The organism is Streptomyces sp. 7R007 (assembly GCF_054850255.1).
In genome coordinates, this window is sequence record NZ_JBTWMV010000041.1 from 1 (window position 1) to 55,235 (window position 55,235).

54 protein-coding genes (1 of these 54 running past the window's edge) are annotated in these 55,235 nt (G+C 71.4%); 32 read left to right on the forward strand and 22 right to left on the reverse strand.

The features are described from left to right. From ACYF6T_RS34635 to ACYF6T_RS34655, 5 genes are all read right to left on the reverse strand, one after another. Positions 1 to 393, reverse strand: a 393-nt coding sequence (locus tag ACYF6T_RS34635) for an ATP-binding cassette domain-containing protein (protein WP_461701506.1), incomplete at its 3' end; no start/stop codon positions are given. A gap of 26 nt (positions 394 to 419) precedes the next feature. Beyond that, complete coding sequence (locus ACYF6T_RS34640; protein ID WP_461701507.1) at positions 420 to 1,445, reverse strand: ABC transporter ATP-binding protein; 1,026 nt, start codon at positions 1,443 to 1,445, stop codon at positions 420 to 422. Positions 1,446 to 1,457: 12 nt separating this feature from the next. After that, positions 1,458 to 2,438 (reverse strand): ABC transporter permease, encoded by a 981-nt coding sequence (locus ACYF6T_RS34645; protein ID WP_461701509.1) that lies wholly within the window; start codon positions 2,436 to 2,438, stop codon positions 1,458 to 1,460. Positions 2,439 to 2,517: 79 nt separating this feature from the next. Next, positions 2,518 to 4,305: an ABC transporter substrate-binding protein gene (locus tag ACYF6T_RS34650; RefSeq protein WP_461701510.1), complete on the reverse strand. Its 1,788-nt coding sequence runs from the start codon at positions 4,303 to 4,305 to the stop codon at positions 2,518 to 2,520. A 73-nt stretch (positions 4,306 to 4,378) separates the two neighbouring features. Beyond that, the gene (locus tag ACYF6T_RS34655) at positions 4,379 to 5,407 is read right to left on the reverse strand and encodes an ABC transporter permease (RefSeq protein WP_461701511.1); all 1,029 of its coding nucleotides are present in this window, start codon (positions 5,405 to 5,407) and stop codon (positions 4,379 to 4,381) included. Between the two features lie 445 nt (positions 5,408 to 5,852). Here ACYF6T_RS34655 and ACYF6T_RS34660 point away from each other — a divergent pair, with 445 nt between their 5' ends. From ACYF6T_RS34660 to ACYF6T_RS34680, 5 genes are read left to right on the forward strand one after another with little or no spacing between them, the layout of a single operon-like run. Beyond that, on the forward strand, positions 5,853 to 7,487 hold the full coding sequence (locus ACYF6T_RS34660; RefSeq protein ID WP_461701512.1) for a peptide ABC transporter substrate-binding protein: 1,635 nt from the start codon (positions 5,853 to 5,855) through the stop codon (positions 7,485 to 7,487). Positions 7,488 to 7,493: 6 nt separating this feature from the next. Then, positions 7,494 to 8,417, forward strand: a complete 924-nt coding sequence (locus tag ACYF6T_RS34665; RefSeq protein WP_461701514.1) for an ABC transporter permease — start codon at positions 7,494 to 7,496, stop codon at positions 8,415 to 8,417. Beyond that, on the forward strand, positions 8,410 to 9,390 hold the full coding sequence (locus ACYF6T_RS34670; protein ID WP_461701516.1) for an ABC transporter permease: 981 nt from the start codon (positions 8,410 to 8,412) through the stop codon (positions 9,388 to 9,390). Before ACYF6T_RS34665 ends, ACYF6T_RS34670 begins: the two co-directional genes overlap by 8 nt. Before the next feature lie 9 nt (positions 9,391 to 9,399). After that, a complete protein-coding gene (locus tag ACYF6T_RS34675; RefSeq protein WP_461701518.1) occupies positions 9,400 to 10,374 on the forward strand; it encodes an ABC transporter ATP-binding protein in 975 nt (324 codons plus the stop codon). Further along, a complete protein-coding gene (locus ACYF6T_RS34680) occupies positions 10,367 to 11,428 on the forward strand; it encodes an ABC transporter ATP-binding protein (protein WP_461701519.1) in 1,062 nt (353 codons plus the stop codon). The genes ACYF6T_RS34675 and ACYF6T_RS34680 overlap by 8 nt, the downstream gene beginning before the upstream one ends. A gap of 122 nt (positions 11,429 to 11,550) precedes the next feature. Here the strand turns inward: ACYF6T_RS34680 and ACYF6T_RS34685 are convergent, their stop codons facing one another. Next, positions 11,551 to 13,671, reverse strand: coding sequence for a S9 family peptidase (locus tag ACYF6T_RS34685; RefSeq protein WP_461701520.1), 2,121 nt, complete (start codon positions 13,669 to 13,671; stop codon positions 11,551 to 11,553). Positions 13,672 to 13,846: 175 nt separating this feature from the next. On the opposite strand from ACYF6T_RS34685, the gene ACYF6T_RS34690 reads away from it, so the two are divergent. The 8 genes from ACYF6T_RS34690 (at position 13,847) to ACYF6T_RS34725 (ending at position 21,655) form a co-directional block, all read left to right on the forward strand. After that, positions 13,847 to 14,041: a hypothetical protein gene (locus ACYF6T_RS34690; RefSeq protein WP_058923418.1), complete on the forward strand. Its 195-nt coding sequence runs from the start codon at positions 13,847 to 13,849 to the stop codon at positions 14,039 to 14,041. A 24-nt stretch (positions 14,042 to 14,065) separates the two neighbouring features. After that, positions 14,066 to 14,923, forward strand: a complete 858-nt coding sequence (mshB, locus tag ACYF6T_RS34695) for an N-acetyl-1-D-myo-inositol-2-amino-2-deoxy-alpha-D-glucopyranoside deacetylase (RefSeq protein ID WP_461701521.1) — start codon at positions 14,066 to 14,068, stop codon at positions 14,921 to 14,923. Continuing rightward, on the forward strand, positions 14,920 to 15,330 hold the full coding sequence (locus tag ACYF6T_RS34700; RefSeq protein ID WP_461701522.1) for a DUF6113 family protein: 411 nt from the start codon (positions 14,920 to 14,922) through the stop codon (positions 15,328 to 15,330). The genes mshB and ACYF6T_RS34700 overlap by 4 nt, the downstream gene beginning before the upstream one ends. Before the next feature lie 156 nt (positions 15,331 to 15,486). Continuing rightward, positions 15,487 to 18,078 (forward strand): hypothetical protein, encoded by a 2,592-nt coding sequence (locus ACYF6T_RS34705; RefSeq protein WP_461701523.1) that lies wholly within the window; start codon positions 15,487 to 15,489, stop codon positions 18,076 to 18,078. Positions 18,079 to 18,193: 115 nt separating this feature from the next. Next, the gene (locus ACYF6T_RS34710) at positions 18,194 to 19,120 is read left to right on the forward strand and encodes an ABC transporter ATP-binding protein (protein ID WP_461701524.1); all 927 of its coding nucleotides are present in this window, start codon (positions 18,194 to 18,196) and stop codon (positions 19,118 to 19,120) included. Further along, the gene (locus ACYF6T_RS34715) at positions 19,117 to 19,857 is read left to right on the forward strand and encodes an ABC transporter permease (RefSeq protein WP_461701526.1); all 741 of its coding nucleotides are present in this window, start codon (positions 19,117 to 19,119) and stop codon (positions 19,855 to 19,857) included. The genes ACYF6T_RS34710 and ACYF6T_RS34715 overlap by 4 nt, the downstream gene beginning before the upstream one ends. 5 nt (positions 19,858 to 19,862) lie before the next feature. Beyond that, entirely contained in the window at positions 19,863 to 21,044 is a 1,182-nt protein-coding gene (locus tag ACYF6T_RS34720) for a sensor histidine kinase (protein ID WP_461701527.1), read from the forward strand. Next, positions 21,041 to 21,655, forward strand: coding sequence for a response regulator (locus tag ACYF6T_RS34725; protein WP_461701529.1), 615 nt, complete (start codon positions 21,041 to 21,043; stop codon positions 21,653 to 21,655). Before ACYF6T_RS34720 ends, ACYF6T_RS34725 begins: the two co-directional genes overlap by 4 nt. 1 nt (position 21,656) lies before the next feature. On the opposite strand, the gene ACYF6T_RS34730 is transcribed toward ACYF6T_RS34725, so the two are convergent. After that, on the reverse strand, positions 21,657 to 22,508 hold the full coding sequence (locus ACYF6T_RS34730; protein WP_461701531.1) for a transglutaminase family protein: 852 nt from the start codon (positions 22,506 to 22,508) through the stop codon (positions 21,657 to 21,659). Positions 22,509 to 23,097: 589 nt separating this feature from the next. After that, positions 23,098 to 24,162 (reverse strand): GNAT family N-acetyltransferase, encoded by a 1,065-nt coding sequence (locus ACYF6T_RS34735; RefSeq protein WP_461701585.1) that lies wholly within the window; start codon positions 24,160 to 24,162, stop codon positions 23,098 to 23,100. 140 nt (positions 24,163 to 24,302) lie between these two features. Between ACYF6T_RS34735 and fdxA the strand changes: the two genes are divergently transcribed. Then, positions 24,303 to 24,620, forward strand: a complete 318-nt coding sequence (gene fdxA / locus ACYF6T_RS34740; protein WP_004926152.1) for a ferredoxin — start codon at positions 24,303 to 24,305, stop codon at positions 24,618 to 24,620. A gap of 113 nt (positions 24,621 to 24,733) precedes the next feature. Further along, positions 24,734 to 25,828 carry a bifunctional succinyldiaminopimelate transaminase/glutamate-prephenate aminotransferase gene (locus tag ACYF6T_RS34745; RefSeq protein ID WP_461701535.1) on the forward strand — a complete coding sequence of 365 codons (1,095 nt, stop codon included), beginning with the start codon at positions 24,734 to 24,736 and terminating at the stop codon, positions 25,826 to 25,828. Between the two features lie 81 nt (positions 25,829 to 25,909). Here the strand turns inward: ACYF6T_RS34745 and ACYF6T_RS34750 are convergent, their stop codons facing one another. Both ACYF6T_RS34750 and ACYF6T_RS34755 read right to left on the reverse strand, forming a co-directional pair. After that, positions 25,910 to 26,362: an ATP-binding protein gene (locus ACYF6T_RS34750; RefSeq protein WP_461701536.1), complete on the reverse strand. Its 453-nt coding sequence runs from the start codon at positions 26,360 to 26,362 to the stop codon at positions 25,910 to 25,912. A gap of 275 nt (positions 26,363 to 26,637) precedes the next feature. Beyond that, a complete protein-coding gene (locus tag ACYF6T_RS34755; RefSeq protein WP_461701538.1) occupies positions 26,638 to 27,603 on the reverse strand; it encodes a heavy metal transporter in 966 nt (321 codons plus the stop codon). 84 nt (positions 27,604 to 27,687) lie between these two features. On the opposite strand from ACYF6T_RS34755, the gene dapE reads away from it, so the two are divergent. After that, complete coding sequence (gene dapE, locus ACYF6T_RS34760) at positions 27,688 to 28,767, forward strand: succinyl-diaminopimelate desuccinylase (RefSeq protein WP_461701539.1); 1,080 nt, start codon at positions 27,688 to 27,690, stop codon at positions 28,765 to 28,767. A gap of 92 nt (positions 28,768 to 28,859) precedes the next feature. After that, the gene (locus tag ACYF6T_RS34765) at positions 28,860 to 29,618 is read left to right on the forward strand and encodes an LOG family protein (RefSeq protein ID WP_461701541.1); all 759 of its coding nucleotides are present in this window, start codon (positions 28,860 to 28,862) and stop codon (positions 29,616 to 29,618) included. Between the two features lie 9 nt (positions 29,619 to 29,627). On the opposite strand, the gene folP is transcribed toward ACYF6T_RS34765, so the two are convergent. Further along, positions 29,628 to 30,488: a dihydropteroate synthase gene (gene folP / locus ACYF6T_RS34770; RefSeq protein WP_461701542.1), complete on the reverse strand. Its 861-nt coding sequence runs from the start codon at positions 30,486 to 30,488 to the stop codon at positions 29,628 to 29,630. A 160-nt stretch (positions 30,489 to 30,648) separates the two neighbouring features. Between folP and ACYF6T_RS34775 the strand changes: the two genes are divergently transcribed. Together ACYF6T_RS34775 and ACYF6T_RS34780 are read left to right on the forward strand one after the other, a co-directional pair. After that, positions 30,649 to 31,002 (forward strand): DivIVA domain-containing protein, encoded by a 354-nt coding sequence (locus tag ACYF6T_RS34775; protein ID WP_461701586.1) that lies wholly within the window; start codon positions 30,649 to 30,651, stop codon positions 31,000 to 31,002. Beyond that, on the forward strand, positions 30,999 to 31,577 hold the full coding sequence (locus ACYF6T_RS34780) for a DNA-3-methyladenine glycosylase I (RefSeq protein WP_461701544.1): 579 nt from the start codon (positions 30,999 to 31,001) through the stop codon (positions 31,575 to 31,577). Before ACYF6T_RS34775 ends, ACYF6T_RS34780 begins: the two co-directional genes overlap by 4 nt. A gap of 15 nt (positions 31,578 to 31,592) precedes the next feature. Here the strand turns inward: ACYF6T_RS34780 and chcB are convergent, their stop codons facing one another. Beyond that, positions 31,593 to 32,396: a 2-cyclohexenylcarbonyl CoA isomerase gene (gene chcB, locus ACYF6T_RS34785; RefSeq protein ID WP_461701546.1), complete on the reverse strand. Its 804-nt coding sequence runs from the start codon at positions 32,394 to 32,396 to the stop codon at positions 31,593 to 31,595. A 372-nt stretch (positions 32,397 to 32,768) separates the two neighbouring features. Here chcB and ACYF6T_RS34790 point away from each other — a divergent pair, with 372 nt between their 5' ends. After that, a complete protein-coding gene (locus ACYF6T_RS34790) occupies positions 32,769 to 32,936 on the forward strand; it encodes a DUF3117 domain-containing protein (RefSeq protein WP_003966491.1) in 168 nt (55 codons plus the stop codon). Positions 32,937 to 33,008: 72 nt separating this feature from the next. Here ACYF6T_RS34790 and ACYF6T_RS34795 read toward each other — a convergent pair whose 3' ends face one another. Continuing rightward, positions 33,009 to 33,707: an O-methyltransferase gene (locus ACYF6T_RS34795; protein ID WP_461701587.1), complete on the reverse strand. Its 699-nt coding sequence runs from the start codon at positions 33,705 to 33,707 to the stop codon at positions 33,009 to 33,011. A 238-nt stretch (positions 33,708 to 33,945) separates the two neighbouring features. Between ACYF6T_RS34795 and sigE the strand changes: the two genes are divergently transcribed. The 5 genes from sigE to ACYF6T_RS34820 all read left to right on the forward strand — a co-directional run bounded on the left by sigE (position 33,946) and on the right by ACYF6T_RS34820 (position 39,070). After that, complete coding sequence (gene sigE / locus ACYF6T_RS34800) at positions 33,946 to 34,656, forward strand: RNA polymerase sigma factor SigE (RefSeq protein WP_461701547.1); 711 nt, start codon at positions 33,946 to 33,948, stop codon at positions 34,654 to 34,656. Beyond that, a complete protein-coding gene (locus ACYF6T_RS34805; protein WP_461701549.1) occupies positions 34,653 to 35,696 on the forward strand; it encodes an anti-sigma factor family protein in 1,044 nt (347 codons plus the stop codon). The genes sigE and ACYF6T_RS34805 overlap by 4 nt, the downstream gene beginning before the upstream one ends. Before the next feature lie 102 nt (positions 35,697 to 35,798). Continuing rightward, positions 35,799 to 37,523 (forward strand): S1C family serine protease, encoded by a 1,725-nt coding sequence (locus ACYF6T_RS34810; RefSeq protein WP_461701551.1) that lies wholly within the window; start codon positions 35,799 to 35,801, stop codon positions 37,521 to 37,523. Positions 37,524 to 37,750: 227 nt separating this feature from the next. After that, entirely contained in the window at positions 37,751 to 38,185 is a 435-nt protein-coding gene (locus ACYF6T_RS34815; protein WP_461701552.1) for a sec-independent translocase, read from the forward strand. Between the two features lie 219 nt (positions 38,186 to 38,404). Then, positions 38,405 to 39,070: a hypothetical protein gene (locus tag ACYF6T_RS34820; RefSeq protein WP_461701553.1), complete on the forward strand. Its 666-nt coding sequence runs from the start codon at positions 38,405 to 38,407 to the stop codon at positions 39,068 to 39,070. Between the two features lie 65 nt (positions 39,071 to 39,135). Here ACYF6T_RS34820 and ACYF6T_RS34825 read toward each other — a convergent pair whose 3' ends face one another. The 3 genes from ACYF6T_RS34825 to ACYF6T_RS34835 are packed head-to-tail and all read right to left on the reverse strand — an operon-like array spanning position 39,136 to position 42,212. Then, positions 39,136 to 40,269 (reverse strand): Mrp/NBP35 family ATP-binding protein, encoded by a 1,134-nt coding sequence (locus tag ACYF6T_RS34825; RefSeq protein WP_461701554.1) that lies wholly within the window; start codon positions 40,267 to 40,269, stop codon positions 39,136 to 39,138. Between the two features lie 43 nt (positions 40,270 to 40,312). Next, on the reverse strand, positions 40,313 to 40,897 hold the full coding sequence (locus ACYF6T_RS34830; protein ID WP_461701556.1) for a DUF1003 domain-containing protein: 585 nt from the start codon (positions 40,895 to 40,897) through the stop codon (positions 40,313 to 40,315). After that, the gene (locus ACYF6T_RS34835) at positions 40,887 to 42,212 is read right to left on the reverse strand and encodes a magnesium transporter MgtE N-terminal domain-containing protein (RefSeq protein ID WP_461701557.1); all 1,326 of its coding nucleotides are present in this window, start codon (positions 42,210 to 42,212) and stop codon (positions 40,887 to 40,889) included. Before ACYF6T_RS34835 ends, ACYF6T_RS34830 begins: the two co-directional genes overlap by 11 nt. Positions 42,213 to 42,453: 241 nt before the next feature. On the opposite strand from ACYF6T_RS34835, the gene ACYF6T_RS34840 reads away from it, so the two are divergent. Further along, positions 42,454 to 43,176 (forward strand): hypothetical protein, encoded by a 723-nt coding sequence (locus ACYF6T_RS34840; protein WP_461701588.1) that lies wholly within the window; start codon positions 42,454 to 42,456, stop codon positions 43,174 to 43,176. Positions 43,177 to 43,187: 11 nt separating this feature from the next. Here ACYF6T_RS34840 and ACYF6T_RS34845 read toward each other — a convergent pair whose 3' ends face one another. Then, positions 43,188 to 43,700 carry a hypothetical protein gene (locus ACYF6T_RS34845; RefSeq protein WP_461701558.1) on the reverse strand — a complete coding sequence of 171 codons (513 nt, stop codon included), beginning with the start codon at positions 43,698 to 43,700 and terminating at the stop codon, positions 43,188 to 43,190. Between the two features lie 23 nt (positions 43,701 to 43,723). Continuing rightward, positions 43,724 to 44,842: a magnesium and cobalt transport protein CorA gene (locus ACYF6T_RS34850; RefSeq protein ID WP_461701560.1), complete on the reverse strand. Its 1,119-nt coding sequence runs from the start codon at positions 44,840 to 44,842 to the stop codon at positions 43,724 to 43,726. A 487-nt stretch (positions 44,843 to 45,329) separates the two neighbouring features. Between ACYF6T_RS34850 and ACYF6T_RS34855 the strand changes: the two genes are divergently transcribed. Next, positions 45,330 to 45,914, forward strand: coding sequence for a suppressor of fused domain protein (locus ACYF6T_RS34855; protein ID WP_461701562.1), 585 nt, complete (start codon positions 45,330 to 45,332; stop codon positions 45,912 to 45,914). A 44-nt stretch (positions 45,915 to 45,958) separates the two neighbouring features. Here ACYF6T_RS34855 and ACYF6T_RS34860 read toward each other — a convergent pair whose 3' ends face one another. Continuing rightward, positions 45,959 to 47,185: an MFS transporter gene (locus ACYF6T_RS34860; protein ID WP_461701563.1), complete on the reverse strand. Its 1,227-nt coding sequence runs from the start codon at positions 47,183 to 47,185 to the stop codon at positions 45,959 to 45,961. A 171-nt stretch (positions 47,186 to 47,356) separates the two neighbouring features. Between ACYF6T_RS34860 and ACYF6T_RS34865 the strand changes: the two genes are divergently transcribed. The 3 genes from ACYF6T_RS34865 to ACYF6T_RS34875 all read left to right on the forward strand — a co-directional run bounded on the left by ACYF6T_RS34865 (position 47,357) and on the right by ACYF6T_RS34875 (position 49,665). Further along, on the forward strand, positions 47,357 to 47,998 hold the full coding sequence (locus ACYF6T_RS34865; RefSeq protein ID WP_461701564.1) for a DUF6758 family protein: 642 nt from the start codon (positions 47,357 to 47,359) through the stop codon (positions 47,996 to 47,998). A gap of 156 nt (positions 47,999 to 48,154) precedes the next feature. After that, the gene (locus tag ACYF6T_RS34870; protein ID WP_461701565.1) at positions 48,155 to 49,012 is read left to right on the forward strand and encodes a PHP domain-containing protein; all 858 of its coding nucleotides are present in this window, start codon (positions 48,155 to 48,157) and stop codon (positions 49,010 to 49,012) included. A 47-nt stretch (positions 49,013 to 49,059) separates the two neighbouring features. Further along, positions 49,060 to 49,665: a MarC family protein gene (locus ACYF6T_RS34875; RefSeq protein WP_461701566.1), complete on the forward strand. Its 606-nt coding sequence runs from the start codon at positions 49,060 to 49,062 to the stop codon at positions 49,663 to 49,665. 90 nt (positions 49,666 to 49,755) lie between these two features. Here the strand turns inward: ACYF6T_RS34875 and ACYF6T_RS34880 are convergent, their stop codons facing one another. Then, positions 49,756 to 49,908: a hypothetical protein gene (locus ACYF6T_RS34880; RefSeq protein WP_461701568.1), complete on the reverse strand. Its 153-nt coding sequence runs from the start codon at positions 49,906 to 49,908 to the stop codon at positions 49,756 to 49,758. A 185-nt stretch (positions 49,909 to 50,093) separates the two neighbouring features. Between ACYF6T_RS34880 and ACYF6T_RS34885 the strand changes: the two genes are divergently transcribed. Then, positions 50,094 to 50,999 carry an NYN domain-containing protein gene (locus ACYF6T_RS34885; RefSeq protein ID WP_461701589.1) on the forward strand — a complete coding sequence of 302 codons (906 nt, stop codon included), beginning with the start codon at positions 50,094 to 50,096 and terminating at the stop codon, positions 50,997 to 50,999. Here the strand turns inward: ACYF6T_RS34885 and ACYF6T_RS34890 are convergent. Continuing rightward, complete coding sequence (locus tag ACYF6T_RS34890) at positions 50,996 to 51,877, reverse strand: alpha/beta fold hydrolase (protein ID WP_461701569.1); 882 nt, start codon at positions 51,875 to 51,877, stop codon at positions 50,996 to 50,998. The two genes, ACYF6T_RS34885 and ACYF6T_RS34890, sit on opposite strands and share 4 nt — an antisense overlap. Positions 51,878 to 52,044: 167 nt before the next feature. Next, on the reverse strand, positions 52,045 to 54,660 hold the full coding sequence (locus ACYF6T_RS34895) for a DEAD/DEAH box helicase (protein WP_461701570.1): 2,616 nt from the start codon (positions 54,658 to 54,660) through the stop codon (positions 52,045 to 52,047). A 471-nt stretch (positions 54,661 to 55,131) separates the two neighbouring features. Here ACYF6T_RS34895 and ACYF6T_RS34900 point away from each other — a divergent pair, with 471 nt between their 5' ends. Next, on the forward strand, positions 55,132 to 55,235 hold the 5' portion of the coding sequence (locus tag ACYF6T_RS34900) for a ferritin-like fold-containing protein (protein ID WP_461701572.1). The gene runs 634 nt beyond the window's last position; 104 of the gene's 738 nt are visible here — the first part of the coding sequence; it begins with the start codon at positions 55,132 to 55,134; the stop codon falls past the right edge of the window.

Consider the following 55,235-nt stretch of genomic DNA (forward strand, 5'->3'; position numbering starts at 1 on the left):
GGCCGGGTTGATGTCGTTGATCTCCATCGGCCCGGAGATGATCTTGCCGACCGTCTGGCGCGGGTTCAGGGACGAGTACGGGTCCTGGAAGATCATCTGGATCTCGGACCGGATCGGCGCGAGCTCCTTGCGGCTGGCGTGCGTGATGTCCTGGCCGCGGTAGGAGACCTTCCCCGCGGTCGGCTCCAGCAGCCGGGTGATCAGCCGGCCCGTCGTCGACTTGCCGCAGCCCGACTCGCCGACCAGGCCCAGGCTCTCGCCCTCGGCGACCTGGAAGTCGATGCCGTCGACGGCCTGTACGGCGCCGACCGTGCGCCGGATCGGGAAGCCGCCCTTGACCGGGAAGTGCTTGGTCAGGCCGGAGACGTCCAGGAGGGGGGTGGTGCTGCTCATGGTGGTGAAGTCCCGTCTCTTGTACGTCAGTGGGTCCGCGCCGTGGCGTAGTCGGCGAAGAGCTCGCGCTTCTGCTCCGGCGTCAGATGGCACGCCGAGCCCCGCCCGGCCACGACTTCCAGCGCCGGCTGCTCGGTGGCGCACCGCCCGCCGGCCACCTTCTCGGCGAAGGCGCAGCGCGGGTGGAAACGGCAGCCGGAGGGCGGGTTGAGCAGCGAGGGCGGCGAGCCGGGGATCGGCGACAGCGGCACGTCGACCGGCCCGTCCAGGCTGGGCATCGAACCCAGCAGACCCAGCGTGTAGGGGTGCTCGGGGTTGCTGAGCACGTCCTTCTTCGAGCCCCGCTCCACACACCGGCCGCCGTACATCACCAGCACGTCGTCGGCGACGTCGGCGATGACGCCCAGGTCGTGCGTGATGAAGATGATCGCGGTGCCGAACTCCTGCTGGAGGTCCTTGAGCAGGTCCATGATCTGGGCCTGGACCGTCACGTCGAGGGCGGTCGTCGGCTCGTCGGCGATCAGCAGTTCCGGGTCGCAGACCAGGGCCATGGCGATCATCGCGCGCTGGCGCATACCGCCGGAGAACTGGTGCGGGTAGTCGTCCACCCGGATGTCCGGCTGCGGGATGCCCACCCGGCGCAGCATCTCCACCGCCCGCGCCCGGGCCGCCTTCTTGGAGGCGCCGGTGTGCTTGCGGTACACCTCGCCGATCTGCGCGCCGATCGTGTGGTACGGCGACAGGGAGGCCAGCGCGTCCTGGAAGATCATGGACATCTTGTTGCCGCGCAGCTGCTCCAGCTCGCGCTCGGAGGCGGTGATCAGCTCCTTGCCGTCCAGCAGGATCTCGCCGTCGAGCGTGGTGTTGCGCGGGTCGTGCAGGCCCAGGATCGCCATGTTGGTGACGGACTTGCCGGAGCCCGACTCGCCGACGATGCCGAGGGTCCTGCCGCGCTCCAGGTCGAAGGAGAGCCCGTCGACGGCCTTCACGACACCGTCGTGGGTGGCGAAGTGGACCTTGAGGTCGCGCAGGGAGAGGAAGGGGGTGCTCATGGTTCGCTCTCCTTACGCGAGGCGCACGCGCGGGTCGATGAAGGCGTACACGGCGTCGACGATGATGTTGAACAGGACGATCGCGGCTGCCGCGACCAGGACGACTCCGAGCAGCATCGGCAGGTCGTTGGTGCTGACCGCCTTGACCGACAGCAGGCCCAGGCCCTGGAGGCTGAAGGTGGACTCCGTGATGATGGCGCCGCCCAGCAGCGTGCCGAGGTCCAGGCCGAAGATGGTGACGATCGGGCCCATGGCACCGCGCCAGGCGAACCGGAAGAACACCGTGCGGCGCGACATGCCCTTGGCGCGGGCCGTGCGCACGTAGTCCTCGCTCAGCGCCTCGACCATCTGCGAGCGCGTCATGCGCGTGTAGTTGGCGGTCCAGATCAGGGAGAGCACCAGCCACGGCACCAGCAGACCCTGCGCCCACTGGACGGGGTTCTGCGTGAACGGCGTGTAGTGGGCGCGGTCCAGCAGGTGCCACTGGTCGACCAGCAGATAGGTGGCGAAGACGCCGACGACGTAGATCTGCATGGAGGAGGCGATCAGCGAGGCGGAGCTGGCGACCTTGTCGACCGCCTTGCCCTGCTTGACGGCGGCCAGCATGCCCGTGCCGATGCCGAACACCAGGAAGACCACGGAGCTGCCGATGGCCAGCGAGACCGTGGTCGGGAAGCGGTCGAGGATGGTGGCCAGGACCGGCTCGCGGTTCTGGAAGGAGTAGCCGAGGCAGGGCGCCTTGCAGTGCCCGAACGAGGCGTAGTCACGCCCCACGAACAGGCCCTTGAGCCAGTCCCAGTACTGCACGGGGAGCGAGTGGTCGATCCCCAGGTTCTTCCGCACCAGTGCCAGGGTCTCGGGGGTGCAGACCTTGCCGCAGGCGATGCGGGCGGGGTCGCGCGGAGCGGCGTAGAACAGGACGAACACCAGGGCGCTGATGATCAGCAGGATCACAGCGGCGCCGAGGGTCCGGCGGATGAGGAAGCGGAGCATGGCGGTTGGGTTTTCCTGACGGATGCCGTAGGGGGTGAGAAGGCGGGGCGGCACCGGCCGCCCCGCCAGGGGTCGTACGTCAGGCCTTCACGAAGGTCTTGTACAGCAGGGTCGCGGAGAAGTTCGGGTCGAACTGGGCGCCGCCGACCTTGGAGCCGTAGACGTAGTAGCGCCGCGAGAAGGTCTCCGGGATGATCGGCGCGACCTCCTTCATGATCCGCTCGTCCAGCGCCTGCCAGGCCTCGCCCGCCTTCTGCTGGTCGGCGATGACGGCGTTCTTCTTGATGCCGTCGTTGATCCAGCCGATGTCGGTCTGCGAGATGTTGTTCATGCCGTTGCCGATGACCGAGCCGTCGAACAGCGGCTGGATGACGGTGTAGGCGGTGGGCCAGTCCGGGGACCAGCCGAACCACATCACGTCGTAGCTGTTGTCGATCTGCTGGATCTGGTCGTAGTACGTGGTGGAGTCGATCGGCTTGATGACCGGCGTGAAGCCGGCCTCCTTCAGCGCGTTCTCGATGACGACCTTGGTCTTGTCGTAGGTCGGGTCCTTCGGGTACGCGTAGACGATCTTCATGCCCTCCTTGCCGGCTTCCTTCAGGAGCGCCTTGGCCTTGGCCGGGTCGCCCTGCGGCTTGGTGAGCTTGCCGTAGAGGTCGTACTTCTTGTAGCCGATGATGTCCGGGCTGAGGATCGAGGTCGCGAAGTCGCCGGCCGACGGGCCGCCGTAGATCTGCCGGATCTGCTGCAGCGGCCAGGCGTGGTTGAGGGCCTGGCGGACCTTGAGGTCGGTGACGCGCTTGGTGTTGATCGCGTAGTAGTAGACGCCGGTCAGCAGGCCGTTGAAGCTGCGCTTCTTCAGCTCGGGGTCGGTGAGCACCTTCTGGATGCGCTCGGCCGGGACGCCCTTGTAGATGGAGACCGCGTACTGGTCGTTGCCCTGGTCCGCGATGAGGCGGTCCACGGTGTCGAGGGTCTCGATGCCGAAGTCGAACTCGAAGCCGTCCGGGTAGGCGTTGCGGATCGAGTCGGTCGCCGGGTCCCAGTACTTGTTGCGGACCAGCACCATCGACTTGTCGGTGGTGTGCGACTTGATCTTGTACGGGCCGCAGGCGGCCGGCTTCTTGTCGTACTTCTCCTTGGTGTCCAGCTTCGGGGACACCGCGGCGTAGGAGTGCATCGCCAGCGTGAAGTTGAAGTCCGGCTTGGCCTCGGCCAGCTTGAAGGTGATGGTCCGCTTGGCCTTGTCGGTGACGATCGAGTCCAGGTGCTTGCCCTTGTACGGACCCTCGTACGCGTCACGCCACTTGCCGGCCTTGCCGGTCAGCGCCGCCTGGACGTAGTTGGCGCCCTCGGTGATGAAGGGGGCCCAGGAGCGCTCGATGCCGTGGCGCACGTCCTCGACGGTCAGCTCGCTGCCGTCCTCCCACTTCAGACCCTCCTTCAGCGTGAAGGTCCAGGTCTTGTTGTCGGCGGAGGGGGTGCCGGTGTCGGTGGCGAGGTCGCCGACCAGCTTCTGGTGACCGTTGGAGTCGATCTTGTAGCCGGTCAGGCAGCGGTGCAGGAGCAGGGCGGCGGTGGAGTTGTACGCGTAGTAGATGCGCTGCGGGTCGAGGTGCGAGAAGTCGTCGGGGGCCAGGCCGTAGATCGTGCCGCCCTTCTTCGCGCCGGGGATCTCCGGAGCGGGACCGGTCGAGTCCTCCTTGGTGCCGACGGTCACCTTGGCGCCGGTGTAGGAGGTGGCGCCGTCGCTCGGGGTGCTGCCGCTGCCGCCGCCCGCGTTGCCGCTGCTGCACGCGGACAGCAGCGTCGAGCCCGCGGCCGCGACAGTGGTGGCTATGACGAAGTTTCTGCGGGAGAGAGACATGGCTGACCCGTTCGTAGTGGAGGAAGGAGGTACTGGCACCCGGCCGGGCCCCGTCGCCGGGCCGGGGTGAAGCTCAGCGCTTGGTCTTCGGGTCCAGTGCGTCGCGGACCGAGTCGCCGAGGAGGTTGAAGGCCACGACGAAGATCACCATGGACAGGCCGGGGAAGACCATGAAGGTGATGTCGTCCTGGTAGTACTTGGCGCCGTTCTGGATCATCACGCCCCAGTCGGGGGTGGGGTCGGACAGACCTACGCCGACGAAGGCCAGACCCGCCTCGGCCGTCACATAGGCCGGCAGCAGGAGCGTCGACTGGATCAGGATCGGCGTCCACAGGTTGGGCAGCAGTTCCTTGAAGATGATCCGCGCCGGGGAGGCGCCGGTGACCTTGGCCGCCTCGACGAACTCCCGCTCGCGCAGGGCGAGCACCTCGCCGCGCAGCAGCCGGGCGATGGAGGCCCAGCCGAACACCGTCATGACGATGATGAGGCTGGTGACGGTCAGCCAGACCGGCGTGTTCTCGTCCGAGGCGACGAAGATCGCCATCACCACGGGCCAGAACGCGATGAAGAACAGCGTCTGCGGGAAGGCCAGCAGGATGTCGATCACCCGGCCGACCAGGTAGTCCGTCTTGCCGCCGAGGTACCCGGCGGTGATGCCGATGACGACGCCGATCAGGGTCGTCAGCAGGGTGGCGGCCGCGGCGATCAGCAGCGAGTTGCGGATGCCGTAGAGCAGGAAGGTGAAGACGTCCCGGCCGAGCTGCGGCTCGATGCCGAACCAGAAGTCGGAGCTGATGCCGCCGTTCGGCTTGACCGGGAAGTTGAACTCGTTCAGCAGGCCCGGGATGTTCATGCCGTACGTGGTGTACGGGTTCTTGCCGTAGAGCCTGGCGATCAGGGGCGCGCAGATGCCTATGAGGAAGAAGAAGATCACCACGTAGGCGGATATGACGCCCGTCCGGTCGCGCTTGAAACGGCTCCAGGCGAGCCGTCCCGGCGAGCGGCTCTCGTTGCCCTTGAGAGCCGAGGTCTGCGCCGGTGCCGCGTTGTCTTCGTCGGTCACCTCTGGCGGGGCGGCCGGGGAAGGGGTTGGGGGGGTCATGATGCTCCGTGCCCGATGGGTCAAGGACGCCGCAGGGCGGTCCCTACGGGCTACGCCGGACTTTTTCAACGCAATTCGTTCAAGGTCAATAAATTCTGGGTCGCCTTGGCGGGCTCTTTACGTTCTTTGCCTTCACTTTGCCATGTCGTAGCTACGCGTGTAGCGCCCTGTGATCGTTCCGTGTCTGAACTCCGGCCAACTGCGCGAAACGGGCATCGAGTTCGATATGCGGACGCCCGGGTGTCGGAATGCGTACATCCGGCGGTCGCATTCCAACGGTTCGGCATCGGCCGGCGAAGATCTGTTGCGCCCTTTGGTCAAGATCCTTTGCCGCGCGCGGCCATCCGGATGGTGCGTGCCCCCAATGGGCCGAGTGCGTATGCGATGTGCACCTTTTGCATCGATATTGACCGGTAACGGATTGGCATTCCTGAGGAGGCACTCGATGCGTGGAGCCACGCACGCCAGATGGGTCGCCGGCGCGGCGGCGATCGCGCTCGCGGCGACAGCCTGCGGGGGCGGCGGGAGCGACAGCGGCGGCGGGGACGGCAGCGCGGTGCTCAGCTCCTCCTGGGGTGACCCGCAGAACCCGCTGGAGCCGGCCAACACCAACGAGGTGCAGGGCGGCAAGGTCCTCGACATGATCTTCCGGGGGCTGAAGCGGTACGACCCCAAGACCGGCGCCGCCAAGGACATGCTCGCCGAGAAGATCGAGACCTCGGACTCGCAGAACTTCACCATCACCGTCAAGAGCGGCTGGAAGTTCAGCAACGGCGAGGCCGTCACCGCGAAGTCCTTCGTCGACGCCTGGAACTATGGGGCGAGCCTGAAGAACAACCAGAAGAACGCGTACTTCTTCGGCTACATCGACGGCTACGACAAGGTTCACCCGGAGGACGGCTCGAAGCAGACCGCCGCCACGCTCTCCGGCCTGAAGGTCACCGGCACCAACACCTTCACCGTCAGGCTCAGCCAGAAGTTCTCGACCTTCCCCGACACCCTCGGCTACGCGGCCTTCGCCCCGCTGCCCCGGGCGTTCTTCACCGACCACGCCGCCTGGATCGCCAAGCCGGTCGGCAACGGGCCCTACACCGTGCAGTCGTACACCAAGGGCTCGAAGATGTCGCTGCGCAAGTGGGACGCCTACCCCGGCGACGACAAGGCGCAGAACGGCGGCGTCGACCTCAAGGTCTACACCGACAACAACACCGCCTACACCGACCTGATGGCCGGCAACCTCGACCTCGTCGACGACGTCCCGGCGGCCCAGCTCAAGAACGTCAAGAGCGACCTCGGCGGCCGGTACCTGAACACCCCCGCCGGCATCATCCAGACGCTCGCCTTCCCCTTCTACGACAAGGACTGGAACAAGAGCGGCTCGGAGAAGGTCCGCAAGGGCCTGTCCATGGCGATCAACCGCGAGCAGATCACCAACACGATCTTCCAGAAGACCCGCACCCCGGCCACCGACTGGACCTCCCCGGTCCTCGGTACCAAGGGCGGCTTCCAGGACGGGCTGTGCGGCGACGGCTGCACCTACAACCCGGCCGAGGCGAAGAAGCTGATCCAGCAGGGCGGCGGCCTGCCCGGCGGCCAGGTCAAGATCACGTACAACGCGGACACGGGCTCGCACAAGGAGTGGGTGGACGCCGTGTGCAACTCCATCAACAACGCGCTCGGCAACGACAAGGCCTGCGTCGGCAACCCGGTCGGCACCTTCGCGGACTTCCGCAACCAGATCGGGCAGCACAAGATGACCGGGCCGTTCCGGGCGGGCTGGCAGATGGACTACCCGCTGATCCAGAACTTCCTGCAGCCGCTGTACTACACCGACGCCTCCTCCAACGACGGCAAGTGGTCCGACAAGGACTTCGACAAGCTCGTCGACCAGGCCAACGAGGAGACCGACACCGCCAAGGCGATCAGCCTCTTCCAGGACGCCGAGAAGGTCGTCCGCGACAACATGGCGGCCATCCCGCTCTGGTACCAGAACGGCAGCGCCGGCTGGTCCGACCGGCTGTCGAACGTGGCCCTCAACCCGTTCAGCGTGCCGGTCTACAACGAGATCAAGGTGGGCTGAGCGCGCATGGGACGGTACGTGGTCCGGCGTCTGCTCCAGATGATCCCGGTGTTCATCGGGGCCACGCTGCTGATCTTCCTGATGGTGAACGTGATGGGCGACCCCATCGCGGGACTGTGCGGCGAGCGGCAGTGCGACCCGGCCACGGCCGCCCAGCTCAAGAAGGAGTTCGGGCTCGACAAGCCCGTGTGGCAGCAATACCTCACCTACATGGGGAACGTCTTCACCGGCGACTTCGGCACCGCCTTCAACGGGCAGAAGGTCACCGAGCTGATGTCGACGGCGTTCCCCGTCACCATCCGGCTGACGATCGTGGCGATCCTCTTCGAGATCGTCATCGGCGTCACGCTCGGCGTCGTCACCGGCCTGCGCCGCGGGCGCCCCGTCGACACCTCGGTCCTGCTGGCCACCCTCGTCGTCATCTCCGTGCCCACCTTCGTCACCGGCCTGCTGCTGCAACTGCTCCTCGGCGTCGAGTGGGGCTGGATCAAACCGTCCGTCTCCTCCGACGCCGCCTTCAGCGAGCTGATCGTGCCGGGACTCGTCCTCGCCTCGGTCTCCCTCGCCTACGTCACCCGGCTCACCCGCACCTCCATCGCGGAGAACCGGCGCTCCGACTACGTCCGCACCGCCATCGCCAAGGGACTGCCCCGGCGGCGGGTGATCGTCCGGCACCTGCTGCGCAACTCCCTGATCCCCGTGGTCACCTTCATCGGCGCCGACATCGGCGCGCTGATGGGCGGCGCGATCGTCACCGAGCGGATCTTCAACATCCACGGCGTCGGCTACCAGCTCTACCAGGGCATCCTGCGCCAGAACACGCAGACCGTCGTCGGCTTCGTGACCGTGCTCGTCCTCGTCTTCCTGGTCTGCAACCTGGTCGTCGACCTCCTGTACGCCGTACTCGACCCGAGGATCCGCTATGCCTGAGCAGCCGTACGAACCGGAGGGCGCCATCGCCGGGACCGGCATGGGCGGCGCGATGGACCTCGCGGCGAGCGAGGCGACGACGCTGGAGCGGACCCCGGCCGGCCCCGAGGGCACGGGACCTCAGCAAAAGCCCCGCTCCCTGTGGTCCGACGCCTGGCGCGACCTGCGCCGCAACCCGGTCTTCATCATCTCCGGGGTCGTCATCCTCTTCCTGGTCTTCATCTCCCTGTGGCCCTCGGCGATCACCTCCATGAGCCCGCTCACGTGCGACCTCGCCAAGGCCCAGGAGGGCTCCCAGCCCGGCCATCCCTTCGGCTACGACGGCCAGGGCTGCGACGTCTACACGCGCACGGTCTACGGCACCCGTACGTCGGTCACGGTCGGCGTCTGCGCCACGCTCGGGGTCGCGATCCTGGGATCGGTGCTCGGCGGACTCGCCGGGTTCTTCGGCGGGTTCTGGGACTCGGTCCTCTCCCGCATCACCGACATCTTCTTCGCGATCCCCGTCGTGCTCGGCGGTCTGGTCCTGCTCTCCGTCGTCACCAGCAACACCGTCTGGCCGGTCGTCGGCTTCATCGTGCTGCTGGGCTGGCCGCAGATCGCCCGCATCGCGCGCGGCTCGGTCATCACCGCCAAACAGAACGACTACGTCCAGGCCGCCCGCTCCCTCGGCGCCTCCCACTCCCGTCTGCTGCTGCGCCACATCGCGCCCAACGCGGTCGCCCCGGTGATCGTCGTCGCCACCATCGCGCTCGGCACCTACATCGCGCTGGAGGCGACCCTGTCCTTCCTCGGCGTGGGCCTCAAGCCGCCCAACGTCAGCTGGGGCATCGACATCTCCTCCGCCTCCGCCTACGTCCGCAACGCCCCGCACATGCTCCTGTGGCCGGCCGGCGCGCTGGCGATCACCGTCCTGGCCTTCATCATGCTCGGCGACGCGGTCCGCGACGCCCTCGATCCGAAGTTGAGGTGAGGCGGCGTCATGCTGCTCGAAGTGCGGGACCTGCACGTGGAGTTCCGGACCCGGGACGGGGTCGCCAAGGCCGTCAACGGGGTGAACTACAGCGTGGACGCGGGGCAGACGCTCGCCGTGCTCGGCGAGTCGGGGTCGGGCAAGTCGGTCACCGCGCAGGCCGTGATGGGCATCCTCGACATCCCGCCGGGACGGATCACGGGCGGGGAGATCCTCTTCCAGGGACGGGACCTGCTGAAGCTGAAGGAGGAGGAGCGGCGGAAGGTCCGCGGCGCCGAGATGGCGATGATCTTCCAGGACGCCCTGTCGTCGCTCAACCCCGTGCTCTCCGTGGGCGACCAGCTCGGCGAGATGTTCGTCGTGCACCGGGGGATGTCCAGGAAGGACGCGCGGGCCAGGGCCGTCGAGCTGATGGAGCGGGTGCGCATCCCGGCCGCCAGGGAGCGGGTGCGGGACTATCCCCACCAGTTCTCCGGGGGCATGCGCCAGCGCATCATGATCGCGATGGCGCTGGCGCTGGAGCCCGCCCTCGTCATCGCCGACGAGCCGACCACCGCCCTCGACGTCACCGTCCAGGCCCAGGTCATGGACCTGCTGGCGGAGTTGCAGCGCGAGTACAACATGGGGCTCATCCTCATCACCCACGACCTCGGCGTGGTCGCCGACGTCGCCGACAAGATCGCCGTGATGTACGCGGGCCGGATCGTGGAGTCGGCGCCGGTCCACGACATCTACAAGGCGCCGGCCCACCCTTACACGCGCGGACTGCTCGACTCCATCCCCCGTCTCGACCAGAAGGGGCAGGAGCTGTACGCGATCAAGGGGTTGCCGCCCAACCTGATGCACATCCCTCCCGGCTGCGCGTTCAACCCGCGCTGCCCCATGGCCCAGGACGTGTGCCGCACCGACGAGCCGCCCCTGTACGAGGTCGATCAACAGCGGGGCAGTGCCTGTCACTTCTGGAGGGAGTGCCTCAATGGCTGACCGGGTCGAGCCGATCCTCGAAGTGAGTGGACTGGTCAAGCACTACCCGTTGACGCAGGGCGTTCTGTTCAGGAAACAGGTCGGTGCCGTCAAGGCCGTCGACGGCGTGGACTTCACGCTCGGCAAAGGGGAGACCCTCGGCATCGTCGGGGAGTCCGGCTGCGGCAAGTCAACCGTTGCCAAGATGCTGGTCAACCTGGAGCGGCCGACGCAAGGGCTGATCCGGTACAAGGGCGAGGACATCACCAAGCTGTCCGGCAGGGCGCTCAAGTCGGTGCGGCGCAACATCCAGATGGTCTTCCAGGACCCGTACACCTCCCTCAACCCCCGCATGACGGTCGGCGACATCATCGGGGAGCCGTACGAGATCCACCCCGAGGTGGCACCCAAGGGCGACCGGCGCAAGAAGGTCCAGGAGCTGCTGGACGTCGTCGGCCTCAACCCCGAGTACATCAACCGCTATCCGCACCAGTTCTCCGGCGGCCAGCGCCAGCGCATCGGCATCGCCCGCGGCCTCGCCCTGCGCCCCGAGATCATCGTCGCCGACGAACCGGTCTCCGCGCTGGACGTGTCCGTGCAGGCCCAGGTGATCAACCTGCTGGACCGGCTGCAGAGCGAGTTCGAGCTCAGCTACGTCTTCATCGCCCACGACCTGTCGATCGTGCGGCACATCTCGGACCGGGTGGGCGTGATGTACCTGGGGCGGATCGTGGAGACCGGCCGGGACGAGGAGATCTACGACCATCCGACGCACCCCTACACCCAGGCGCTGCTGTCCGCCGTGCCCGTGCCCGATCCCGAGGCGCGGGAGCACCGCGAGCGGATCATCCTCGCGGGCGACGTCCCCTCCCCGACGAACATCCCCTCCGGCTGCCGCTTCCGCACCCGCTGCTGGAAGGCCCGGGAGCGCTGCGCCCTGGAGGTCCCGCTGCTCGCCGTACCGGCGGAGTTCCGGCTGACGAGCGGCCCGGCGGCGCACGACTCGGCGTGCCACTTCGCGGAGGAGAAGCAAGTGGTGCCGCCCGAGGAGCCGCGCACCGAGGGCACGGAGTAACACGGAGGCAACCCGGCCGACCCGGTTCCGATATACGGACGCGCCAGTCTCTACAGCGTACGGCCGTGCGGGTGCCGTAAACGGGCCGGGACGCGCCATGTCGTCCCGGCCCGTTGCCGTGCCTACGCCATCCCCAACGACCGCTTCAGAAAGTCGAGTTGCAAAAGCAGCAGGTTCTCCGCGACCTGTTCCTGCGGGGTCATGTGGGTCACGCCGGACAGCGGCAGCACCTCGTGGGGGCGGCCGGCGGCCAGCAGTGCCGAGGACAGGCGCAGCGAGTGGGCGACCACCACGTTGTCGTCGGCGAAGCCGTGGATGATCATCATCGGGCGGTGCGGCTCGGCCGCGTCGACCAGCCCCTCGTCGTCGATGAGGGAGTTGCGGCGGTAGACCTCCGGCTGTTCGCCCGGGTGCCCGAGGTAGCGCTCCTGGTAGTGGGTGTCGTACAGGCGCAGATCCGTCACCGGCGCGCCCACGACCGCCGCGTGGAAGACGTCCGGGCGGCGCAGCGCCGCGAGGGCCGCGAGATAGCCGCCGAAGGACCAGCCGCGGATGGCGACCCGGGTGAGGTCCAGCGGGAAGTCGGCGGCCAGCGCCTGGAGCGCGTCCACCTGGTCCTGCACGGCGACCGCGGCGACCTCGTCCCGGATCGCCTTCTCCCAGGCCGGGGACCGCCCCGGCGTGCCCCGGCCGTCCGCGACGATCACGGCGAAACCCTGGTCCGCGAACCACTGCGAGGTCAGGTGCGGATTGTGCGCGGCGACCACCCGCTGCCCGTGCGGACCGCCGTAGGGGTCCATGAGCACCGGAAGGGGAGTGTCGCCGGGGTAGTCACGTGGCATAAGCACGGCGCACGGGATTCGGCGTGCGCCCCCCTGTGTGAGCGTCACGCGCGGGGACATACCGGGATCTTCCGCATACGAGGCCACTGTCGCCGCCGGCTTCCCGTCCCGCAGCACCTGCACCTGGACGCCCGGCCGGTCCGGCACGGCCGACACCAGGACGGTCACGCCCCCGGCACGCACCGCCGAGTGCACGCCGGGCTGCTGCGAGACGCGCTCCATGCCGAGCTCGCTGACCCGGTAGACGTGCACCTCGCCCACCTCGGCCGCCTCCGCCTCCGCGCCGGCCGAGGCCGAGACCAGCACGTCGTCGGCGGCCACGTCCAGCACCGCCCGTACGTGCAACTGCGGCCCGGTCAGCGGGCGTTCACCGACCGCGAGGACCCGCGCGCCCCCCTCGTCGGCGATCCGCACGAGCCGTCCCGAGGGGCTCCAGCAGGGCACGCCGGCGAAAAGATCCAGCCAAACTGGATCTTCGTCCGCGTGCACCAGCCGGGTCGTGCCGGTCTCCGGATCCACCGCCAGGTACAGCTGACTGCGCTGGTCGCGCGCCTGCACCAGAAGCAGCGGCGCACCCCCCTCTGACCAGTGCACATGCGCCAGATACGGATAGCGGCCGCGGTCCCAGGAGACCTCCGTGCGCAGCCCGTCGAGGCCGATCACGAACAGCCGGACGTCCGCGTTGTCCGTCCCGGCCGCCGGATACGCGACGTGCTGTGGGTCACGTTCCGGATGGGCCGGGTCGGAGATCCACCAGCGCCGTACCGGAGTGTCGTCCACCCGCGCCACCAGCAGCCGGTCCGAGTCCGGCGACCACCAGAAGCCCCGCGAGCGCTGCATCTCCTCGGCCGCGATGAACTCGGCCAGCCCGTAGGTGACGTTCTCCGACTCCGGCTCCGCCAGCGCCCGTTCACCCGCGCCCTCGGCCTCCACCACCCGCAGCGCCCCCTGGGCGACGTACGCGACGTGCCGGCCGTCGGGGGAGGGGCGCGGGTCGATCACCGGTCCGGGGACCCGGAGTTCACGTGCCGTGCCGGCCCGCAGCTCGGCCGTGAAAAGCCGCCCTGACAAGGCGAAAGACGCCAGTTCCACGGCCGCGTCGGTGGCGTAGCCGACGATGCCGGAGGCGCCCTCGCGGCTGCGTTCGCGGCGCGCCCGCTCCTGCGGGGAGAGCTCCTCGGAGGCGTCGCCCAGGAGGGCGCGCGGGTCGGCCGCCACGCGCTCCTTGACGCCGTCCACATCGAGAACCCAGAGCGAATTCGCCCTGTCCGTACCGGAACCTGAGCGCAGGAACACGACCCGGCTGCCGTCGGGCGCCACGGTGAACGCGCGTGGCGCGCCGAGCGTGAACCGCTGGGTGCGGGCGTGCCGGCGGGGGAAGGAGTCGGACCTCATCGTCATGCCCCGACCATATTGGCCATGCGCCCCCTTGTGCGGCCGTGCGCCGATCGATGCGCGCGTACGGATAGTTATGATCACTACCGCATAGTGGGTATGAACCTGCTGGCTCGTGTATGGATTTATCTGCCCCCTGGTCCGACCCCCGCGCACTTGGGATCTTTGGAGGTGAGCCGCCGTGGCACTCTCGATTTCGGCGGTGGTGCTGCTGGCGATCGTCGTCTTCCTGTTGGTCAAGAAGTCCGGGCTGAAGGGCGGCCACGCGGTCGTCTGCATCCTTCTCGGGTTCTACCTCGCCTCCTCGACCGTCGCGCCCACGATCAACGATCTGACGACGAACATCGCGAGCATGATCGGCAGCATCAAGTTCTGATCCGACCCGTCTAGGGTGGGTCGTATGACGGACCTGCCCGCTCGGCGTCTGCTGCTGGTGCACGCGCACCCGGACGACGAGTCGATCAACAACGGCGTCACCATGGCCCGCTACGCGGCCGAGGGTGCCCATGTGACCCTGGTCACCTGCACCCTCGGCGAGCTCGGCGAGGTCATTCCGCCCGAGTTGCGGCACCTCACCGGCGCCGCGCTCGGCGAGTACCGCCTCGGCGAGCTCACCGCCGCCCTCGGCGCGCTCGGCGTCACCGACTTCCGTCAGCTCGGCGGCCCCGGCCGCTACCGGGACTCCGGGATGATGGGCCTGCCCGACAACGACGACCCCGCCTGCTTCTGGCAGGCCGACGTCGACGAGGCCGCCCGGCACCTGGTCGAGGTGATCCTGGAGGTACGCCCCCAGGTCCTCGTCACCTACGACGACAACGGCGGCTACGGCCACCCCGACCACATCCAGGCCCACCGCGTCGCCACCCGCGCCGCGGAGCTCGCCGCCGAGGCCGGCTGGCGGATCGCCAAGACCTACTGGAACCGCGTCCCGCGCCCCGTCGCCGAGGCGGCCTTCGCCCGGCTGGAAACCGACCTGCCCGGCCTGCCCTTCACCAAGAGCGCCGCCGTGGACGACGTCCCCGGCGTGGTCGACCCCGCGCACGTCACCACCACCGTCGACGGCACCGCGTACGCCGCCGCCAAGGCCGCCGCCATGCGGGCGCACGCCACCCAGATCGAGGTCGCGGAACCCTACTTCGCGCTCTCCAACGCCCTCGCGCAACCGCTGTTCACCACCGAGTACTACGAACTCGTGCGCGGGGAAGGCGGAGAGCCCGGCGAGACCGACCTCTTCGCCGGCATCCGGGAGGCGTCATGAGCGACCGGACCCCCCTGCTCGCGCAGCCCCTCCAGCGGCCCCCCGCCGGCCGCGCCGCCCTCTACCTGGGACTCTTCCTGCTCGGCGCGGTCGTCGGCGCCGCCGGGGCGCTCGTCCAGGCCGGCTGGTTCCCGGGCGGCCTGCTGCTCGCCCTGGCCGGCGAGGCCGGGCTGGTGCTCGGCGGCGCGCGCGGCACCGGCAGCCGGGCCGGGGCCATCGCGCCCGCCGCCGGCTGGATGATCGCCGTCGTCTTCCTCACCGCCAGCCGCCCGGAGGGCGACTTCCTCTTCGGCGCGGGCGGCGGCTCGTATCTCTTCCTCCTCGGCGGCATGGCCGTGGCTGTGATCTGCGCCACCCTTGGCTCGGCGCGGCAACCTCACGAGGGCGACGCCCGACTTGGCAAGTGACGTACTACTTCGCCGTTGAAGGCGCGTGGGAGTCCCGTGTGGGTTTCCCCGGCGGTCATGGGATACGCGTGAGAAGTGGCCAGTATGGTGGTGCGCGCCGCCGAGCCGCCCGCTTGAGGTCGTGGCGGGCGGTGGAGCCAACCGGGAGAACCTGCCTTGAGTCGTGAAACTGACACTCCGTCCTCCGGGCCCAACGGGCGCGGCGGAGCCGCATACCCCTCGGGCACGCCGCCCTACGGCACCCCGAAGGTTTCGGACGGCTCTGCGGACACGGGCCGTTCGGCCGCGCAGTCGGAGGACCGCAAGACCGAGACCACGCTGACGACCCGGATCCGGATCAACATCCCCGGATCGCGGCCGATTCCGCCGGTCGTCGTGCGCAAGCCCGTCACGGACGCCGAGGGCGTCGACGGCACCAAGGACGCCGAGGCGCAGACGCCGGGCGAGACTCCCGCAGAGCCGGACGGCCCGGCACCGGCGGGCCAGCCGGGCCAGCCGGGCGGCCAGTCCGGCGAGGAGAAGACGAGCGACTGGTTCGCGCCACGCAAGTCGTCCGCGCCCAAGGGCGGTCAGGGCGGCGGCGCGACCAACGGAGCCGGTCTGCCCGGTGGTTCGGGCGCGGGCGCCACGAGTGCGGGCGGTACGCGTCCGGCGGGGCCCGCCGCGGGGGCGTCCGGCGGCCCGCGTCCCGGCGGCGGCCGGCCCGGTGGCGTGGTCGGCTCCATGAGCGTGCCCGGTGGTTCCCGGCCGGGCGGCGCGCGGCCCGGGTCGACGAACGGCGCCGGGCTCCCCGGGGCGACCGGCGGTCCGGTGGCTCCCGGGCACGGCGGCGGCACCGGTTCCTTCGACGTCACCGAGGCGCTGGCCGCGGGCCCGCTGGGCAACGGCACGCGCTCCGGCCAGGGCGGCGGCGAGCCGCGGCGCGACGAACTGCCGTACTTCTCGGACAACGACCGCGGGGCGCAGGGCGGCCAGAACGGACAGGGCGGCCTCAACGCGCAGAACGGCCAGAGCGGCCAGGGCGGTTACGGCGCCCAGGACACGCGGGGCGGCCAGGGCGGTTTCGGCGCGCAGGGCGGGCAGGGCGGCCAGGATGGTTACGGCGCCCTGGACGGCCAGGGTGCCTACGGCGCGCTGGACGCCCAGAACGGCGGCCCGGGTGGCTACGGCGGCCAGGACACGCAGGGCGGGCAGGGTGGTTACGGCGCCCAGGACGGCCTGAGCGGCTACGGCGGCCCCGGTGCTCCCGGCGGCCCCGGCGGGCCGAGCGGCTTCAACGGGCCGAACGGCCACGGCGGCCAGGGCGGTCCGCAGGGCCCCGCGGGACCGACCGGCGGCCCGGTGACCGGAGACGGGCCGATGGTGCCGCCGGTCACGCAGGGCGGCCCTGGCGGTCCCGGAGGCCCGGGCGGTCCCGGTGGCCGGAGTGGTCCGGGCGGGCCGGGCGGGCCGGGGATGATCCCCGGCGGCGAGTCCTTCGGCGCCGGGGAGCCCTTCGCTCCCGGCGGCCCCGGTGCCGCCCCCGCCGGTGCCGGTCTCGGACCCGGCGGTGGCCTGAGCGACGACACCGCGATCCTCACCCCGCAGAAGCCGGCCCCCGAGCCGGGCACGCAGGGCGGTGGCTACCCGGCCCCGGACAACGTCTCCGGGCACACCGTCACCAGCGGCATCCCGGTCGTGCCGCCCGGCGCCAACTCCCCGTTCGGCCCCGGCGGCGCCCGCGCCGACGGACCGGTGCCGCACACGGCCCCGAAGCTGCCCGAGCCGGTCTCGCAGAACGTGCCCAAGGCCGCCGCGCCCAAGAAGAAGGGCCGCAACAAGCTGGTGCTGCTGGGCGTCGGCGTGTTCGTGATCGCCGGCGGCGCCTACGGTGCCGGCCTGCTGATGAACCACACCGACGTGCCCAAGGGCACCACCGTCCTCGGCGTCGACATCGGCGGCGGTACCCGCGACGACGCCGTGAAGAAGCTGGACGCGGCCTTCGGCGACCGGGTGAACAAGCCGCTGAAGCTGTCGGTCGGCGGCTCCACGGTCACGCTCAAGCCGGACCAGGCGGGGCTCCAGTTCGACGAGCAGGCCACGGTCGCCAGGGCCGCGCAGAGCGACTACAACCCGGTCTCCGTCATCGGCTCCCTCTTCGGCAACCACCGGGTCGTCGACCCGGTCATGCCCGTCGACGAGGAGAAGCTGAACGCCGCCCTGAAGGACGTGGCCGGCGGCTCCGGCTCGATGACCGAGGGCACGATCAAGTTCGTGTCCGGCAAGGCGGTCGCCGTCTACGGCAAGGCGGGCAAGGGCGTCGACGCCGCCAAGTCGGCCGAGGCGGTCGAGGAGGCGTACGAGAAGCAGGTCGAGACCGGCGCCACCGACCCGGTCTCGGTCGTCACCACGACCCGGCAGCCGACGATCTCCAACGCCGAGGTCGACCGCGAGATGAAGGCCTTTGCGGAACCGGCGATGTCGGGGCTGGTGACGGTCAAGACGGACACCGGGGCGCAGGTCCAGTTCAGCCCGCAGAACTCCCTGTGGAAGTTCCTCCGGGTCAAGGCCGTCAACGGCAAGCTGACCGACAGCCCCGACCTGGACGCGCTCAAGGAGCTGTACGGCCAGACCTTCGACGGCGTCCTGATCACCCGCGGCACCGGCAAGAAGACGGCCGTCACGCCCGAGGACGTCTATGTCGCCCTGCGCCAGGCCCTGCTCAGCAAGACCAACCGGGTCGGCGTCATCGAGACCAACCCGAGCTAGCCGGCACGGACACCGGATGACGGGCGTCGCATGACGGCCGTATGACATCTGTCATCCGGTAGTCCGGACCGTCGACACTGCCGGGCGGACGCACCGCGCGGACACCATGGCTGTCATGACGACGACAGCGACGACCACCGGCGCCCCGGTGGTCGGGTTCGACCAGGTGACCAAGAGCTACGGCAGCGTGCGGGCCGTCGACGGGCTGACGCTCGCCCTGCACCCGGGGGAGACCGTGGCCCTGCTGGGGCCCAACGGGGCCGGCAAGTCGACCACCCTCGACCTGCTGCTCGGCCTCAAGCAGGCCGACGCCGGCACGGTGCGGGTCTTCGGCACCAGCCCCCGCGAGGCCATCGTCGCCGGCCGGGTGGGCGCCATGCTGCAGAGCGGCGGCCTGATGGACGAGGTGACGGTCGCGGAACTCGTGCGCCTGGCCTGCGCCCTGCACCCCAGGCCGTACAAGGCCGCCGACGTCCTCGCCCGCGCCGGCGTCTCCCAGATCGCCGACCGCAAGGTCAACAAGCTCTCCGGCGGCCAGGCCCAGCGCGTCCGCTTCGCCCTCGCCACGGCCGGCGACAGCGACCTGATCGTCCTGGACGAGCCGACCACCGGCATGGACGTCTCCGCCCGCCAGGCCTTCTGGGCGACCATGCGCGAGCAGGCCGACCAGGGCCGGACCGTGCTGTTCGCGACCCACTACCTGGAGGAGGCCGACGCGATCGCCGACCGGGTGCTGGTGCTGCACCGGGGCCGGCTGCTCGCGGACGGCACCGCGGCCGAGATCAAGGCCAAGGCGGGGGCGCGGCGGGTGTCGTTCGACCTGGCGGGCCCGATCGACGAGGCGCCCCTGCGCGGCCTCCCCTTCCTGACCTCCATCGACATCTCGGGCCAGACCGTCCGCATCCAGTCCTCCGACGCCGACGCGACCGTGCAGGCCCTGTACGGCCTCGGCGTCTACCCCCGCAACCTCGAAGTCGCCGGGCTCGGGCTCGAGCAGGCCTTCGTCGCCATCACCGCCGCCGAGGAGGCCAAGCAGTCGTGAACAGCCTGATCAAGCTGGAACTCACCCGCGCCCTGCGCAACCGCAAGTTCCTGTTCTTCTCGGTCGTCTACCCCTCGGCCCTGTTCCTGCTGATCGCGGGCAACGCCGGTGCCACCGACAAGGTCGACGGCACCGGTCTGACCCTGGCGACGTACATGATGGTCTCCATGGCCTCCTTCGGCGCCCTGACGGCCGTGCTGATGGGCAACAGCGAGCGCATCGCCAAGGAGCGGGAGAGCGGCTGGGTACGGCAGCTGCGGCTGACGACGCTGCCGGGCCGCGGGTACGTGCTGGCGAAGACCGCAAGCGCCGCCGTGGTCAGCCTGCCCTCGATCGTGATCGTCTTCGTGGTCGCCGCCGTGGTGAAGGACGTACGCCTGGACGCCTGGCAGTGGCTCGCGCTGACCGGTGCGATCTGGGCCGGCAGCCTGGTCTTCGCCGCGCTCGGCGTGGCCATCGGCTACCTCGCCAGCGGGGACGCGGTGCGCCCCATCACGATGATCACCTACTTCGGGCTGTCGATGCTGGGCGGCCTGTGGATGCCGTCGACGACGTTCCCGCAGTGGCTGCAGGACATCGCCAAGTGGCTGCCCACGCACGCGTACGCTGCCCTGGGGCGGGCCATCGAACAGAGCCAGGCCCCCGAGACCAAGGACCTCGCCCTCCTCGTCGTCTACTTCGTCCTGTTCGCTGGCGGCGCGGCGTGGCTGTACCGGAAGGACACGCTGAAGGCGTGAGCGCGATGACGGAAGATCCCCGTTCCGAGGAACGGCTCGTGCAGATCGGCCAGACGCCGCGTACCGCCCGCGCCGCGCTGCGCAAGGCGGTGTGGATCGGCGTCTGGCTGGTCTTCCTGGGCTCGCCGCTGCGGGACCTGACCGGCGGGACCCACAGCACGGCCGGCACGGTGGGCGGCTGGGTGGGCCTGGTGACCTTCGTCGGGGTCTACCTGCTGCTGGTCTTCCGCAACATGGGCAGGCCCTTCCCGCAGATGCACGCGGGCATCTACATCGCGGTGATGGGCGCCCTGGCCGTGCTGCTCTGCTTCACCATGGGCGTGCACTGGGACGGCCTGTTCATCTACGTCTCCGTCGCCTGCGGCGCGTCGCTGCCGCTGCGGGCCGCGTACGTGGCCATCCCGGTGACGGCGGCCGTCATGCTGGCCGTCGGGGTCCGAACCGGCGAGAGCGACCTGGGGACCATGGTCCTGCTCACCCTGCTCATCGGCTTCGCGATGACCGGCGTCGGCCAACTGGTCCGCACCACGCAGGAACTGCGCAAGGCCCGCGCGACGGTCGCCCAACTCGCTGCAAACGAGGAGCGGTTGCGGATGGCCAGGGACCTGCACGACCTCCTCGGCCACTCGCTGTCGCTGATCACGCTGAAGAGCGAGCTGGCCGGCCGGATGCTCCCCGACCACCCCGACAAGGCGGCCCAGCAGGTCGCCGACATCGAACAGGTCAGCCGCCAGGCCCTGGTGGACGTCCGCGAGGCGGTCACCGGCTACCGGCGCCCCCGGTTGTCGGCCGAACTGGCGGGCGCGCAGGTGGCGTTGGCGGCCGCCGCGGTCACCGCCGACGTACCCGCCGAACCCGACCTCACCGACGTCCCCGAGGAGAGCGAGTCGGCCCTCGCCTGGGCGCTGCGCGAGGCGGTCACCAACGTCGTACGCCACAGCGGTGCCGGGCGTTGCACGGTGGAGGTGCTGCGCCGCCAGACCCTGGACGGCGAGATCCTCGAACTCTCCGTGGAGGACGACGGCTCGGGCGGCCCGGGCAAGGGCCCCGGCAACGGTCTGACGGGTCTGACGGAACGGCTGGAGAAGGCGGGCGGCACGCTGGAGGCGGGGCGCACCAAGCGCGGCTTCCGCCTGGTCGCCCGAGTCCCGGCGACCGCGTCGGGGGCCGTAGGATCCGGGGCATGAGCCCCACGATCAAGGTCCTGCTCGCCGAGGACCAGTCGATGGTCCGCGAGGCGCTGGCCGCCCTGCTCGGCCTGGAGGACGACATCGAGGTCGTCGCCCAGGTGGCCCGCGGCGACGAGGTGCTGGACGCGGCGCGCGAGCACGGCGTGGACGTGGCCCTGCTCGACATCGAGATGCCGGGCTGCACCGGCATCGAGGCGGCCGCCCGGGTCCACCAGGCCCTGCCGGGCGTGAAACTGGTCGTACTCACCACCTTCGGCCGCCCCGGCTACCTGCGCAGCGCCATGGAGGCGGGCGCCGACGCCTTCCTGGTCAAGGACGCCCCGGCGGCCCAACTGGCCCAGGCGGTACGCAAGGTGCTCGCCGGCGAACGCGTCATCGACCCCACCCTCGCGGCGGCGGCCCTCGCGGAGGGCGCCAACCCCCTGACCGACCGCGAACGGGAGGTGCTCCGCGCGGCGGCCGACGGCTCCACCAACGCGGAACTGGCCGCCACCCTGCACCTCTCCCAGGGCACGGTCCGCAACTACCTCTCCACAGCCATCCAGAAACTGGCGGTCCGCAACAGGGCGGAGGCCGTACGGATCGCCCGGGAGAAGGGCTGGCTGTAGGTCAGTTGAGCAACGCCCGTGCTGAGCGGGCCTGTTGGCGGACGCGTTCGGCCGCCGGCTCGTCCACCGGGGCCACGACCTCGGCGTACGCCTCCAGTTCCGCCGCGCCGGTCGCGAAGTCGCCGCGCTGGACCAGGAGCTGGGCGCGCTCATAGCGCAGGCGGGCCGGGTGGGACGGCAGCAGGAGGGACAGTTCCACCGCCCACAGGGCCACGTCCGAGCGTTCGGGGCGGGCCGCCGCCCAGGCGCGGATGTTGTTCAGGATGCGCAGCACCACGTCCAGCGGGTCGGCGGGCGTCAGCATCGAGGGATGCAGCGGCGCCCCCGTAGCCCCCGCCACCAGCAGCTCCGCGTCGCCGCCGCTCAGCACCCGGCCGCCGTCGAACGGGTCGGCCAGGACCTGTTCCTCCTGCAGGCCGAACCCGACGACGAAGTGGCCGGGCAGCGCGACGCCGTACACCGGCGCCCCGGCCCGCCGCGCCACCTCCATCCACACCACCGACAGCAGGATCGGCAGCCCGCGCCGGCGCCGCAGCACCTCGTGCAGCAGGGACGACTCCAGGCGCTGGTAGTCGCCGGGCAGGCCGCGGAAGCCGTCCCGGACGCCGAGCAGGTGGTGCAGGGCCGTCGCCCAGGACATCGGGCCGCCCGGCCGGAACGGCAGCCGCCCGGCGAGCCGGTCCAGCTCCGCCTGCGCGGCGTCCATGCCCGCCTCGTCCAGACTCCCGTCCGCCGCCGCGCCGACCAGCAGGCAGAGCGTGGACAGGTCGGGCCGCTCGGCGCGCGCCTCCTCGGCGAACCGCCGACGCAGCTCGGCGGACCGCTCGGGCGGCGGGGGATATGGGGGACGCATAGCTGGCTCGTGCCCTTCCACGGCGATCGGTACTACAGCCGAACGACCCCGACTCGCCGAACCGGCAGGGAAGACGGACGGCGTCGGCTCGACGGGACGATGCGAGAGGCCCGCCGCGGCCGTGGCCCGGCGGATCGGTGCGGTCTTGGCTTGGCGGGTCGGTGATACGGGGTTGGTGCTTCAGGTCGGGGGCTTCGATTCGGCGGGTCGGCCGGGGAGACGGGCGGCCTCGGCTCGACGGATCGGTGCGAGAGGCCCGGCGCTGCCGTGGCCCGACAGAGCCGGGGGTCTTGGCTTGGCGGGTCGGTGATACGGGGTTGGTGCTTCAGGTCGGGGGCTTCGATTCGGCGGGTCGGCCGGGGAGACGGGCGGCCTCGGCTCGACGGATCGGTGCGAGAGGCCCGGCGCTGCCGTGGCCCGGCGGATCGGTGCGAGAGGTCGGGGGTCTTGGCTTGGCGGGTCGGTGATACGGGGTCGGTACTCCAGATCGGTGGCCTCGATTCGGCGGATCGGTAGGGCAGGCCGGGGGTCTTGGCTTGGCCGGCTGGTGCCCGTGTCGGTGCCCGGTGTCTCGGCTCGGTGATCGGTGCTAGCACCCGGCGTTCTCGGCTTTGCCGGCGTTGGTGGCAGGCGTCGGTTCCCTGTAGTGGTGGTAGGCATGGTGTGCGGTGAAACCCAGGCCCGTGTACAGCGCCCGCGCCCCCGCGTTGTCCGTCTCGACCTGGAGCCACGCGGCCGAGGCGCCCTCGTCCAGGGCCCGCCGGGCCAGCGCGGACATCACGCGGCTCGCCAGCCCCTGACGCCGGAGCCGCGGGTCCACCTCGACGGCGGCGAACCCGGCCCACCGCCCGTCGACCACGCACCGCCCGATCGCGGCCGGCGCCGGCTCACCCGGCACCGTCGCGAACCACACAGACGGCCCCGCGCCGCTCCCGGCTTCGCCCGAGTGGGCGGACCCCGATCCCAGCACCCGCAGTGCCGCCTCGCTCACGCCCTTGCGCTGGTAGCGCGCGAGCCACGCCTCGTCGGCCTCTCGGGACAATACGACGCCCTCCGCCTCCGCACGGTCCGCGACCGGCGCCAGCGCCCCCACCCACAGCTCGGCCGTCACCTCGCGCACCCACCCCCGCCGCTCCAGCTCCGTGCACAGCAGTTCCTGCGTGCCCTCGGCGCCGGTCGCCGTCTGGACGTACGCGGGCAGCCCGCGATCGCCGTACCAGCGGCGTACGGCCTCCAGCGCCTCGTCGAGCGGCAGGCCCGGGTCGCCGAGCGGGAGCACGGAGTTGGCCCGCCGGGTGAACCCGGACGCCGCCCTGAGCTCCCACGCGCCCAGCCACTCGCTCTCCACCGGCCGCCACGCCCGGGCGGACACCCGGGCGAGCTCCTCGTACGAGGCGGCGGGACCCCGGCGGCGGGCCGGCGCGGCCGGCACCACCTTGCCCGCGACCAGTGCGGATTCCGGTATGCGGACGGTCTCACCACTCTTCCGTGTGATCAGCAGCACACCGTCGTCCCATGATGTGAGAACACCCACCGTGTCGGTGAACTTCTCTTCCGTGACCCCAGGGTCGCTCAACCGCCGTACCGAGACGCGTTTGCCCACGTCAGCAGCGGTGATACGGACCTCCAGGCGCCCGGCGGCCGAGAATTCCACAGGTCGGTTCACCCCTCCTGTTCGGATCATGCCCAAGAACGGAGATACTAGGGGCGGGCATCGACGACGCCGCGCTCCCGCGCGCCAGGCGGCGGAGCCTGAGGAGGCCCGCCAGCGCCCTATCGAGGAGGAACGACAGCGTGACCTACGTCATCGCGCAGCCTTGTGTCGACGTCAAGGACAAGGCGTGCATCGAGGAGTGCCCGGTCGACTGCATCTACGAGGGCCAGCGGTCCTTGTACATCCACCCGGACGAATGCGTCGACTGTGGGGCCTGTGAGCCGGTCTGCCCGGTCGAGGCCATCTTCTACGAGGACGACACTCCGGAGGAGTGGAAGGACTACTACAAGGCGAACGTCGAGTTCTTCGACGAGCTCGGCTCCCCCGGCGGCGCCAGCAAGCTGGGTCTGATCGAGCGGGACCACCCCTTCATCGCCGCGCTGCCGCCGCAGGCGTAAGCACAGAAAGCGGCCCGCACACCCGTGCCGCCTCGGTCCCGTACGGCCTGATCACCCTGATCGCCGTACGGGGCCGAGGCGTTTGCCGTATCGACGAAAGCGAGCAAGTGACCGTGTCCGCAGTCTCCGACCGGCTGCCCACCTTCCCCTGGGACAAGCTGGAGCCGTACAAGAAGACGGCCGCCGCGCACCCGGACGGCATCGTCGACCTGTCCGTCGGCACGCCCGTCGACCCGGTCCCGGACCTGATCCAGAAAGCCCTCATCGACGCGGCGGACTCCCCGGGCTACCCGACCGTCTGGGGCACGCCGGCGCTGCGCGACGCGATCACCGGGTGGCTGGAGCGCCGGCTCGGCGCCCGTGACGTCACCCACCGCCACGTCCTGCCGGTCGTCGGCTCCAAGGAACTCGTCGCCTGGCTGCCGACCCAGCTGGGCCTGGGCCCCGGCGACCGGGTGGCGTACCCGCGCCTGGCCTACCCCACCTACGAGGTGGGCGCCCGTCTGGCCCGCGCACAGTACGAGGCCTACGACGACCCGACCGAGCTGGACCCTGCGGGCCTGAAGCTCCTCTGGCTCAACTCGCCGTCCAACCCGACCGGCAAGGTCCTCTCCAAGGCCGAGCTGACCCGGATCGTCGCCTGGGCCCGCGAGCACGGCGTCCTCGTCTTCTCCGACGAGTGCTACATCGAGCTGGGCTGGGAGGCGGACCCGGTCTCGGTGCTGCACCCGGACGTCAACGGCGGCTCCCACGACGGCCTGGTCTCCGTCCACTCCCTCTCCAAGCGCTCCAACCTGGCGGGCTACCGCGCCGCCTTCCTGGCCGGCGACCCGGCCGTCCTCGCGCCCCTGCTGGAGATCCGCAAGCACGGCGGCATGATGACGTCCGCGCCCACGCAGGCGGCGGTCGTGGCGGCCCTCTCGGACGACACCCACGTCCACGAGCAGCGCGAGCGCTACGCGGCCCGCCGCACGGCCCTGCGCGACGCCCTGCTGCGCCACGGCTTCCGCATCGAACACAGCGAGGCCAGCCTCTACCTGTGGGCGACGCGCGACGAGTCCTGCTGGCGGACGGTGGCCCACCTGGCCGACCTCGGCATCCTGGTGGCCCCGGGCGACTTCTACGGCCCGGCGGGCGAGAGCTTCGTGCGCGTGGCCCTGACGGCGACGGACGAGCGCGTACGGGCGGCGGTGCGGCGGCTGGCGTGAACGGCCGTACGACAGGCGGAGACGACAGGCGAAGGGGCTCGGGAAGAACGTCTTCCCGAGCCCCTTCCCCGCGCGCCCGCGTCAGCCGACCGGCAGGCCCTTCACCGGCAGCGTCTGGGCCGACGGCAGACCGCCGCCCTTGGTGAGCGAGTCCGTCGGCAGCCCGCCCTTCGTCGCCGTCTTCGCCGTGTCGCCGAGGACGTCCCCGGCGGAGCCCGCCGCGTCCCCCGCGGTCTGCTGGGCCGCCGGCGCCGCCTTCTTCGCCAGCTTGCCACCGGTCTTGCCCGCGGCCGGCACCGCCTTCTCGACGGTCGAACCGCCGGTCGCACCCGCGACCTTGGTGACGTTCTGCGCCGCACCGTCGACCGTGTTGCCCATGGTCGCCCCGTCCAGGGCGGTCAACCCGCCGAGGCTCGGGGTGGAGGGCAGTTGGGTGGCCGCGCTCGCGGAGCCGGCCGCACCGACCCCGGCGGCCGCTCCCGCTGCGACGAGCAGCGCGGCACGGGCGATCCGGCGGGTCAGGGGGAGGGACATGATGCTCCTTGTACGGGAGGGGTCTTGCTCGGACGCGATGACTACCGCTCGAAACCCCCCGGAGGTTGCGGAGCAATAACGTAAAGAGTTGGTAATGCGTCGCATTATCGGCTGCGGATAAAAACGGGCAAAAAGCGCCCGGTCCGAAAGTGTGCCGAATCCTTACAGCCCTTTGCTCCCAAGGGATTTCCCGCTTCGGCGAGTGACCGCGCGAAAACCTGCGCACCCCCCGGTCCGCACCCGCCCCGCGTAACCCGGGCGGGTGAAGACCCGCACTACTGACCAGTGACGATTCGCACCGCGCCGGCCGTCTTCGCCGTCCCGGCGCCCTGCGCACCGACCGTGCGCCACGCCCCGTCCGCGGTCCCGGCGGTCCACTCCCGCCCGCCGAAGGAGACGCGCTCGATGTGCAGCGCCGAGGCGTTGGCCACCGCCCAGTGGGCGAGCTGCCACCCGCGCTGCCGCGCGCTGCGGCCCCTGGCCGGACTGCCGGCGGCGGTCACCGGCAGCGTCACGGTCCGGCCGTCCGTCCGCTCGCTCGGCGACGGCGACGCCTTCCGCCCGCTCACCTCGGCGCCCGCCTCCTGGAGCACGTCCCGCCCGAAGTCGCGCACGAGAGCGGCCCGTACGGCGTCCGGCCCGGCCTGCGTCACGGTGGCGTCGGGGCTGCCCTGGCAGGTCAGCGTGGCCGGCGAGTCGCCGGTCAGGGCGGCGGCGAGCAGCGTCGCGTCCGGCTCGTGCTTGGCGTACGCCTCCGGGTAGCCGCTGCGCTGCACGCGCTGCGCGGCGACGGTGAGCGGCAGCTCCGTGTAGTCGTGGACCTTGGCGAGGTGCTCGTAGAAGACGCCCGCCGCGTACGTCGGGTCCAGGATCTGCTTCTCGGTGCCCCAGCCCTGCGACGGCCGCTGCTGGAACAGGCCCAGCGAATCCCGGTCGCCGTGCGCGAGGTTGCGCAGCCCGGACTCCTGCAGCGAGGTCGCCAGCGCGATGGCCACGGCCCGCTCGGGCATGCCGCGCCCGGTGCCGACGGCGGCGATGGTCGCCGCGTTCACCGCCTGCTCCGGCGTGAACTCGTACTCCGCGCCGTCGGCCTTGCCGGAGACCACCCTGCAGCCCGGACCTCTGCCCCCGGTGACGTACTGCACCGCGAGGTACCCCGCGACGGCGAGCAGGACCACGAAGGCCGCCCCGATACGGAAGAGGCGGCCGCGACGCTTGAGGGCGGACGACGGCTCTGGCACGCCGTACAAGGTAGCGGAGGCCCACGGGACGCAGGAGCCGGGTGTGGACGAAGGGAAAAGGCCCGGCGGGATAGGGTCGACGGCATGGCCGACACCCCGCTTGACCTCACGCTGGACGCCGCCCGGCTCACCGCGCAGCTCGTCGACTTCCCGTCCGAGAGCGGCACCGAGAAGCCCCTCGCCGACGCGATCGAGACCGCCCTGCGCGCACTGCCGCACCTGACGGTCGACCGGTTCGGCAACAACGTCGTGGCCCGTACGCGGCTGGGCCGCGCGGAGCGGGTGATCCTCGCCGGCCACATCGACACGGTCCCGATCGCCGGCAACGTTCCCTCCCGGCTCGACGAGGACGGCGTGCTGTGGGGCTGCGGCACCTGCGACATGAAGTCCGGGGTGGCGGTGCAGCTGCGCATCGCGGCCACCGTGCCGGCCCCCAACCGCGACCTGACCTTCGTCTTCTACGACAACGAGGAGGTCGCCGCCGAGCTCAACGGCCTCAGGCACGTCGCCGAGGCGCACCCCGAGTGGCTGGAGGGCGACTTCGCGGTGCTGCTGGAGCCGTCGGACGGCGAGGTCGAGGGCGGCTGCCAGGGCACCCTCCGGGTGCTGCTGAAGACCGCCGGCGAACGGGCCCACTCGGCGCGCGGCTGGATGGGCTCCAACGCCATCCACGCGGCCGCCCCGATCCTGGCCCGCCTGGCCGCGTACACGCCCCGCCACCCGGTGATCGACGGCCTGGAGTACCGCGAGGGCCTGAACGCGGTCGGCATCTTCGGCGGGGTGGCGGGCAACGTCATCCCCGACGAGTGCGTGGTCACCGTCAACTTCCGCTACGCCCCCGACCGCACCGAGGAGGAGGCCCTCGCCCACGTGCGCGAGGTGTTCGCGGACTGCGGGGTCGAGGAGTTCGTCGTCGACGACCACAGCCCCGGCGCGCTGCCCGGCCTGTCCCACCCCGCCGCCGCGGCCTTCATCGAGGCGGTGGGCGGCACCCCGAAGCCCAAGTACGGCTGGACCGACGTCTCCCGGTTCTCCTCCCTCGGCGTCCCCGCGGTCAACTACGGCCCCGGCAACCCGCACCTGGCGCACAAGCGGGACGAGCGGGTGGAGACGGCGAAGATCCTCGCGGGGGAGGAGCGCCTGCGGGCGTGGCTGTCCGCATAGGGGCGCTGCACGGCGGACATGCTCACGTCCCCCGTCCGTAACCCGCGTAGATCTACGCTGAGGTGGAAACACCGCAAGCGGAGGGAGCGCACATGGCTACCGGGAACCCCGAGGGCAAGAAGGTGCCGCCGGATGAGCAGCGACTCGGACCGGTCCTCCGACGACGAGGCCAGGTGACGGCCAGCACGACCGACCAGCGGCTGCTGGACGCGGGCGGACCCTCGGACTGGGTCCACACCGACCCCTGGCGGGTGCTGCGCATCCAGTCGGAGTTCATCGAGGGCTTCGGCACGCTCGCCGAACTCCCGCCCGCGATCAGCGTGTTCGGCTCGGCCCGGACACCGGTCGACTCGCCGGAGTACGAGGCGGGCGTACGGCTCGGCCGCGGGCTGGTGGAGGCCGGCTGGGCGGTGATCACCGGCGGCGGGCCCGGCGCCATGGAAGCCGCCAACAAGGGCGCCTGCGAGGCGAAGGGGATCTCCGTCGGCCTCGGCATCGAGCTGCCCTTCGAGCAGGGCCTGAACCCCTACGTCGACATCGGCCTGAACTTCCGTTACTTCTTCGTGCGGAAGATGATGTTCGTCAAGTACGCGCAGGGCTTCGTCGTCCTGCCCGGCGGCCTCGGCACCCTCGACGAGCTCTTCGAGGCCCTGACCCTGGTCCAGACCCAGAAGGTGACCCGCTTCCCGATCGTCCTGTTCGGCAGCGCCTACTGGGGCGGCCTGGTCGACTGGCTGAAGAACACGCTGGTCGCCCAGGGCAAGGCGTCGGAGAACGACCTGCTGCTGTTCCACGTCACGGACGACGTCGACGAGGCGGTCGCGCTGGTGTCGAAGGAGGCCGCCCGGTAGGGCCCCCGCCTACGCGAGCCCCCGGCGGGCGACCGCCGGGGGCCGGTGCCCCGCGATCGACGCCACCATGTCCAGCACCTGCCGCGTCTCGGCCACCTCGTGCACGCGGTAGACCTGCGCGCCCAGCCACGCCGAGACGGCGGTCGTCGCCAGCGTGCCGATCACCCGCTCCTTGACGGGCCGGTCCAGCGTCTCGCCCACGAAGTCCTTGTTGGACAGGGAGACCAGCACGGGCCACCCCGTCTCGACCATCTCCCCGAGCCGCCGCGTCGCCTCCAGGCTGTGCCGCGTGCTCTTGCCGAAGTCGTGCCCGGGGTCGATCAGGATCGACTCCCGCGGCACGCCCAGCCCGGCCGCCCGCTCCGCCAGCCCCAGCGTCACCCGCAGGATGTCCGCCATGACGTCGTCGTACGTCACCCGGTGCGGCCGTGTCCGCGGCTCGGCGCCGCCCGCGTGCGTGCACACCAGCCCGACCCGGTACCGCGCGGCGACCTCGGCCAGCCCGGGGTCGACCCCGCCCCACGCGTCGTTCAGCAGGTCGGCGCCGGCCTCGCACACCGCCTCCCCGACCTCCGCCCGCCAGGTGTCCACGCTGATCACGACGTCCGGGAAGCGGCGCCGCACCTCCGCGACGAACCCGACCGTGCGGCGCGCCTCCTCCGCGGCGGTCACCTCCTCGCCCGGGCCCGCCTTGACCCCGCCGATGTCGATGATCGCCGCGCCCTCGGCCACGGCCTGCTCCACGCGCGCGAGGGCGGGCTCGTCGCGGAACGTGGCCCCCTGGTCGTAGAAGGAGTCCGGGGTCCGGTTCACGATCGCCATGATCACCGGCTCGTGCGCTCCGAACTCGCGCCTGCCCAGCCTGAGCATCCCCTGTGACCTTTCCTGGTACGTCCTGGGTGTCGTGGCCTTTCGGCCGCCTGCGACCCTAACTGTCAGCCTCGCATGGCACGATCGGAGCCTGACACATCCGGCTGCTGCTTCTGCACACGCAGCACTGCAACAGAGCGTGGGGACCACAGCGATGGTTATGTTCCTGTTCCTGGTCGTGGCTCTCGCCGTCGTGGTCGGCGCGGTCACGCTGGCCGTGGTGGGCGGCGGCGAGGGCGACGGACCGCTGCCGGAGGCCGCTGCGGAGCGGCTCCAGGACCCGCTGCCCCCCGACCGCCCGGTCAGCCGCGCCGACGTCGACGCCCTGCGCTTCCCGCTCGCCGCCCGCGGCTACCGCATGGCGGACGTCGACGACGCCCTGAACCGGCTGGGCGCCGAGCTCGCCGAGCGCGACGCCCGCATCGCCGACCTGGAGTCCGCGCTGGCGGGCGCGCGGGCCGCCGCGCACGTCTCCATGGAGAAGCCGGCGCACGGCCAGGAGGAACACCAGTGAGCGACGGATCGGCCCTCGCCGGCCCGGACGGCGCCCTGCGCTGCCCCTGGGCCCTGTCCACCCCGGACTACGTCACCTACCACGACGAGGAGTGGGGCCGCCCGGTCCACGGCGACGACGCCCTGTACGAACGCCTCAGCCTGGAGGCCTTCCAGTCGGGCCTCTCCTGGATCACGATCCTGCGCCGGCGCGCGGGCTTCCGCGCCGCGTTCGCCGACTTCAGGATCGAGAAGGTGGCCGCCTTCACGGAGGCCGACCGCGAGCGCCTGCTGGCCGACGCCGGCATCATCCGCAACCGCGCCAAGATCGACGCGACCCTGGCCAACGCGCGCGTGCTCGCCCAGTGGGCGCCGGGCGAGCTGGACGAGCTCGTCTGGTCCCACGCCCCGGCCCCGGGCCCGGCCCCGAAGACGCTGGCGGACGTCCCGGCGGTCACCCCCGAGTCGACGGCGCTGTCGAAGGCCCTGAAGAAGCGGGGCCTGCGTTTCGTGGGGCCGACGACGGCGTACGCGCTGATGCAGGCGTGCGGACTGGTGGACGACCACCTGGAGGCGTGTGCCGCACGCCGGCTGTGACCTCGCCGGTACGGCTCAGCGGCCCAGGTACTTCGGCTGCTCCTTGTTCACGAACGCCTCCACCGCGATCACGTGGTCCTCAGAGGACCCCGCCCGCGTCTGCAGCTCATCCTCCTTGTCCAGCGTCTCGGAGAGCGTGTGCGAGAACCCGTACGCCACCGCCTCCTTGATCGCCGCGTAGGCCACCGTCGGCCCCTGGGCCAGCGCCCGGGCCACCTTCTCGGCCTCCGCCCGCAGCTCGGCGGCGGGCACCAGCCGGTTGACGATCCCCAGCTCGTACGCCTCCTGCGCCTTGACGCTCCGGGGGAAGAGCAGCAGGTCGGCGGCCCGGCCGGGTCCCACGACCCGCGGCAGCGTCCAGGACATGCCGGAGTCGGCGGTCAGGGCGACCCCGGCGAAGGAGGTGTTGAAGGCGGCCGTGTCCGCGGCGAGGCGGTAGTCCGCGGCCAGCGCGAGCCCGAAGCCGGCCCCCGCGGCGACCCCGTTCACGCCCGCCACCACGGGCTTCGGCATCCCGGCCAGCGCCCGCACGATGGGGTTGTAGTGCTCCCGCACCGTGCTCATCGTCTGCCCGGACCCCGTCTCCCGGTCCTGCGCCAGCAGCCCGATGTGCTCCTTGAGGTCCTGGCCCACGCAGAACGCCCGCTCCCCGGCGGCGGTCAGCAGCACCGCCCGTACGGAGCCGTCCTCGGCCGCGGCGTGCACCGCCTCCCGCAGAGCGACCTTCGTCGCGATGTTCAGCGCGTTCATCGCCTCCGGTCGGTTCAGCGTGATGGTGGCGAGTCCGTCGCTCACCTCGTAGAGCACGGTGTCGGCCATGGCGGTCCCCTCCGTTGGTACGACCGGTCGGTACGTCCTGGTACGAGGACAGCATGACGGAGATCGCCGTGCGTGCACCGGAACGGACGTGTGACCTCCGTCAAAGAATTCGGCCCGCTTTTCGCCCGGCGCAGGTCCGCGCGGCGGCGCAGTATCGCAGTCACATCGCCGAATTGAGTGGTTTTGCTCGCGCGCGTTGCCCAAGCGATGCCGACTGATGTTGGTCATCGGGTCCTGAGATGCGGGATAATGGCCTGGAAGCAATGTGTTCGACGCCGGTGTCGCGTGTCCCAGTCCCACGCTGTGGCCCGCGCGTGCCCTCCCAGGGCCGTCGGCTTTGACGATGAGCTGGTTTCAGGAAGGGGAACGAGCATGGCGGCCATGAAGCCGCGGACGGGCGACGGCCCGCTCGAGGTGACCAAGGAGGGGCGGGGCATCGTCATGCGCGTTCCGCTCGAAGGCGGCGGTCGGCTCGTCGTCGAGCTGACCCCTGACGAGGCCGACGCGCTCGGCGACGCCCTCAAGAAGGTCGTCGGCTGACGCGGAAGCGACCCTACCCTTTCAGCCGCCCCGGCATCCAAGCGGTGCCGGGGCGGCTGTTTGCGCGTCCCGTCACCGCTTGACGGCGCACAGCAGACCGTCGCCCACCGGCAGCAGCGAGGGCACCAGCTCCTGGCTCTCGCGCACCGCCCGCAGCAGCTCCCGCAGCCGGAGGACCTCCGTCGGCTGCGGACCGGAGTCGACCGTCCGGCCGTTGGCGAAGACGCCCTCGAAGACCACCAGGCCCCCCGGACGGAGCAGGCGCAACGATTCAGCGAGGTAGTCCATGACCTCCTGCCGGTCACCGTCGCAGAAGACGAGGTCGTAGCCGGCGTCGGCGAGGCGGGGCAGCACGTCCAGCGCGCGGCCCGGGATGAAGCGGGCCCGGTTGCTGGCGAAACCGGAGGCGCGGAAGGCCTGGCGGGCGAACTGCTGGTGCTCCGGCTCGGGATCGACGGTGGTCAGGACGCCGTCGGGGCGCATGCCGTGCAGCAGGTGGATGCCGGAGACGCCGGTGCCGGTGCCGATCTCGGCCACCGCCTTGGCGTCGACGGAGGCCGCCAGCAACCGCAGCGCGGAGCCCGTGCCGGGCGACACCGAGCGCAGCCCCGCCTCACGGGCCCGGTCGCGGGCCCAGCGCAGCGCTTCGTCCTCGGCGGCATAGGCGTCGGCGAACGCCCAGCTTGCCTGCCGGTTGCCGGTAATGACCCTCTCCTGTCCCCGTGGTTGCCTGGGCGTGACTGTATCCGTTGGGCCCGGGAACCCGCAGATGGGACCAGGCGTTTAGAGGGGTGGGAACGCCGACGGGGGGACACAGTTGGATCACGAAGCGGGGCGGGGCTCAGAGCAACTGCAGACGCAGCGGCCCGAGCCGTATCACCCCAGATCAAATTCTCGTAAAACCGCTTATCCGGTCCTAACGGGCGAGGTGGCTATGGTAGGGGCTCCACTGGACACCACCAGAGCTGACAGGGGAGGTGCGGCCGCGCCCAACGGGGATCGGGGAGGAGTGCTGCGGCGCTTCCTCGGATCGGCGGGCAGGCCGAAATCCGTGAACGACACCGCTGCTGACCACAGCCACGCCGACGCCTTCGCGGGCGAGGCCCAGACCGCGACTTTCTCCACCGACGCGGACGGGCAGGCGTGGACTCCGCCCACCTGGGAGGAGATCGTCAGCACACACAGTGGGCGCGTCTACCGACTGGCCTACCGCCTCACCGGCAACCAGCACGACGCCGAGGACCTCACCCAGGAGGTCTTCGTCCGCGTCTTCCGCTCCCTGTCGACCTACTCGCCGGGCACCTTCGAGGGCTGGCTGCACCGCATCACGACCAACCTCTTCCTGGACATGGTCCGCCGCAAGCAGCGCATCCGCTTCGACGCCCTCGGCGAGGACGCGGCCGAGCGCCTGCCCAGCCGCGAGCCCAACCCCCAGCAGGTCTTCAACGACGCCCACTTCGACGCGGACGTCCAGCAGGCCCTGGACACCCTCGCGCCCGAGTTCCGCGCCGCGGTCGTCCTGTGCGACATCGAGGGACTGTCGTACGAGGAGATCGCCGCCACCCTCGGCGTCAAGCTCGGCACGGTCCGCTCCCGCATCCACCGCGGCCGCTCCCAGCTGCGCAAGGCTCTCGCGCACCGCGCACCGCAGGCCCGTTCGGCCGAGCGCCGCCCCTTCGTGGCCGTGCCCGCCCTGGGGGGAGGGGGCGCGACCGCGTGAGTGGATCACGACCCGGGCCCATCGAGGGGCGCCTGTCCGAGCAGCATCTGGGAGACCGACTCTCCGCCCTGGTGGACGGAGAGCTCGGTCATGAGTCGCGCGAGCGGGTCCTCGCCCACCTGGCCACCTGCGCCCGGTGCAAGGCGGAGGCCGACGCACAGCGGCAGCTGAAGAACGTCTTCGCGGAGGCGGCGCCCCCGCCGCCCTCCGAGAGCTTCCTGGCCCGGCTCCAGGGGCTCCCCGGAGGGGGTGACGATCCGGACGGCGGCTCGCCGTTCGGCGGGGGAAGAATCCCCGGCTCGGCCTCCGGCAAGTTCGGCGCGAGCGGAATCTCCGCCGCCTCCGCCGTCTCGGGAGTCTTCGGACTGAAGCGCGGCGACCGCTTCGAGTTCGACTACGTCCCCTCGGGTTCGCACGCCGCGCCCGCGCTGCCCGCCTCCGACCGCGGTTTCCCCATCCATGACGTCAGCCGGCACGAGACCGAGCGCTCCGCCTCGCGCGGGCTGCGCTTCGCGTTCGTCGCCGCCGGGGCCGTCTCGCTCGCCGCGATCGCGCTCGGCGGGGTCACGGGCGCCGGCCCGACCGACACCGTGGACGCGCGCGGCACGGGCGCCGGCAGCAATGTGACCCCGATGCGTACGGCGGGGACGGGAGCCGCGACGGCGCCCGAGACCCAGCGCCGCCGTGCCGTCGGCCCGCTGCTCGCCGGCGGCCAGCGCACGCTCGGTGACACCCCGGTCGCCCCGACCGCGGTGTCCGCGCCCCTGCTGCCCGGCGTGCCGCGGCCCGCCGACGCCGGGCGGGCCCAGGAGGCCATGCACACGCTGACCACGCCCGTGGTGGCCGGCGCGGCGGTCATGTCCCCGTTGATACGTCCGCTCGACGCGGCCCCCGCTCCCAGCACGCCGTTCGCCCTGACCTCGTGGACCAGCGTGCCCGAGGTCGCCGTTCCCGACCTGCTCGCCGCGCCCGTCCCCGACCCGACGTCCGTCCCCTCCTCCTCTTCCACCACCCCCGCCGCCTCCCGCACCGCTCACTGACCCGCCCTCTGCGCGGCGGCCCGCGAACCTGGTTGAATCCGGGGAGTCGACGTACCGCGGCCGCCGCCGATGCGCGGGGCCGCGGCCAGTTGTGGGGAGAGCATGAACGAGGGGAAGCCCACGAAGGCCAAGTGGTGGAGCCGCCAGCGGTCTGAGGGGCCGTCGGGGGAGCTCCGTGCGGATGACGGGGACTTCGAGCTGGCCAAGCCGGTGAGCAACGCCGACGCGGACGCCGAGGCTGAGAGCCAGGGCGGGGGCGACTTCGAACTGGCGCGTCCCGCGGCGGTCGCCGACGCCGACCAGGCCCCCGCCGACGCTGCCGCCGAGGCCGGCGCCGACGCTCAGGCAGCGGCCCAGGACATCCCTGTAACCCCGGACCCCGCCGTCCCCGGGGAGCGCCCCAAGCCCCTCCACGACCCCGACCCCTACAGCACCCCGCCCTACGGAGAACCAGGCCCCTGGGCCCCGGCCCCACCGGTCCAGCACCCGGCGACCACCGCCCCGCTTCCGGCGACCGCCACCCCGCCCCCGCCCCCGGCCACCACCACCCCGCCCCCGGGCGCCCCGCTTCCTTCTCCGCCCGCCTCCCACGGCGACGCGGCCCCGGTGGCCTCCAACCCCTGGCAGAACTACGACCCCTGGTCCCCGACGCCCTTCCAGCAGCTGCCGCACATCCAGAACCCCCTGCACACCGGCGTCGCTGCCGACCCGCGGCGCTGGCGGGTCCGTAGGGGACTCGTGCTCGGTGCCGTGGCGCTGGCGCTCGTCTCCGGGGGCGTGGGCGGGGTCGTGGGGGCGTCCCTGGAGCGCAACGGCGGGGTGGGGACCGTGACCCTGCCGCAGGCCGGAAAGGAGCCCGCCGGGCGGCCTGCCGGCAGCGTGGCCGGGATCGCCGCGCGGGCGCTGCCCAGCGTGGTCACCCTGCACGTGACCGGCCAGGCGGAGTCGGGCACCGGCACCGGCTTCGTGCTCGACGGCCTCGGCCACATCCTCACCAACAACCACGTCGTCGAGCCCGCGGGATCGTCCGGCGGGATATCCGTGACCTTCAACAGCGGCGACACCGCCAAGGCCACCGTCGTGGGGCGCGACAGCGGCTACGACCTCGCCGTGGTCAAGGTGAGCGGCGTCCGGGGGCTCAAGCCCATGCCCCTGGGCAACTCCGACAACGTCCAGGTCGGCGACCCCGTCGTCGCCATCGGCGCCCCCTTCGACCTGGAGGGCACCGTCACCTCCGGGATCATCAGCGCCAAGGAACGGCCCATCACGGCCGGCGGGGAGAGCGGGGACGGCAGCGACGTGTCGTACGTGGACGCCCTGCAGACCGACGCGCCCATCAACCCGGGCAACTCCGGCGGCCCGCTCCTCGACTCCCGGGCCCGCGTCATCGGCATCAACTCCGCCATCCGGTCCGCCGACAGCGGCTCCGACCTGGAGGGCGGCCAGGCCGGCTCCATCGGCCTCGGTTTCGCCATCCCCGTCAACCAGGCCAAACGCGTCGCCGAGGAGCTCATCAACACCGGCAAGGCCACCCACCCGGTCATCGGCGTCACCCTCGACATGGGCTACACCGGCGACGGCGCCCGCGTCGGCACGAAGGCGAGCCGGGGCGGCCCCGCCGTCACCGCGGGCGGCCCCGGCGACAAGGCCGGCATCGAGCCCGGCGACGTCATCACCGAGGTCGACGGCCGGCGCGTGCACTCCGGCGAGGAGCTGATCGTCAGGACCCGGGCGCACCGCCCCGGCGACCGCCTGGTGCTGACCGTGCGACGTGACGGCAGGGAACGCAGGATCACCCTGGTGCTCGGATCGGCGGAGGGCAGCTGAGCCGGCGGCGGCCCCCTCCGGTGATCGACAGGAACCTCACAGGCAGGTTTCCCGCCCCTTGCCCCACAAGGCAAACAACCCGGAAAACCGCCACGCGGAGCCACTCGGAGCCCTCGGGACAGTACCGGTCGTACCGGATCGCCGGGTACCGTGGATCCGGCCCGGACCACGGACGACCGCACGGACCACCGAGGGCCGCGGACCGAGGGACTCGCAAGGAGCTTCAGGTGTTCAATGACATAGGACCGCTAGAGCTGGTGACGATCGTCGTCCTTGCCGTGCTCGTCTTCGGTCCGGACAAGCTCCCCAAGGTCATCCAGGACGTCATGCGGACGATCCGCAAGATCCGCGAGTTCTCGGAGAGCGCCAAGGAGGACATCCGGCAGGAGCTGGGCCCGGAGTTCAAGGACTTCGAGTTCGAGGACCTCAACCCCAAGACGTTCATCCGCAAGCACCTGGACAGCGACGAACTGGGGATCAAGGAGATCCGCAACGGCTTCGACCTGAAGAAGGAGATGGCCGAGGTCACCGAGGCGGTCCAGGGCCACGACACCGACGCGCCCTCGTCGTCCTCCGGCTCCTCCGGTTCCGGCGCCCGCGTCGACATGACCAAGAAGCCCGAAGAAGACGACCGTCCGCCCTTCGACGCGGACGCCACCTGAGCCGTACGGCCGTACGTGACGCGTTTCATACTCCGCTGAGCCCCCGCACGGCCTGAACGCGCCCCTCCACGCGACCCACGCACCGGCCGGTTTCCCTGCTGCTCGAAGCGGTGTGGCTATGCTGCCGAGTTGTTGTGCGGGCCGTATGCGAGAAAGCAACGCCGCCCGAAGGGGGGCGGGCCGCTCCGGCCCGACGAGAGCGAGGAGGCGTCCGGGCACATGGAGACGACGAGTCGGGCAGTCGCGCAGGCGCCGGCCGCGGAGGGCGGACAACAGGTCCCCTCCGCCCGGCGCACGGTCGACGGCTACCTGCGCGCGCCCTTCCCGTGGTACGGCCTCGACGAGGCGTTCACGGGGCCGCGCTGGCTGATGCAGGTCGGAACGGCGGCCGACGGGGCCGTCGAGCACGGTTCGATCGGGCACGGCGACGAGCCCTCGGTCAAGAACGAGGTGGGCTCCGCCGGGGAGCCGAGGGAGAAGTTCGCGGTGGTGGTGACCGTCGCGGCGAACCCGTCCCGGCGCAGCGCCGACGGTACGGGGCTGCTGGAGGCGACGTCGGTGTCGTCGGCGGCGTGGCTGGCCGGGGTGGGACTGCTGTCGTTCACCTGGCCCGGGCAGATGGACCACAGCCTGCGCGACGACTGGCTGGAGCAGCAGACGGAGACGGCGTGGGCGCTGGCCGACGACCTGGACGGCCCCGAGTGGTCGACGCTGTCCCTGCCCGTGGACGGCGTCCCCACGCCCTTCCACTACCGCGAGTCCGAGTTCGGCTGGGTCCTGGCCGGATCGACTCCGGAAGGGGTGCACGTGGGGGCGTACGGCAGGGGGATGAGCGCGTACGGCCTCGGCTTCGCGATGATCAAGGACATCGGCGCGTACGCCTAGCCAAGGCGAAGGGGTGCCCTCCCACCGGACGGCACCCCTCGGTCGTACGGAACCCCGTACGGGTCCTAGAACTTGTTCTTCGGCGTGATGCCCAGGGACAGGCCCGACAGCCCCCGCTGCCGCCCGCCGAGCTTCCCCGCGATGCCGCGCAGGGCCGTGCCCGCCGGGCTGTCGGGGTCGGTCAGGACCACCGGCTTGCCCTCGTCGCCGCCCTCGCGCAGCCGGACGTCGATCGGGATGGAGCCGAGGACCGGCACGGTCGTACCGGTCGTGCGCGTCAGGCCGTCCGCCACCAGCTGCCCGCCGCCCGTGCCGAAGACGTCGACCATCTCGCCGCAGTGCGGGCAGGGCAGGCCGGACATGTTCTCGACGACGCCGACGATCTTCTGGTGGGTCTGTACGGCGATGGAGCCCGCCCGCTCCGCCACCTCGGCCGCTGCCTGCTGGGGCGTCGTCACGACCAGGATCTCCGCGTTCGGGATCAGCTGGGCGACGGAGATGGCGATGTCGCCGGTGCCGGGCGGCAGGTCCAGGAGCAGCACGTCCAGGTCGCCCCAGTACACGTCGGCGAGGAACTGCTGGAGCGCGCGGTGCAGCATCGGGCCCCGCCAGACCACCGGCGCGTTGCCCGGGGTGAACATGCCGATGGAGATGACCTTCACGCCGTTCGCGGACGGCGGCATGATCATGTTCTCGACCTGGGTGGGGCGGCCGTCCGCGCCGAGCATGCGCGGCACGCTGTGGCCGTAGATGTCGGCGTCGACCACGCCCACCTTCAGGCCGTCGGCCGCCATCGCCGCCGCCAGGTTCACCGTCACCGAGGACTTGCCGACGCCGCCCTTGCCGGAGGCGACCGCGTAGACCCGGGTGAGGTTGCCGGGCTTGGCGAAGGGGACCTCGCGCTCGGCCTGGCCGCCGCGCAGGGCGTTCGCCAGCTCCTTGCGCTGCTCGTCGCTCATCACGTCGAGCGAGACGTCCACGCGCGTGACGCCCTCGACGCGGGAGACCGCCTCGGTGACGCGCTGCGTGATCGTCTCGCGCATGGGGCAGCCGGAGACCGTCAGGTACACGGTGACCGCGACGGCCCCGTCCGCGCCGATCTCCACCGACTTGACCATCCCGAGTTCCGTGATGGGGCGGTTGATCTCGGGGTCGTTCACCGTCGCCAGTGCCTCGCGCACCGCGTCTTCGCTAGCCATAAGGACGATGGTACGGCGCGCCGGCGGGGGCCCGGGACGCCCGTCAGCGGTCTTCTACGTCACGTCCCGGTGGCCGTTCTGCCGGGAATACGCCGTGCCCGTCCTGCCGTGCCTCCAGCTCCTTCATCAGGTCCTGCAGCTCCGAGCGGATCCAGTCGCGGGTGGCGACCTCGCCCAGGCCGATGCGCAGGGCGGCGATCTCGCGGGTCAGGTACTCGGTGTCGGCGATGGACCGCTCGTTCTGCTTGCGGTCCTGTTCGAGGTTGACCCGGTCGCGGTCGTCCTGCCGGTTCTGCGCGAGCAGGATCAGCGGGGCGGCGTAGGAGGCCTGCAGGGACAGCATCAGGGTCAGGAAGATGAAGGGGTAGTTGTCGAAGCGCAGGGCGCTCGGCGCGAAGACGTTCCACGCCACCCACATCACGATGACGACCGTCATCCAGACGATGAACCGGCCGGTGCCCAGGAAGCGCGCGATGCGCTCGGAGAGCCGGCCGAAGGCCTCCGGGTCCCACTCCGGCAGCAGCCGCCGGCGCGGCGGACGCGGCTGGTCCAGGCGGGCGCGGGTGCGGGTGGTGGCCGTGGCCCCCGCCGGGGTGCGCTCACGGGTGCTCTCGCGCTCAGCCGCCATGGGACGTCACCCCCTCTCCCTCGTCCGCTTCCTCGTCCGCTTTCTCGTCCGCTTTCTCGTCCAGGTGGAACTCCGTCTCGCGCCAGTCCTCGGGCAGCATGTGGTCGAGGACGTCGTCCACGGTCACCGCGCCCAGCAGCGACCCGGCCTCGTCCACGACGGGCGCCGCCACCATGTCGTACGTGGCGAAGAACCCGGCGACCTCCGGCAGCGCGGCGTTCGGGTCCAGCGGCTGCAGGTCGTCGTCGATGATCGAGCTGACCAGCGTGTACGGGGGGTCGCGCAGCAGGCGCTGGAAGTGGACGGTGCCGAGGTACTTGCCGGTCGGCGTGTCGTCGGGCGGGCGGCAGACGTATACCTGGGCGGCGAGGGCGGGGGAGAGGTCCCGGTTGCGCACCCGGGCCAGGGCGTCGGCGACGGTGGCGTCGGGCCGCAGCACGATCGGCTCGGTCGTCATCAGACCGCCCGCCGTGTGCTCCTCGTACGCCATCAGGCGTCGCATGTCGGCCGCGTCGCCGGGCTGCATCAGGGCCAGCAGCCGCTCCTGCTCCTCCGTGGGCAGCTCGGCGAGCAGGTCGGCCGCGTCGTCCGGGTCCATGGCCTCCAGGACGTCGGCGGCGCGCTCGCCCTTCAGCTTGCCGAGGATCTCGATCTGGTCGTCCTCCGGGAGCTCTTCGAGGACGTCGGCCAGGCGGTCGTCGTCGAGGGCCGCGGCGACCTCGGCGCGCCGCTTCGGGGACAGGTGGTGCAGGACGTTGGCGAGGTCGGCGGGGCGCAGCTGCTCGAAGGTGGCCAGGAGGTTCTCCGCGCCCTGTCCGTGCTCCTCCAGTGAGAAGCCGGTGACCGCGGACCACTCGACGGTCAGCGTCTCGCCCTTGGCCCGCCTGAACGTTCCGCCCCGGCGCCCCTTGCGGACGAAGACGCGGTCGATCTCCCAGTCCCGGCGCGCCGGCAACTGCTGCACCGACAGGTCCAGGACGGTGACCTCCTCGCCGCTCTCGGCGAGCGTGACGCGCCGGTCGAGCAGCTCGCCGAAGACCAGGCGCTCGGTGGGACGCTGCTCGAAGCGGCGGACGTTGAGCACGCCGGTGGTGATGACCTGGCCGGACTCGATGCTGGTGACCCGGGTCATGGGCAGGAAGATGCGGCGCCGGGTGGACAGTTCGACGACCAGCCCGAGCAGACGCGGGGGCCGTCGCCCGACGCGCAGCATGACGACCAGATCGCGTACGCGGCCCACCTGGTCGCCGTTCGGATCGAAGACGGCGACGCCGGCGAGGTGCGAGACGAAGATCCGCGGCGCGCCCGCTGCCATGATTGCGCCTCCTTTTCGTACGAGTTCGTACACGTTTCGACAGAATGGTTCCTGCGAGCTTGCGACTTGCGTCTGTTATCCGAAATGCCCGGTCAAGTGGGCTTCAGGCTAGCCCGTCCCGATCAGGGCCGCCCCGGTGGGGGTCCGGACGGACTGCCTCCGCCAGGCCCTGGCCGTCCCGGTACGCTGCCGTACGCCTCCGACGTCCCGCCACAGAAAGGCAGCCCCACCTGTGACTGCGATGCGCCAGGGCCGTTTCCGCCGGACCGCGCTGCCCGGTGCGCTGTGCGCCGCGGCGATCGCCCTGGCGGGCTGCGGCGGCGATCCCGACGCGGGCACGAACGGGGTCGGCAAGCTGCCGGCCGACCAGATCCAGTCGCGCACCCGCAAGGCCGCCGAGTCCGCGCAGGCGGTGCGCCTGTCGGGGACGGTGGTCACCAGCGGGCGCACGTACACGCTCGACATGCGGCTGAAGTCCGACGGCGGGACCGGCTCGGTCACCTCCAAGGGCGCCTCCTTCAAGCTGCTGCGGATCGGCGAGCAGCTCTTCCTCAAGGCGGACGCGCAGTTCTGGACGCGCGAGGGCGGCGACGGCGACACGGCCGCGGGCGACAAGCTCGAGGGCAAGTACGTCAAGGTGCCCAAGGGCGACCCCTCGTACAAGAAGTTCAGCGGCTTCACGGACAAGGACGTCCTCCTCGACGGTCTGCTGACGCTGCACGGCTCTCTCAGCACGGACGGCCACCACGAGCAGTCGGGTACCCGCACCATCCGCATCACCGGCGACGACGGCTCCGGCGGCACCCTCGACGTCTCCCTGGAGGGCAAGCCGTACCCGCTGCGCCTGGCCCGGGCCGGCGGCGCCGGCACGCTGACCTTCTCGGCCTGGGACCAGGACTTCGCCCTGACGCAGCCGGCGAAGGGCGAGACCGTGGACTACGGCAAGCAGCTGCCGACGTCGTAGTCCCGGCCCGGCTATCCGCGCCGGCGCCGTTTCAGCAGCAGCCGCGGCAGCCCCGCGGGAACGGGCCGGCGGGTCGTCGCCGGCGTCGGCAGGGGCGCCTCGGCCAGCGAGTCGTCCGGCAGCGGTGCGGTCGGGCCGGCCGGCTCCAGGCGCAGCACCCGGCACTCGCGTGCCCAGCGCCCCGTCATCGCCTCCCCGTCGGGCGCGTTGAGCCGCTTGCCCTTCAGCTCGGCGACCGCCGCCTGCCACGCCTCGGACTCCGGCGCCAGCTCCACGACCTTGGCGCTCCACGTCACCAGGCGGCCGCCCTTGTCCTTGCTGCGGACGGTCACCTCGGCCGCCGCGCCGTCGGCCAGCCCCGGCAGCGGCTGCTCGCCCGGCCCGTCGCCGACCACGCAGGCCGCGCCCTCGTGCCACACGTGCCACAGCGCGCGGGCCGGGACGCCGGGGCCCTTGACCCAGACGAGGCCGGACTTCTTCGTGGCCTCCTCGACGAGGGCCTGGTCGAGCAGCTCGCTTGTCATGTGCCCAGCCTATCCAGGCGCTCTCACAGCCAGCCGTTGCGCTTCAGGGCCCGGTGGATGCCGATACAGAGGACGACGGTGAGGCCGAGGACGGTCGGGTAGCCGTAGCGCCAGTGCAGCTCGGGCATGTGGTCGAAGTTCATGCCGTAGACCCCGGTCACCATCGTCGGTACGGCGATGATCGCGGCCCAGGCCGTGATCTTGCGCATGTCCTCGTTCTGCGCGACGGACGCCTGGGCGAGGTTGGCCTGGAGGATCGAGTTGAGCAGCTCGTCGAAGCCGACGACCTGCTCCTGGACGCGGGCGAGGTGGTCGGCGACGTCCCGGAAGTACTTCTGGATGTCCGGGTCGATCAGCCGCATCGGCCGCTCGCTCAGCAGCTGCATGGGGCGCAGCAGCGGCGAGACCGCCCGCTTGAACTCCAGCACCTCGCGCTTGAGCTGGTAGATCCGCGCCGAGTCCACACCGCGCGAGACCCCGCCGCGCCGCCCCGGCGAGAACACCTCGGTCTCCACCTCGTCGATGTCGTCCTGCACGGCGTCGGCGACCGCGACGTACCCGTCGACGACGTGGTCGGCGATGGCGTGCAGCACGGCCGAGGGGCCCTTGGCGAGCAGCTCCGGGTCGTCCTGCAGCCGGTGCCTGAGGGCGCGCAGCGAGCCCTGGCCGCCGTGCCGGACGGTGATGAAGAAGTCCCGGCCGGTGAAGCACATGACCTCGCCGGTCTCCACGACCTCGCTGTTGGCGGTGAGCCGGTCGTGCTCGACGTAGTGAATGGTCTTGAAGACGGTGAACAGGGAGTCGTCGTAGCGCTCCAGCTTGGGCCGCTGGTGCGCCTGGACGGCGTCCTCCACGGCCAGCGGGTGCAGCCCGAACTCGCTCGCGATGCCGGCGAACTCGGCCTCGGTCGGCTCGTGCAGCCCGATCCAGACGAAGCCGCCGTCGCGGCGCACCTGGCGCATCGCCTCGTGCGGGGTCAGCGGCTTGCCGGTGTCGACGCGGGCGCCGTCGCGGTAGACGGCGCAGTCGACGACGGCCGAGGGAGTGCCGGGGGCGCGGGTCGTGTCGTACGCGCCGCCGTCCTTGCGCAGGGAGATGCGGGACGGGCGGACCACGGCACGCAGGTCACGGATCATCGACATGGCTGGCTCCTTCGCGACGGGCAGCGAAAGGGCGCCGACGACGGGTGGAACTGCCCGGAATGAGGACGTCCTGGCCCGATGTTTGGCACGTCCACAAAGCGGGGAGCACCGCACCGTCGCGGTGGCGGGCTTCGCTACCGATTCAGATCAGACAGATCAGGCAAAACGAAACGAAGTGCTCTTCCGCGGGAGGACGCGAACCTGGAAGGCGGCGGTCAGCCAGAGCCGGATCGGCTACATCAGCGGCGGGAAGAGCGAGTGGTACTGCACGGGTGACTTCGATCCATGACAGCCCCACCTCCTCCGGCCGGTCCCTCGTAAGGGAGTCTCCATCGGCGTCGGGACTCGACTCGCGACTCCCCCAGTGCCTGAACGGCCTGGGCGGTGCCCCCATGCGTGCTGCCCCGAACGACCGGGCCAGAGTATCAGCCGCCCGAAGTGTCAAGGCGCTGCTTTGCCCGGTACTGACGAGTTCTATGCTCGCCGCATGGTTGATGTTCTTGCTCTGGTCGAGGCACGGTTGCGCACCGCGCTGGGCGAACCGGACGCCCGCGCGGCGGTCACCTTCCTCGGCACGGACCGCATCGAGGTGCTCCGTTTCCACGAGGGGGACATCGTCCGCTACGCCACCCTCGGCATGTCCGCGCAGCCCATGAGCGACCCCACGGCGCTGGTCGCCGACCCGGTCAAGGGCCCGCGTGCCGAGCTCGTCCTCTCCGTCCGCGGCGGCCTCGCCGACACCGACAAGGCGCTGCGCCCGCTCGCCGTCCTCGCCGCGTCCCCGCAGGTCGAGGGCGTGATCGTGACCCCGGGCGCCTCACTCGACGTCGGCGAGCCGCTGTGGCCCGGCGCGCCGTTCACCTCGGTCCTGGTCGCCGAGCCCGGTGGACTGGTCGAGGACCTCGCGCTCGACGAGCCCCTCGACCCGGTCCGCTTCCTGCCCCTGCTGCCGATGACCCCGAACGAGGCCGCCTGGAAGCGCGTGCACGGCGCCCAGGCGCTCCAGGAGCGCTGGCTGACGCACGGGACGGACCTGCGTGATCCGTCCCGTGCGTCGGTCTCGTTGACGTGAGCAAGCTCACCAACGGGTAGGCGGCCCGCGTCAGTTGCGCGGCCTCAGTTGGCGAAGACGGTGACGCCGTCCTCGGTCGCGTGCTTCGGCTCCAGCTCCTCGGCCTCGTGTGCGAGCGCCTTGCGCCGTACGACGACCACGAGCGCGCCGGCCACGGCGGTGACCGCGGCCACCACGAACGGGACGTGGATGTCGGTCCACTCCTCGATCTTCGGCGCGAAGTAGGGCGCGGCGGCCGCCGCGAACCAGCGCACGAAGTTGTAGCCGGCGCTCGCCACCGGGCGCGGCGCGTCCGAGACGCCGAGCGCGAGCTCCGTGTAGACGGTGTTGTTCACGCCGATGAACGCGCCGGACAGGACCGTGCAGACGACGGCGGTGGTGTGGTCGCCGTAGCCGAGGACGAGCACGTCGGCGGCGAGCAGCACCAGCGAGGCGCCGAGCACCTTCAGCGAGCCGAACCGCTCCTGCACGCGCGGCGCCACGATCACCGAGAAGACGGCGAGCAGCACGCCCCAGCAGAAGAACACGGCACCCGACTTGTACGGCGTCATGTTCAGCACGAACGGCGTGAAGGCCAGCACGGTGAAGAACGTGTAGTTGTAGAAGAACGCCGAGACGGCGGCGGAGGCCAGCCCGCCGTGGCCGAGCGCCCTGATCGGGTCGAGCAGCGAGGTCTTGCGGGCCGGCTTGGGCTGCTCCTTCAGGAACGCCGTGATGCACAGGAAGCCGACCGCCATCAGGAAGGCGGTGCCGAAGAACGGGTAGCGCCAGCTCTGGTTGCCGAGCAGCGCGCCCAGCAGCGGGCCGCAGGCCATGCCGAGGCCCAGGGCCGACTCGTACAGCAGGATCGCCGCGGCGCTGCCGCCCGCCGCCGCGCCCACGATGACCGCGAGGGCGGTCGAGACGAACAGGGCGTTGCCGAGACCCCAGCCCGCGCGGAAGCCGACCAGTTCGCCGACCGAGTCCGAGGTGCCGGCCAGGCCGGCGAAGACGACCACGAACGCGAGGCCGAGCAGGAGGGTCTTGCGGCCGCCGATGCGGCTGGAGACGAAGCCGGTCACCAGCATCGCGACGGCGGTGATGAGGAAGTACGAGGTGAACAGCAGTGAGACCTGGCTGGCCGTGGCGTCCAGGCCCTTGGCGATGGACGGCAGGATCGGGTCGACTAGCCCGATGCCCATGAAGGCCACGACCGATGCTCCGGCCGTCGCCCACACGGCCTTCGGCTGTCGCAGGATGCCGCCGGCTCCCGCGTCGAAGGGGTCGCCCATGGTTCCTCCACTCTCACTCGCTCGCTCGGTCACAGATGGTTGGTATATGCACATAGTAAGTTAGGGGAGCTAATTAATGCAAGATGCATCTAGTTCCGTCTCGTGAAGGGTTCCGCCCGGACGGGTGATCGTCCTTGACGTGGGGGAGCGGGGGTAGGACCGTGGAGCCCTATGAGGGGCGAACCCAGTTGCCCGAAGTGTGGTGGCCGGGTCAGGGCTCCCGGACTCTTCGCAGATTCGTGGCAGTGCGATGTGCACGGCACGGTGCACCCGGTGCAGCCCGTGATCCCGCCCAGCGTCGAGGCCCTCACCGTCGTGGTGCACCGCACGCAGGTGCCGGTGTGGATGCCGTGGCCGCTGCCGGTCGGCTGGCTGTTCACGGGCGTGGCCTGCGCGGGCGACGACCGCAGCGGCGGGCGGGCCACGGCGGTGGCGTGCTCGGGGCCCGGACCGCTCGGCGGCATAGGGGAGTTGATCCTGGTCGCCGAGGAGCTCGGCGTCGGGCTCGGCGCACGGTACGCGGGGATCGACGGGCCGGATCCGGGGCCGTACATGAACGTCGAGAAGCCGCCGCAGGCGAAGGTGCTGGCCGCGGGGCGGCCCACGCCGCTGTGGCATGTCGCCGGCGTGCCCGGGGACCGGGCGGTCTTCGCGGGCGAGGCGCTGGGCCTGTGGCTGTGGGCCGTGGTGTGGCCCGAGCAGTCCGGGCTGCTGATGTACGACGAGCTGGTGCTGACGGATCTGCGGGACGCGGGGGCGGAGGTGGACCTGGTGCCCTGCGGGGCGCTGTCGCCGCGCTTGCTTGAGCCGTGAGGCCAGGGCCCGAGCCATGGGTCCGAAGTGTGAGCCGCAGCGCCCCCACAGGGAACTCGTAGGGGGCTCTTGGCGTGTGCGGGTGTGACAGGGGCTGCGGCAAATACGGTTATCCTTGAGCGTCCGCTTCCGTTTCGTCCCGCTGGAGTCCGCGTCGTGCGCATCGATCTGCACACCCACTCCACCGCTTCCGACGGGACGGACACGCCGGCCGAGCTGGTGCGCAACGCGGCCGCGGCCGGGCTGGACGTCGTAGCGCTCACCGACCACGACACCACCCGCGGGCACGCGGAGGCCGTCCGCGCGCTGCCCGAGGGGCTGACCCTGGTCACCGGGGCCGAGCTGTCCTGCCGGATCGACGGAGTCTCCCTGCACATGCTGGCCTACCTCTTCGACCCCGAGGAGCCGGCCCTGCTCGCCGAGCGTGAGCTGGTGCGGGACGACCGGGTGCCGCGGGCCAAGGGCATGATCGCCAAGCTGAACGGGCTCGGCGTGCCGGTCACCTGGGAGCAGGTGAAGCGGATCGCCGGGGACGGTTCCGTCGGACGGCCGCACGTCGCCTCCGCGCTGGTCGAGCTGGGCGTGGTGCCCACGGTGAGCGACGCGTTCACCCAGGACTGGCTGGCCGACGGCGGGCGGGCCTACGTGGAGAAGCACGAGACCGATCCGTTCGAGGCGATCCGGCTGGTCAAGGCCGCGGGCGGGGTCACCGTCTTCGCCCACCCCGGGGCCGGCAAGCGCGGTCGTACGGTGCCGGAGTCGGCGATCGTCGAGATGGCCGCCGCCGGCCTCGACGGCATCGAGGTCGACCACATGGACCACGACCCGGACACGCGGGCGCGGCTGCGCGGCCTCGCCAAGGAGCTCGGGCTGCTCGTCACCGGCTCCAGCGACTACCACGGCAGCCGCAAGACGTGCGTGCTCGGGGAGCACGTGACCGATCCCGAGGTCTACGGCGAGATCACGCGGCGCGCGACGGGCGCCTTCCCGGTGCCGGGGACCGGCGGGGCCTGAGTCCGCTCCGCACCCTGTTCACCCCTTCACCCCTCCGCAAGGCCCCGATGTTCGACGCTGCCGTTTTCGGCTCCCTCTTCCTGACCCTCTTCGTCATCATGGATCCCCCCGGGATCACCCCGATCTTCCTCGCCCTGACCGCCGGGCGCCCCGGCAAGGTGCAGAAGCGGATGGCCTTCCAGGCCGTGTGCGTGGCGGGCGGCGTGATCGCCGTCTTCGGACTGCTGGGGCACCAGATCCTCAACTACCTGCACGTCTCCGTGCCCGCGCTGATGATCGCGGGCGGACTGCTGCTGCTCCTCATCGCCCTCGACCTGCTCACCGGCAAGACGGACGAGCCGAAGCAGACCAAGGACGTCAACGTGGCGCTCGTCCCGCTGGGCATGCCGCTGCTGGCCGGGCCCGGCGCCATCGTGTCCGTCATCCTGGCCGTGCAGAAGGCCGACAGCGTGAGCACCCAGGTGTCGGTCTGGATGGCCATCCTCGCGATCCATGTCGTGCTGTGGCTGGTGATGCGTTACTCGCTGCTGATCATCCGGGTCATCAAGGACGGCGGAGTGGTGCTGGTGACGCGGCTCGCGGGCATGATGCTCTCCGCCATCGCCGTGCAGCAGATCATCAACGGGGTCACCCAGGTGATCAGGGGCGCGTGAGCGCCGGGTGCCCAAGCGCAGAGCCCCGGTACGGCGTCGGTGCCGTACCGGGGCTCTGAAGCTTCTGCGGTGATCCGCGGCTTGTGTCTGTCAGGCAGCCGGGTTCTCGGCCGGCCGGATCCAGAGGCGCTGCCCGATGGCGGCGGCCTGCTGCACGATCCGGTTGACGGAGGCGGCGTCCACGACGGTGCTGTCCACGGGCGTGCCGTCGACCTCGTCGAGTCGCATGATTTCGAAGCGCATGGCCTCTCCCTTCGTCTTCGTGGTTCTGCTGTAGTCAACGAGGTTCTTGTTACAAACATTCCCTACGCTAAAGAAATTTTTCGAACGGCTAACTACTGACCGGTAAGGGACCGGCGAGAGGTCCACAAGACATACGGACGAGACTGACCGGGACCGGTTGTGTTCGCAGCGTGACCGCCGGGACAATGGAGGCGATGAACGACGACCTCGCGGCCCTGAACGCCCGCATCGACCGCACGAACGAGCTGCTCCAGCGCATGCTCGCCGAGGTGGCGAAGACGCCCTCGACGCATGCGATCTTCGTCGACGCGGGGTATCTCTACGCGGCCGCGGGGCGACTGGTGGCGGGGACGGAGGACCGGCGCGCCTTCGACCTGGACGCCGAGGGCCTGATCGAGGCGCTCATCGACCGCGCCCGCACGATCTTCGCGGACAGCAGGCTGCTGCGCGTCTACTGGTACGACGGCGCCAGACGCCGCATCCACACCGCCGAGCAGCAGTCGATCGCCGAACTCCCGGACGTCAAGGTCCGGTTGGGCAACCTCAACGCCAACAACCAGCAGAAGGGCGTCGACTCCCTCATCCGCTCCGACCTGGAGTCACTGGCCCGGCACCGGGCCATCAGCGACGCGGCCCTGCTCGGCGGCGACGAGGACCTGGTCTCGGCGGTGGAGGCGGCGCAGGGCTACGGCGCCCGCGTCCACCTGTGGGGCATCGAGGCGCCCGAGGGCCGCAACCAGGCGGAACCGCTGCTCTGGGAGGTCGACAGCCAGCGCACCTTCGACCTCGACTTCTTCAAGCCGTACGTCTCCCGGCGCACGGCACCCGCCTACGAGGCGGCCGGCACCGCCCGGCCGACGCGCGAGGACGTCCGCTTCGTGGGCGCCCAGATCGCGGCGAAGTGGCTTGCGGCGCGGGGCCGGGAGGCACTGGTGGAGCTGCTGCCCGGACATCCCTACCTGCCGGGTTCCGTGGACCAGGACCTGCTGGTGGAGGCGGAGGGGCTGTTGCAGTACTCGCTGCGCGGGCAGGCCGATCTGCGGCGGGCGCTGCGGGACGGGTTCTGGGAGCACCTGCAGACGCAGTACTAGCCGGTGCCGACGCCGTCCCAGAAGTCGGCGAAGGCGCGGGCGGTCGCCAGGGGATCGTCGGTGTTGGGGGAGTGCTCGGCGCCCGGGATGACGGTGCGGTGGGCGCGCAGACGCACGGCCATGTCGTCGAGGAGCGGCACCGGCCAGGTGTCGTCGCGGGCGCCCGACAGCACGTGGAAGGGGAGCGGCAGGGCGGCGAGTTCGGCCACGCGGTCCGGTTCCGTGCACAACTGGCGGCCGGTGGCGAGCAGTTGGGCGGGCTTGTTGCCCAGCCAGCGGCGCCGCAGGTCGTCCTGGTCGTCGAGGCCGGCGTCCAGCTCGCCGGTGTCGGTCTCCTCGGGCGGTTCCATGGCCTGGATCGCCTCCCACACCTCGGCCATGGACATCACGGCGAGCGCGTCGCGCAGCAGCTTCACGCGCTGCTGCTGGGGGACGGAGATCTGCGCCGGGCCGGAGGCCATCAGGGTGAGCGACAGGAACGGCGAGTGGTCCAGCAGGACCGCCGCGCGGGCGATCTGGCCGCCCAGGGAGTGCCCGACGAGGTGCACGGGCTCGTCGCCGAGGGCGGCGGCCTGCGCGAGCACGTCCCGCGCCAGCTCCGCCTGCGCGTACGCCGACTCGTCGTGCTCGGGCCCGTCCGACTCGTACTGCCCGCGTCCGTCCACCGCCACCGTCCGGTACCCGCGCGCCGTCAGCGGTTCGTGCAGCGGGTTGAAGTCCTCCTTGCTGCCGGTGAACCCCGGCAACAGCAGCGCGGTGCCCTTCGGCGCCACACCGTCGGCCACGGCCGAGTCGACGACGGCGAACTCCCCGCGACCCGTACGCAACGTGTAGGCCCGGGCGCCGGGGGGCGGGGTGAAGGTCGGAGGCCTGCTCATGGGGTGAGGTTATCCGGCGGGATGGGGGAGGGGCGGAGGGGAGGGGGCGCTTGTGGGGCGGATGGGTGGTCGGGGGGTCTGGAGGGGGGCCGACTGGGGCTTGTGAAGCGCCGACGGCCCGGTCCCCACTTGATGCGGGGCCGGGCCGTCGGCGTGTGTGGGAGCCGTCAGCTCTCCGCGGGCTCCGCGGCGGCCGTCGCCTTCCGTGTCCGGCGCGTCTTCGGCTTCGCCTCGGTCGCGTCGGTGGCGGTCTCGGCGGTCGCCGCCGTCTTGCGGGTGCGGCGCGCCGTGGGCTTGGCCTCCGGCTCGTCGGCGGCCTGCGCCGGGATCTCGGCGACGGTCGCGGCGGGCTCGGCGGCCTTGCGGGTACGGCGGGTGCGCGGCTTGGCCTCCACGCCCTCGGCGGTCTCGACGGCGGCCGTCGCCTTGCGGGTGCGGCGCGGCTTGGCCTCGGCGACTTCGGAGGTCTCCGGGGCCGCGGCCACGGTCTTGCGGGTGCGGCGCGGCTTGGCTTCCGTGGCCTCGGTGGTGTCCACCGGGGTCTCAGCCGCTGCCGTTGCCGCTGCCTTGCGAGTGCGGCGGGGCTTGGTCTCCGTGCCCTCGGCCGTGTCGACCGCGGTCTCGGCGGCGGCCGTGGCCTTCCGCGTGCGGCGGGGCTTGGTTTCCGTGGCCTCGGTGGTGTCCACCGGGGTCTCAGACGCTGCCGTTGCCTTGCGGGTGCGGCGTGCCGTGGGCTTGGCCTCGGGTTCCTCCGTGGCCTGCGCCGGGATCTCGGCGACGGTCGCGGTGGGTTCGGCGGCCTTGCGGGTACGGCGGGTGCGCGGCTTGGCCTCCACGCCCTCGGCGGTGTCGACCGCGGTCTCGGCGGCGGCTGCCGTCTTGCGGGTACGGCGCGGCTTGGTCTCCGTCACCTCGGCGGTGTCGGTCACGGCCTCGGCGGCGGCTGCCGTCTTGCGGGTGCGGCGGGGCTTGGTCTCCGTGGCCTCCGCCGTGTCCAGCGCCGCTTCCGCCGTGGTCGTCGCCTTGCGGGTGCGGCGGCGCGGGGTCGTGGCCTCGGGCTCCGGGGTCGCCGGCGTTTCCGCGGGTTCCGGGGCCGCCGGTGCCTCGGGCTCCGTCAGTGCCGGGGTTTCCGCCGTGGCCGGCGTCTCCGCGGACTTGCGGGTGCGGCGGCGGCGCGGCTTGGCTGCGGACTCGGGGGCGCCCTCGGCCGTGTCGACGGCGGCTTCCGCGGCCTCCGGCGCGGTGGCCTGGGCCGGCAGCGGTTCCGTCACCGACGCGGCTCCGCCGCGCGTGCGGCGACGGCGGCGCGGGGTGCGCGGCGTGGTCAGGTCCGCCACCACGGCCTCCGCGGACGCCGGTGCGTCCGTGGCCGGCGTGCCGGAAACCGTCGTACCCGAAGGCGCCGTACCCGAAGGCACGCCGTCGAGCGGGGTTCCGCCGCGCGTGCGGCGGCGACGGCGCGGGGTGCGGGACGAGCCCTCGCGGTCGGCGGCGCGGGAGTCCTCGCGGCCACCTCGCTCACCCCGGTCGCCACGGTCGCCACGGCCGTTCCGGTCGCCCCGGCCACCGCGTCCGCGGCCACCGCGGCCGCCGGTCTCGCCCAGGTCCTCCAGCTCCTCCGCGTCCAGCCCCGCGCGCGTGCGCTCGGCACGCGGCAGGACACCCTTGGTGCCCGCGGGGATGTTCAGCTCCTCGAAGAGGTGCGGGGAGGTGGAGTACGTCTCCGGCGGGTCGTTGAAGTCCAGCTCCAGCGCCTTGTTGATCAGCTGCCAGCGCGGGATGTCGTCCCAGTCGACCAGCGTGATCGCGATGCCCTTGTTGCCCGCGCGGCCGGTGCGGCCGATGCGGTGGAGGTAGGTCTTCTCCTCTTCCGGCGACTGGTAGTTGATGACGTGCGTCACGCCCTCGACGTCGATGCCGCGGGCGGCGACGTCGGTGCAGACGAGGACGTCCACCTTGCCGTTGCGGAAGGCGCGCAGCGCCTGCTCGCGGGCGCCCTGGCCGAGGTCGCCGTGGACCGCGCCGGAGGCGAACCCGCGCTGCTTGAGCTGGTCGGCGAGATCGGCCGCCGTACGCTTCGTACGGCAGAAGATCATGGCCAGCCCGCGGCCCTCGGCCTGCAGGATGCGCGCGACCATCTCGGGCTTGTCCATGTTGTGCGCGCGGTACACGTGCTGCGAGATGTTCGCGACCGTCACACCCTCGTCGTCCGGCGCGGTGGCGCGGATGTGGGTGGGCTGGCTCATGTACCGGCGCGCGAGACCGATGACCGCGCCCGGCATGGTGGCCGAGAACAGCATCGTCTGGCGCTTGACCGGAAGCATGTCGATGATCTTCTCGACGTCGGGCAGGAAGCCCAGGTCGAGCATCTCGTCGGCCTCGTCCAGGACCAGGCACCTGACGTGCTTGAGGTTGAGCTTCTTCTGGCCCGCCAGGTCGAGGAGACGCCCGGGCGTGCCGACGACCACGTCGACGCCCTGCTTCAGGGCCTCCACCTGGGGCTCGTAGGCCCGGCCGCCGTAGATGGCGAGGACGCGTACGTTGCGCACCTTGCCCGCGGTCAGCAGGTCGTTGGTGACCTGCGTGCACAGCTCGCGCGTGGGGACGACGACGAGCGCCTGCGGGGTGTCGGTGAGGTCCTCGGGCTTCGCGCGGCCCGCCTCCACGTCCGCGGGGACGGTGACGCGCTCGAGGAGCGGGAGGCCGAAGCCCAGCGTCTTTCCGGTGCCGGTCTTGGCCTGGCCGATGACGTCCGTGCCGGAGAGGGCGACGGGGAGGGTCATCTCCTGGATGGGGAAGGGGTTGATGATGCCGACGGCCTCGAGGGCCTCGGCGGTCTCGGGAAGGATTCCGAGATCTCTGAACGTCGTAGTCAGGGTGCTGCCTCTTCTGTGTGGCGCGGTGCGAGGCGAGCGCGGGGGGTCTTTGACGGACCGTGCCGGGGACGTCGGCTGCCTTACGGGCTTGCCGTAGGGCACGGGACCACTGCCGACGCTCTAGCGCTCGTACCGCTGAGGGTGTCCCTCCGGGCGCCGTACGCAATGTGCCGTACGGTGTGGAGGGCTGTCGGGTCGGAGCCGATCGGGCCACCGACCGGGCATCCTCATACGTGCGGCCCGTCGAGTACTCGGCAGGCGCATTACCACCATACCCCGGAATCGTGCACACGCGATGGCCGATTTGGTCACGTAGTCGTCGTCACACTGATTGACCAGGCCCTTCCCCGGCCCGGCGAGCGGACTATTGTGCGCTTCATGACGACGTCTGACAACGCTGCTGACACGCCCGCCGAACCCACCGGAGTCGCCGCCCAGGACTGGGCGCGGGCCTCCGCCGACCCGCAGTACCGCGCCGCCGT

Excerpts from the sequence above, each read along its gene's own strand:
- ACYF6T_RS34750 (WP_461701536.1), bottom strand. The coding sequence starts at position 26,362 with ATGTCCCTCCCCCTGACCCGCCGGATCGCCCGTGCCGCGCTGCTCGTC.
- ACYF6T_RS34820 (WP_461701553.1), top strand. The coding sequence starts at position 38,405 with ATGGAGACGACGAGTCGGGCAGTCGCGCAGGCGCCGGCCGCGGAGGGC.
- chcB (WP_461701546.1), bottom strand. The coding sequence starts at position 32,396 with ATGGCCGACACCGTGCTCTACGAGGTGAGCGACGGACTCGCCACCATC.
- ACYF6T_RS34880 (WP_461701568.1), bottom strand. The coding sequence starts at position 49,908 with ATGCGCTTCGAAATCATGCGACTCGACGAGGTCGACGGCACGCCCGTG.
- ACYF6T_RS34845 (WP_461701558.1), bottom strand. The coding sequence starts at position 43,700 with ATGACAAGCGAGCTGCTCGACCAGGCCCTCGTCGAGGAGGCCACGAAG.
- ACYF6T_RS34810 (WP_461701551.1), top strand. The coding sequence starts at position 35,799 with ATGAACGAGGGGAAGCCCACGAAGGCCAAGTGGTGGAGCCGCCAGCGG.
- ACYF6T_RS34665 (WP_461701514.1), top strand. The coding sequence starts at position 7,494 with ATGGGACGGTACGTGGTCCGGCGTCTGCTCCAGATGATCCCGGTGTTC.
- ACYF6T_RS34830 (WP_461701556.1), bottom strand. The coding sequence starts at position 40,897 with ATGGCGGCTGAGCGCGAGAGCACCCGTGAGCGCACCCCGGCGGGGGCC.
- ACYF6T_RS34875 (WP_461701566.1), top strand. The coding sequence starts at position 49,060 with ATGTTCGACGCTGCCGTTTTCGGCTCCCTCTTCCTGACCCTCTTCGTC.
- ACYF6T_RS34835 (WP_461701557.1), bottom strand. The coding sequence starts at position 42,212 with ATGGCAGCGGGCGCGCCGCGGATCTTCGTCTCGCACCTCGCCGGCGTC.
- ACYF6T_RS34840 (WP_461701588.1), top strand. The coding sequence starts at position 42,454 with ATGCGCCAGGGCCGTTTCCGCCGGACCGCGCTGCCCGGTGCGCTGTGC.
- ACYF6T_RS34650 (WP_461701510.1), bottom strand. The coding sequence starts at position 4,305 with ATGTCTCTCTCCCGCAGAAACTTCGTCATAGCCACCACTGTCGCGGCC.
- folP (WP_461701542.1), bottom strand. The coding sequence starts at position 30,488 with ATGCTCAGGCTGGGCAGGCGCGAGTTCGGAGCGCACGAGCCGGTGATC.
- ACYF6T_RS34775 (WP_461701586.1), top strand. The coding sequence starts at position 30,649 with ATGTTCCTGTTCCTGGTCGTGGCTCTCGCCGTCGTGGTCGGCGCGGTC.
- ACYF6T_RS34885 (WP_461701589.1), top strand. The coding sequence starts at position 50,094 with ATGGAGGCGATGAACGACGACCTCGCGGCCCTGAACGCCCGCATCGAC.
- ACYF6T_RS34720 (WP_461701527.1), top strand. The coding sequence starts at position 19,863 with ATGACGGAAGATCCCCGTTCCGAGGAACGGCTCGTGCAGATCGGCCAG.
- ACYF6T_RS34730 (WP_461701531.1), bottom strand. The coding sequence starts at position 22,508 with ATGCGTCCCCCATATCCCCCGCCGCCCGAGCGGTCCGCCGAGCTGCGT.
- ACYF6T_RS34895 (WP_461701570.1), bottom strand. The coding sequence starts at position 54,660 with ATGACCCTCCCCGTCGCCCTCTCCGGCACGGACGTCATCGGCCAGGCC.
- ACYF6T_RS34860 (WP_461701563.1), bottom strand. The coding sequence starts at position 47,185 with ATGGGCGACCCCTTCGACGCGGGAGCCGGCGGCATCCTGCGACAGCCG.
- ACYF6T_RS34855 (WP_461701562.1), top strand. The coding sequence starts at position 45,330 with ATGGTTGATGTTCTTGCTCTGGTCGAGGCACGGTTGCGCACCGCGCTG.
- ACYF6T_RS34850 (WP_461701560.1), bottom strand. The coding sequence starts at position 44,842 with ATGTCGATGATCCGTGACCTGCGTGCCGTGGTCCGCCCGTCCCGCATC.
- ACYF6T_RS34680 (WP_461701519.1), top strand. The coding sequence starts at position 10,367 with ATGGCTGACCGGGTCGAGCCGATCCTCGAAGTGAGTGGACTGGTCAAG.
- ACYF6T_RS34640 (WP_461701507.1), bottom strand. The coding sequence starts at position 1,445 with ATGAGCACCCCCTTCCTCTCCCTGCGCGACCTCAAGGTCCACTTCGCC.
- ACYF6T_RS34670 (WP_461701516.1), top strand. The coding sequence starts at position 8,410 with ATGCCTGAGCAGCCGTACGAACCGGAGGGCGCCATCGCCGGGACCGGC.
- ACYF6T_RS34865 (WP_461701564.1), top strand. The coding sequence starts at position 47,357 with ATGAGGGGCGAACCCAGTTGCCCGAAGTGTGGTGGCCGGGTCAGGGCT.
- ACYF6T_RS34700 (WP_461701522.1), top strand. The coding sequence starts at position 14,920 with ATGAGCGACCGGACCCCCCTGCTCGCGCAGCCCCTCCAGCGGCCCCCC.
- ACYF6T_RS34685 (WP_461701520.1), bottom strand. The coding sequence starts at position 13,671 with ATGACGATGAGGTCCGACTCCTTCCCCCGCCGGCACGCCCGCACCCAG.
- ACYF6T_RS34675 (WP_461701518.1), top strand. The coding sequence starts at position 9,400 with ATGCTGCTCGAAGTGCGGGACCTGCACGTGGAGTTCCGGACCCGGGAC.
- ACYF6T_RS34790 (WP_003966491.1), top strand. The coding sequence starts at position 32,769 with ATGGCGGCCATGAAGCCGCGGACGGGCGACGGCCCGCTCGAGGTGACC.
- ACYF6T_RS34890 (WP_461701569.1), bottom strand. The coding sequence starts at position 51,877 with ATGAGCAGGCCTCCGACCTTCACCCCGCCCCCCGGCGCCCGGGCCTAC.
- ACYF6T_RS34660 (WP_461701512.1), top strand. The coding sequence starts at position 5,853 with ATGCGTGGAGCCACGCACGCCAGATGGGTCGCCGGCGCGGCGGCGATC.
- ACYF6T_RS34710 (WP_461701524.1), top strand. The coding sequence starts at position 18,194 with ATGACGACGACAGCGACGACCACCGGCGCCCCGGTGGTCGGGTTCGAC.
- dapE (WP_461701539.1), top strand. The coding sequence starts at position 27,688 with ATGGCCGACACCCCGCTTGACCTCACGCTGGACGCCGCCCGGCTCACC.
- ACYF6T_RS34825 (WP_461701554.1), bottom strand. The coding sequence starts at position 40,269 with ATGGCTAGCGAAGACGCGGTGCGCGAGGCACTGGCGACGGTGAACGAC.
- ACYF6T_RS34655 (WP_461701511.1), bottom strand. The coding sequence starts at position 5,407 with ATGACCCCCCCAACCCCTTCCCCGGCCGCCCCGCCAGAGGTGACCGAC.
- ACYF6T_RS34725 (WP_461701529.1), top strand. The coding sequence starts at position 21,041 with ATGAGCCCCACGATCAAGGTCCTGCTCGCCGAGGACCAGTCGATGGTC.
- ACYF6T_RS34645 (WP_461701509.1), bottom strand. The coding sequence starts at position 2,438 with ATGCTCCGCTTCCTCATCCGCCGGACCCTCGGCGCCGCTGTGATCCTG.
- ACYF6T_RS34765 (WP_461701541.1), top strand. The coding sequence starts at position 28,860 with ATGGCTACCGGGAACCCCGAGGGCAAGAAGGTGCCGCCGGATGAGCAG.
- mshB (WP_461701521.1), top strand. The coding sequence starts at position 14,066 with ATGACGGACCTGCCCGCTCGGCGTCTGCTGCTGGTGCACGCGCACCCG.